Annotated in this window: 39 protein-coding genes and 1 tRNA gene (1 of these 40 cut by a window edge); 14 read left to right on the plus strand and 26 right to left on the minus strand. The window is 68.1% G+C overall.

Annotated features, from left to right (window positions below; genetic code table 11):
* The 3 genes from CFB49_RS01050 to CFB49_RS01060 all read left to right on the plus strand — a co-directional run.
* Positions 1-584, plus strand: the 3' portion of a protein-coding gene (locus CFB49_RS01050; protein ID WP_089490583.1) for a BON domain-containing protein. 217 nt of this gene lie to the left of the window's left edge; only the last 584 of its 801 coding nucleotides appear in the window; its start codon lies beyond the left edge, outside the window; the stop codon is at positions 582-584.
* Complete coding sequence (locus tag CFB49_RS01055) at positions 581-943, plus strand: c-type cytochrome (protein WP_069618678.1); 363 nt, start codon at positions 581-583, stop codon at positions 941-943. The genes CFB49_RS01050 and CFB49_RS01055 overlap by 4 nt, the downstream gene beginning before the upstream one ends.
* Before the next feature lie 65 nt (positions 944-1,008).
* Positions 1,009-1,084: transfer RNA gene (locus CFB49_RS01060), tRNA-Ala, on the plus strand.
* Between the two features lie 67 nt (positions 1,085-1,151).
* On the opposite strand, the gene CFB49_RS01065 is transcribed toward CFB49_RS01060, so the two are convergent.
* From CFB49_RS01065 to CFB49_RS01080, 4 genes are all read right to left on the minus strand, one after another.
* Complete coding sequence (locus tag CFB49_RS01065) at positions 1,152-1,463, minus strand: hypothetical protein (RefSeq protein ID WP_089490559.1); 312 nt, start codon at positions 1,461-1,463, stop codon at positions 1,152-1,154.
* 132 nt (positions 1,464-1,595) lie between these two features.
* A complete protein-coding gene (locus CFB49_RS01070; RefSeq protein WP_089490584.1) occupies positions 1,596-2,993 on the minus strand; it encodes an enolase C-terminal domain-like protein in 1,398 nt (465 codons plus the stop codon).
* A 62-nt stretch (positions 2,994-3,055) separates the two neighbouring features.
* The gene (locus CFB49_RS01075; protein WP_089490560.1) at positions 3,056-4,396 is read right to left on the minus strand and encodes an MFS transporter; all 1,341 of its coding nucleotides are present in this window, start codon (positions 4,394-4,396) and stop codon (positions 3,056-3,058) included.
* Positions 4,397-4,606: 210 nt separating this feature from the next.
* Positions 4,607-5,521 carry a LysR substrate-binding domain-containing protein gene (locus tag CFB49_RS01080; RefSeq protein WP_249190666.1) on the minus strand — a complete coding sequence of 305 codons (915 nt, stop codon included), beginning with the start codon at positions 5,519-5,521 and terminating at the stop codon, positions 4,607-4,609.
* 100 nt (positions 5,522-5,621) lie between these two features.
* Between CFB49_RS01080 and CFB49_RS01085 the strand changes: the two genes are divergently transcribed.
* The 3 genes from CFB49_RS01085 (at position 5,622) to CFB49_RS01095 (ending at position 8,464) form a co-directional block, all read left to right on the plus strand.
* Positions 5,622-6,353 carry a glutathione S-transferase family protein gene (locus CFB49_RS01085; protein ID WP_089490561.1) on the plus strand — a complete coding sequence of 244 codons (732 nt, stop codon included), beginning with the start codon at positions 5,622-5,624 and terminating at the stop codon, positions 6,351-6,353.
* Between the two features lie 131 nt (positions 6,354-6,484).
* A complete protein-coding gene (locus CFB49_RS01090; RefSeq protein ID WP_089490562.1) occupies positions 6,485-7,117 on the plus strand; it encodes a DUF2239 family protein in 633 nt (210 codons plus the stop codon).
* Between the two features lie 15 nt (positions 7,118-7,132).
* Positions 7,133-8,464, plus strand: coding sequence for a carotenoid oxygenase family protein (locus tag CFB49_RS01095; RefSeq protein ID WP_089490563.1), 1,332 nt, complete (start codon positions 7,133-7,135; stop codon positions 8,462-8,464).
* Between the two features lie 22 nt (positions 8,465-8,486).
* On the opposite strand, the gene CFB49_RS01100 is transcribed toward CFB49_RS01095, so the two are convergent.
* Genes CFB49_RS01100 through CFB49_RS01115 form a run of 4 tightly spaced genes read right to left on the minus strand, consistent with a single transcriptional unit; the run spans position 8,487 to position 12,746 of the window.
* Positions 8,487-9,653 (minus strand): ABC transporter permease, encoded by a 1,167-nt coding sequence (locus tag CFB49_RS01100; RefSeq protein WP_089490564.1) that lies wholly within the window; start codon positions 9,651-9,653, stop codon positions 8,487-8,489.
* 7 nt (positions 9,654-9,660) lie between these two features.
* Entirely contained in the window at positions 9,661-10,815 is a 1,155-nt protein-coding gene (locus tag CFB49_RS01105; protein ID WP_069619225.1) for an ABC transporter permease, read from the minus strand.
* Between the two features lie 21 nt (positions 10,816-10,836).
* Positions 10,837-11,535, minus strand: coding sequence for an ABC transporter ATP-binding protein (locus CFB49_RS01110; protein WP_069619226.1), 699 nt, complete (start codon positions 11,533-11,535; stop codon positions 10,837-10,839).
* Positions 11,536-11,540: 5 nt separating this feature from the next.
* A complete protein-coding gene (locus tag CFB49_RS01115) occupies positions 11,541-12,746 on the minus strand; it encodes an efflux RND transporter periplasmic adaptor subunit (protein WP_069619227.1) in 1,206 nt (401 codons plus the stop codon).
* Between the two features lie 335 nt (positions 12,747-13,081).
* Here CFB49_RS01115 and CFB49_RS01120 point away from each other — a divergent pair, with 335 nt between their 5' ends.
* From CFB49_RS01120 to CFB49_RS01130, 3 genes are all read left to right on the plus strand, one after another.
* A complete protein-coding gene (locus CFB49_RS01120) occupies positions 13,082-13,315 on the plus strand; it encodes a hypothetical protein (protein ID WP_012327737.1) in 234 nt (77 codons plus the stop codon).
* Between the two features lie 61 nt (positions 13,316-13,376).
* Positions 13,377-14,363 (plus strand): NAD(P)-dependent oxidoreductase, encoded by a 987-nt coding sequence (locus tag CFB49_RS01125; RefSeq protein ID WP_256979893.1) that lies wholly within the window; start codon positions 13,377-13,379, stop codon positions 14,361-14,363.
* Between the two features lie 74 nt (positions 14,364-14,437).
* A complete protein-coding gene (locus tag CFB49_RS01130) occupies positions 14,438-15,079 on the plus strand; it encodes a LysE family translocator (RefSeq protein WP_069619228.1) in 642 nt (213 codons plus the stop codon).
* Between the two features lie 89 nt (positions 15,080-15,168).
* Here the strand turns inward: CFB49_RS01130 and CFB49_RS01135 are convergent, their stop codons facing one another.
* Positions 15,169-16,452, minus strand: a complete 1,284-nt coding sequence (locus tag CFB49_RS01135; protein ID WP_089490566.1) for an MFS transporter — start codon at positions 16,450-16,452, stop codon at positions 15,169-15,171.
* A 95-nt stretch (positions 16,453-16,547) separates the two neighbouring features.
* Here CFB49_RS01135 and CFB49_RS01140 point away from each other — a divergent pair, with 95 nt between their 5' ends.
* Entirely contained in the window at positions 16,548-17,477 is a 930-nt protein-coding gene (locus CFB49_RS01140; protein ID WP_089490567.1) for a LysR family transcriptional regulator, read from the plus strand.
* Positions 17,478-17,661: 184 nt separating this feature from the next.
* Here the strand turns inward: CFB49_RS01140 and CFB49_RS01145 are convergent, their stop codons facing one another.
* The 7 genes from CFB49_RS01145 to CFB49_RS01175 form a co-directional block, all read right to left on the minus strand.
* The gene (locus tag CFB49_RS01145; protein ID WP_069619231.1) at positions 17,662-18,495 is read right to left on the minus strand and encodes an OmpW/AlkL family protein; all 834 of its coding nucleotides are present in this window, start codon (positions 18,493-18,495) and stop codon (positions 17,662-17,664) included.
* Positions 18,496-18,513: 18 nt separating this feature from the next.
* On the minus strand, positions 18,514-19,755 hold the full coding sequence (locus CFB49_RS01150) for a DUF2957 domain-containing protein (protein ID WP_089434405.1): 1,242 nt from the start codon (positions 19,753-19,755) through the stop codon (positions 18,514-18,516).
* 147 nt (positions 19,756-19,902) lie between these two features.
* Entirely contained in the window at positions 19,903-21,324 is a 1,422-nt protein-coding gene (locus CFB49_RS01155; RefSeq protein WP_089490568.1) for a DUF2957 domain-containing protein, read from the minus strand.
* Positions 21,325-21,760: 436 nt separating this feature from the next.
* Positions 21,761-22,711, minus strand: a complete 951-nt coding sequence (argC, locus tag CFB49_RS01160) for an N-acetyl-gamma-glutamyl-phosphate reductase (RefSeq protein WP_069619234.1) — start codon at positions 22,709-22,711, stop codon at positions 21,761-21,763.
* A 178-nt stretch (positions 22,712-22,889) separates the two neighbouring features.
* On the minus strand, positions 22,890-23,462 hold the full coding sequence (locus CFB49_RS01165) for a flavodoxin family protein (RefSeq protein ID WP_011546661.1): 573 nt from the start codon (positions 23,460-23,462) through the stop codon (positions 22,890-22,892).
* Between the two features lie 216 nt (positions 23,463-23,678).
* A complete protein-coding gene (locus CFB49_RS01170; protein WP_089490569.1) occupies positions 23,679-24,275 on the minus strand; it encodes a YbhB/YbcL family Raf kinase inhibitor-like protein in 597 nt (198 codons plus the stop codon).
* A 253-nt stretch (positions 24,276-24,528) separates the two neighbouring features.
* A complete protein-coding gene (locus CFB49_RS01175) occupies positions 24,529-25,215 on the minus strand; it encodes an orotate phosphoribosyltransferase (RefSeq protein ID WP_011546659.1) in 687 nt (228 codons plus the stop codon).
* Between the two features lie 459 nt (positions 25,216-25,674).
* On the opposite strand from CFB49_RS01175, the gene CFB49_RS01180 reads away from it, so the two are divergent.
* Entirely contained in the window at positions 25,675-27,945 is a 2,271-nt protein-coding gene (locus CFB49_RS01180) for an NADP-dependent malic enzyme (RefSeq protein WP_069619236.1), read from the plus strand.
* Positions 27,946-28,117: 172 nt separating this feature from the next.
* Here the strand turns inward: CFB49_RS01180 and CFB49_RS01190 are convergent, their stop codons facing one another.
* A complete protein-coding gene (locus CFB49_RS01190; RefSeq protein ID WP_089490570.1) occupies positions 28,118-31,708 on the minus strand; it encodes an indolepyruvate ferredoxin oxidoreductase family protein in 3,591 nt (1,196 codons plus the stop codon).
* Between the two features lie 330 nt (positions 31,709-32,038).
* Here CFB49_RS01190 and CFB49_RS01195 point away from each other — a divergent pair, with 330 nt between their 5' ends.
* Positions 32,039-32,233 (plus strand): hypothetical protein, encoded by a 195-nt coding sequence (locus tag CFB49_RS01195; RefSeq protein ID WP_089490571.1) that lies wholly within the window; start codon positions 32,039-32,041, stop codon positions 32,231-32,233.
* 136 nt (positions 32,234-32,369) lie between these two features.
* Here the strand turns inward: CFB49_RS01195 and hppD are convergent, their stop codons facing one another.
* A complete protein-coding gene (hppD, locus tag CFB49_RS01200; protein ID WP_069619239.1) occupies positions 32,370-33,467 on the minus strand; it encodes a 4-hydroxyphenylpyruvate dioxygenase in 1,098 nt (365 codons plus the stop codon).
* Positions 33,468-33,682: 215 nt separating this feature from the next.
* On the opposite strand from hppD, the gene CFB49_RS01205 reads away from it, so the two are divergent.
* Positions 33,683-34,207 carry an Lrp/AsnC family transcriptional regulator gene (locus tag CFB49_RS01205; protein ID WP_040143005.1) on the plus strand — a complete coding sequence of 175 codons (525 nt, stop codon included), beginning with the start codon at positions 33,683-33,685 and terminating at the stop codon, positions 34,205-34,207.
* 51 nt (positions 34,208-34,258) lie between these two features.
* Here CFB49_RS01205 and CFB49_RS01210 read toward each other — a convergent pair whose 3' ends face one another.
* The 8 genes from CFB49_RS01210 to paaA all read right to left on the minus strand — a co-directional run bounded on the left by CFB49_RS01210 (position 34,259) and on the right by paaA (position 40,513).
* On the minus strand, positions 34,259-34,906 hold the full coding sequence (locus CFB49_RS01210; RefSeq protein ID WP_089490572.1) for a GNAT family N-acetyltransferase: 648 nt from the start codon (positions 34,904-34,906) through the stop codon (positions 34,259-34,261).
* A gap of 232 nt (positions 34,907-35,138) precedes the next feature.
* Positions 35,139-35,744 carry a TetR/AcrR family transcriptional regulator gene (locus CFB49_RS01215; RefSeq protein ID WP_069619244.1) on the minus strand — a complete coding sequence of 202 codons (606 nt, stop codon included), beginning with the start codon at positions 35,742-35,744 and terminating at the stop codon, positions 35,139-35,141.
* A 16-nt stretch (positions 35,745-35,760) separates the two neighbouring features.
* Positions 35,761-36,573: a DUF1835 domain-containing protein gene (locus tag CFB49_RS01220; RefSeq protein WP_069619245.1), complete on the minus strand. Its 813-nt coding sequence runs from the start codon at positions 36,571-36,573 to the stop codon at positions 35,761-35,763.
* Between the two features lie 129 nt (positions 36,574-36,702).
* Positions 36,703-37,791: a 1,2-phenylacetyl-CoA epoxidase subunit PaaE gene (gene paaE, locus CFB49_RS01225; protein WP_069232079.1), complete on the minus strand. Its 1,089-nt coding sequence runs from the start codon at positions 37,789-37,791 to the stop codon at positions 36,703-36,705.
* Between the two features lie 2 nt (positions 37,792-37,793).
* Positions 37,794-38,354: a 1,2-phenylacetyl-CoA epoxidase subunit PaaD gene (gene paaD, locus CFB49_RS01230; protein ID WP_069619247.1), complete on the minus strand. Its 561-nt coding sequence runs from the start codon at positions 38,352-38,354 to the stop codon at positions 37,794-37,796.
* Positions 38,355-38,379: 25 nt separating this feature from the next.
* A complete protein-coding gene (gene paaC, locus CFB49_RS01235; RefSeq protein WP_089490573.1) occupies positions 38,380-39,183 on the minus strand; it encodes a 1,2-phenylacetyl-CoA epoxidase subunit PaaC in 804 nt (267 codons plus the stop codon).
* Positions 39,184-39,193: 10 nt separating this feature from the next.
* Complete coding sequence (gene paaB / locus CFB49_RS01240) at positions 39,194-39,478, minus strand: 1,2-phenylacetyl-CoA epoxidase subunit PaaB (protein ID WP_006482881.1); 285 nt, start codon at positions 39,476-39,478, stop codon at positions 39,194-39,196.
* Between the two features lie 36 nt (positions 39,479-39,514).
* Positions 39,515-40,513: a 1,2-phenylacetyl-CoA epoxidase subunit PaaA gene (gene paaA, locus CFB49_RS01245; RefSeq protein WP_089434414.1), complete on the minus strand. Its 999-nt coding sequence runs from the start codon at positions 40,511-40,513 to the stop codon at positions 39,515-39,517.
* 201 nt (positions 40,514-40,714) lie between these two features.
* Between paaA and CFB49_RS01250 the strand changes: the two genes are divergently transcribed.
* Positions 40,715-41,989 (plus strand): SGNH/GDSL hydrolase family protein, encoded by a 1,275-nt coding sequence (locus tag CFB49_RS01250; RefSeq protein ID WP_089490574.1) that lies wholly within the window; start codon positions 40,715-40,717, stop codon positions 41,987-41,989.
* Positions 41,990-42,213 lie beyond the last annotated feature (224 nt).

The raw sequence follows: 42,213 nt of genomic DNA on the forward strand, positions 1-42,213 counted from the left end.
TGCCGGACCAGTCGCACGTGAACGTGACGGTGTTCAACCGCCGCGTGCTGCTGACGGGCGAAGTGCCGAACGATGCGTCGAAGCAGCGCGCCGAGGAAATCGTGCGCGGCATCAACAACGTGAACGGCATCGTCAACGAGCTGTCGGTCGGGCCGGCGTCGTCGCTGTCGTCGCGCGCGAACGACTCGTACCTCGAAGGGCGCGTGAAGTCGGAGCTGATCGCGACGAAGGGCATCTCGGCGAACTACTACAAGGTCGTCAGCGAACGCGGCAATCTTTACCTGATGGGGCTCGTCACGGTGGACGAAGGCAATCGCGGCGCGGAAGCCGCGAGCCAGGTGCCGGGCGTCGAGAAGGTCGTGAAGGTGTTCCAGTACGTGAAGCCGCAGGACGCGCAGGCGCTGCAGGACGCGTCGCCCGCGAGCGGCGCATCCGGCGCACAGGCGGCTGCCGCCCCGGCGGACAGCGCGACGGTGGGCGCGGTGCCCGATGCGTCGGTGCAGTCCGCACCGCTGCAGCCGCCCGCGCCGATCTCGAATTCGTCGAGCGTGCATCTGGGCAATCCGAAGGCGAAGGCGCAATGACGGGCAGGCAGATGAAGCAGATCAAACGATGGATCGCGCAGGGCGCGGCGGCCGCGGCGCTCGTGGCCGGCACGCTGGGTGCCGCGCACGCGGACGTCGGCGACGGCCTGAAGGTTGCCCGCAGCAACGCGTGCATGGGCTGCCACGCGGTCGACCGCAAGCTCGTCGGCCCGTCGTTCAAGGATATCGCGGCGCGCTACAAGTCCGATCCGCAGGCGGTCGCGAAGCTGTCGAAGAAGGTGAAGGACGGCGGCTCGGGCGTCTGGGGCGCGATTCCGATGCCCGCGCATCCGCGCATGAGCGACGCCGACGTCCGGTCGGTGGTCGAATGGGTGCTGGCCGGCGCGCCGTCAAAATAACGCGTCGGGGTGACGTAACCCCTATTGCCAAGCGCGGAAATGCGTGTGTATGATGATCGACTGTTGGGGCGGTAGCTCAGCTGGGAGAGCGTCGCGTTCGCAATGCGAAGGTCGGGAGTTCGATCCTCCTCCGCTCCACCAACGGAATTCGAAAGGCCCGATCGCGAGATCGGGCCTTTTTGTTTTTCGCGTGACCTTGACCGACGCGCTAAGTTGCCAGCGCGTGGATCAATCTGAACGTCGGCACCGACAACACGGCGAACCCCACCGTCATGACCGCGAGCACCGCGGTCCTCTTCCGCAGCAGCACGCAGAGAGCGATCGACAGCCCGCAGAACGCGCAGGTCAGAATGACGATCCACCACAGCGCCGCATAGCCCGCCCCGCCTTCGAAGTTCGATACGTTCTGCGTGATCCGGGTCGCGACATACCCGGCGACGGTCATGCTCGCGGGCAGGCACAGCACCGAATACAGCACGAAGACGATGATCTGCCGCGGTGTCGGATCGGATGACGTCATGAAAAGCGTTCTTGTGCGGAGGGAAGAGGGCACCCGACCGTCCGCCGCGCGGGCCGAGCCAGGCAGCCGGCAGGATGCGACCGTTTTCCGCGTTTGGCAACCGCCACCCGTCAGCCCACCCGCCACCCCGCCCTAAACCCGCCCCAGACTCGGCCGCTTCGGATCATAAGTCCACCCCGGCACCAGATACCGCATCGCGACCGCATCGTCGCGCGCCGTACCACCCACCGCGTTGTACAGCGCATGCGCGGCCTCGATCTGCGCCATGTCGAGCTCGATCCCGAGCCCCGGCCGTTCCGGCACGGCCACCTTGCCGCCGACGATCGCGAGCGGCTCGCGTGTGAGCCGCGCGTCGCCTTCCTGCCAGATCCAGTGCGTGTCGATCGCGGTGATCGTGCCGGGCGCGGCCGCCGCCGCATGCGTAAACATCGCGAGCGATACGTCGAAGTGGTTGTTCGAGTGCGAGCCCCACGTGAGCCCCCAGTCGCGGCACAGCTGCGCGAGCCGTACCGAGCCCTGCATCGTCCAGAAATGCGGATCGGCGAGCGGAATGTCGACCGCCTGCAGCCGCACGGCATGATCCATCTGCCGCCAGTCGGTCGCGATCATGTTGGTCGCGGTCGGGATCCCCGTCGCGCGGCGGAATTCGGCCATCACCTCGCGGCCCGAATAGCCGCCTTCCGGCCCGCACGGATCTTCCGCGTACGCGAGCAGGTGGCCTTGCCCGCGGCACAGTGCGACGGCCTCGTCGAGCGACCACGCGCCGTTCGGGTCGAGCGTCGTGCGCGCGTCGGGAAAGCGCGCCTTGATCGCCGCGATCGCCTCCATCTCGTCGGCGCCGGCCATCACGCCGCCCTTCAGCTTGAAATCGGCGAAACCGTAGCGTTCGACCGCGGCTTCGGCCTGTCGCGCGATCGCGGCCGGCGTCAGCGCCGCCTCGTTGCGTAGCCGGAACCAGGCATCCGATGCGTGAGCGTCGTCGCGATACGGCAAATCGGTGCGACGTCGGTCGCCAAGATAGAACAGGTACGCGAGCATCGGTACCGCATCGCGCTGCTGGCCTTCGCCGAGCAGCGCCGCGACCGGCACGTCGAGGTGCTGGCCGAGCAGGTCGAGCAGCGCGGCTTCGATCGCCGTGATCACGTTGTCGAGCCGCAGGTTGATTTCGTGCGGCTGGCGCAGCACGGCCGCCTCGCCGGCAGACGTCACTTCATGGCGGATCGTGCGGCCGGCACCGGCGCCCGCGCCGGACAGCGCCGCGCGCACCGCGTTGAGCGTCGCCTGGTAGCGCCCGATCGACTGGCCGACCACGAGATCCGTCATGCGCTCGAGCGCGTGGCGGATGCCTTCGCCGCCCGGCACTTCGCCGACGCCCGTATGCCCGCTACTGTCGTCGAGGATCACGAGGTTGCGCGTGAAGTACGGCGCGTGCGCGCCGCACAGGTTGAGCAGCATGCTGTCGCGGCCGGCGACGGGAATCACCTGCATGCGCATGACGCGCGGGGTGCCGGCACGGCTGGGTTCGGACATCGGTTCGCTCCTGGTTCCGGTGGCGTGCGGGCCGCCGGACGCGCCGGCGCGGCCCGCGCCGTTCATTGAAGCTCGACGCGGCGGATCTCGCCGACGACGAACAGGTAGCAGATCACGGCGACGAGCGCATGCGCGACGACATAGACGAGCGCGCCGTTGAACGAGCCGCTGCGGTCGACGATATAGCCGATCGCGATCGGCGTCGTGATGCTGGAAAGATTGCCGCACGTGTTGAGCAGCGCGCCGCTCAGGCCGGCGATCTGGCGCGGCGCGGTGTCGGCGTTGACGGCCCAGCCGAGCGCGCCGAGCCCCTTGCCGAAGAACGACAGCGCCATGAACAGCACGACGAGCACGTGCGAATCCGTGTAGTTGCAGACGATCATCGACATCGACAGCAGCATGCCGATCACGATCGGCACCTTGCGCGCGACCGACAGCGACCGGCCCTGCTTGAGCAGCGCATCGGACACGACGCCGCCGAGAATTCCGCCGAGGAACCCGCACACGGCCGGGATCGACGCGACGAGCCCCGCGTTGAGGATCGACATCCCGCGCGCCTGCACGAGATAGACGGGAAACCACGTGATGAAGAAGTAGGTGAGCGCGTTGATGCAGTACTGCGCGACGTACACGCCGACCAGCATCCGGTTTCTCAGCAGCGCCTTCACGTGACGCATCGACGGGCCGTCGGCGCGTGCGCCCGTCGCCTGATCGATGTTGACGAGCGCACCGCCTTCGGCGAGGTAGTCGAGTTCAGCGCGGTTGATGGTCGGGTGCGCCTTCGGGTCGTACATCGTGCGGTTCCACACCAGCACGAACGCGAAGCCGAGCACGCCCATCACCGCGAACACCGACTGCCAGCCGAACGCGTGCACGAGCCAGCCCATCAGCGGCGCGAACACGACGGTCGCCGCGTACTGCGCGGCGTTGAAGATCGCCGACGCGGTGCCGCGTTCGGCGGCCGGGAACCACGCGGACACGATCCGGCTGTTGGCCGGGAACGACGGCGCCTCGGCCGCGCCGACCAGGAAGCGCAGCCCGAACAGCAGCGCGAACGCCGCCGCGCCGCCGAAGAAGCCGATCCCGCCCTGCAGCAGCGTGAACAGCGACCAGAAGAAGATGCTGAATGCGTAGACGATCCGCGAACCGAAGCGGTCGAGCAGCCAGCCGCCCGGCAATTGCGCGATCACGTACGACCAGCCGAACGCGGAAAAGATGAAGCCCATCTGCACGTGGCTCAGGTGCAGCGCGCGGGCGAGGCTCGGGCCCGCGATCGCGATCGCCGCACGATCCGCATAGTTGATCGTCGTGACCGCGAACAGCACGGCCAGCACCAGCCAGCGCACGCGGGTGCGCCGGGCCGTTGCCGACGCGGACGTCGGCAATGCGTGAAGCGGATTCATGACCTGTCTCCTCCGAAGGGCGGAAGGCGCCGTCGTGCGGCAGGCGCGTCGGGTGCGCGCGTAATGTGTGGATGCCGCCGGCGGAGGCCGGGCACCGGACGCCGAGGCGGGCAGGGCGTCCGGGCCATTCTGTCATGTCGGTATTTGCGCTTTCATGCCAATTGCTGACTTGATCGATTCAGCATTTGAATCGATCGATGAAGGGCGCGGTCACGCGCGCGCGTCGTCCGCGCCGCTGCCGTGATGGCGCGCCACGTGCTGCGCGAGAAACTCGACGGCGGCGCGTACGCCGGGCAACTGGCCGCGCCGATGCGGCATCAGCAGCGTCGTCGTGACGGTGCCGGCGCGCCAACCGGGCAGCACGCGCACGAGCGCGCCGGACGCGAGCCCGGTATCGGCGATCCAGTCGGGCAGGCACGCGAGGCCAAGGCCGGCGGCCGCCGCCTGCAGCAACAGCGTCGATTCGTCGGCCTGCAGCCGCAGGCGCGGCGTCACGTCGACGGTATCGCCGCCGCGCTGCAGCCGCCATGGCTGCGTGCCCGGGTGGAGCCCGTCATGCTGCGCGAGATCGGCCGGCGTGTCGGGCGTGCCGGCCCGCGCGAGATAGGCCGGCGCTGCCACGACGACGATCGGCGACGCCGCGAGTGGCCGTTGCACGAGCGCGGAATCGGGCAGCGGCGCGAAATGGCTGCGCACCGCGATGTCGAAGCCTTCCTGCGCGATGTCGACGAGGCGGTCGCTCGCATGGATCTGCAGCAGCAGCTTCGGATGCGCGATCGCCAGCGCCGGCAGGCACGGCGCGAGGATGTGCTGCGCGACCGGCACCGAGCTCGTGATCCGCACGACGCCGGCCGGCTCGGCGGTTTGCCGCAGCACCGCGTCGCGCGCGCTGTCGGCCTCGATCACGGCCGCGCGCGCATGCTCGAAGAATTCGGCGCCGACCGGCGTGAGCCGGAAGCTGCGCGACGTGCGATGCACGAGCCGCGCGCCGAGCGTGCGCTCGAGTTCGGCCACGCGCTTGCTGACCGTCGATTTCGGCAGGTCGAGCCGGCGCGCGGCCGCCGACATGCTGCCGGCATCCACCGCCTGCACGAACAGGTAGAGGTCGTTCAGATTCACTTCCAGCGTCCATATGGAGAAACGACGGGTTTCGATTTTAGCGGCTACTGCGCCATCGTTCGCCGTGGGAGCATGACTGCTCGTTCAACTTCCGCGGAATTCCCCGATGTCTCCGATCCTTCTCTACGGTATTCCCGCCGGCTGCTCGTTCGGCTCGATCGTCGCGCTCGAATGGACCGGCCGCCCGTACCGGCTGTCGCGCATCACGATGCCGGGCGCCGTGACGAGCGACGCCTTCGTCGCACTGAACCCCGTCGCCGAGACGCCGGCGTTCGTCACCGCGGCCGGCGACGTGCTGACCGAAAGCATCGCGATCCTCGGCCATATCGGCGCGCAGGCGCTCGACAGCGGCCTCGCGTTTCGACAGGGCAGCGCGGATTTCGACCGGCTGAACCGGATGCTGGCGTGGCTGAACACGACGTTCTTCAGCGCGTTCGGCGCGCTCTGGTACGTGTACGAACACGGCGCCGAAGGCAGCGAGAAGGCGGCGCTGCAGGCGTACGGCCGCGGCAAGGTGCTGAAGGCGCACCGGCAGCTCGAAGCGCTGCTCGAGCGTGGCGAAGGGCCGTGGCTGCTGGGCGCACGGCGCACGCTGGCCGACGCGTACTTCACGGGAATCGCGCGCTGGGCCGACTATCACGCGGTGTTCGAGCGCGATGCGTTCCCGCGCGTCGCCGCGCTGCGCGCGCGGCTCGCCGACGATGCCGGCGTGCAGTTCGCGCACGCGATCGAGGAGAACCTGCCGCCGCCGGCGTCGTCGGCGTTCGAAGGGCATGTGTCGCTCGACGACGCGCTGGCCAGCGCGCGCGGCATCGTGGCGCCGGTGCGGGCGGCCTGATCGGCCGCGCCGGTCGCCCGCACAGGATGGAATTCTGTAGTGACGATATTTTTTACCCGGATAATATTGACATCCAATTAATACCCGGATAAAAATAGCGCCATTCCGATTCCACCCTGCGGGCGATCACGATGACCTCTTCCACGCTCCTTCCTTCTTACACGGCCTTCGACGGCCATCGGCGGCTCGCGTCGGGCCCGCTTGCGACGGTCGCGCTCGCGGTCCGGCAGGCGGCCGGCGACGCGACGCCCGGCACGATCCTGATCTTCGACGACGCGACGGGCCGCTCGATCGACCTCGACTTGCGCGGCACGGCGGACGACATCCGTGCGCGCTATGCGGCGCCGTCGGGCGACGCATCCGGCGGCGCCGGCGAGCCGGCAGGTGCAGGCGCAGGCGAACAGCGCGGCCGAGGCCGGCCGAAGCTCGGCGTGGTGTCGCGCGAGGTCACGCTGCTGCCGCGTCACTGGGAATGGCTCGGCGCGCAGCCGGGCGGCGCGTCGGTCGCGCTGCGCAAGCTCGTCGAGGACGCGCGACGCACGCATGCGGCAGCCGACCGGCACCGCGACGCGCAGGCGCGCGCGTACCACTTCATGTCGGCGATGGCGGGCGACCTGCCCGGTTTCGAGGAAGCCGCGCGGGCGCTGTATGCGAACGATCCGGCGCGGCTGGCCGAGCTGATCGCCGGCTGGCCGGACGACGTGCGCGACCATGCGCTCGCACTGGCGCGCGGCGATTTGCCGCCGGCCGCCGACGACTGCTGACGGAGCGCCGACGCGATGACCGTATTCGACCTGAACCGCGGCGCGATCGCGCCGGTCGCCGACGAAGTCGATATCGTCGAGCTGCGCGTGACGGGCGCCATTCCGCGCGAACTCGACGGCGCGTTGCTGCGCAACGGCCCGAACCCGCCGGGCGGCCGCTTCGAAGGCAACGACGTGCTGTCGTGGTGGCCGGAGGCCGCGATGCTGCATGCGATCGCGTTCGACGGCGGCCGCGCGGCCGGCTACCGGAACCGCTGGGCGCGCACGCGGCGCTGGGCTGCCGTCCACGCACCGGGGCAAGTGCCGCATCTTCCCGACACCAATCCGAACGTGAACGTGCTGCAGCATGCGGGCGAACTGCTCGCGCTGGCCGAGGGCGGCGCGCCGCTCGCGATCACCGCCGCGCTCGATTCGTTCGGCGTGCCGGCGCGGCACGCGGGGTTCGACGGAGCGATGACCGCGCATCCGAAGGTCGACCCGGTAACCGGCGAGCTGATCCTGTTCCGCGCGGACTGGCGCGCGCCGTGGCTGCGCTACGGCGTCGCGGATGCGCACGGCGTGCCGCGCGTCGATCTCGAGATCGAGCTGGGCGCGCCGTCGATGATGCACGACCTCGCGATCACCGAAACCCGCAGCCTGCTGCTCGACCTGAACGTCGGCTACGACTTCTCGCTGCTGAAGCAGGGCCACCGGATGCCGCTGCGCTGGCACGACGACCGGCCCGCGCGCATCGGCGTGCTGCCGCGCCACGGCGGCGACGTGCGCTGGTTCGGCGTCGAGCCGTGCTTCATCCAGCACGTCGTGAACGCGTACGACTGCGACGCGTCGTGCATCGTGCTCGATGCGGTGCGCTATCCGTCGTTCCTGCGGCTCGACGCGCGCACGGGCCGCTTCGCCGACAACCCGGTCGGCGAGCTGTGGCGTTACGTGATCGACACCGCGAACGGCCTGATCGACGAAGGGCCGCTCGCCGAAGGCGGCATCGAGCTGCCGCGCATCAACGAAAGCCGGACCGGGCGCCGCTATCGCTATCTGTATGCGGCCGAGCAGCCGAATAACGCGGAAATGCGCGGCGTGATGCGCTTCGACCATGTGCGCGGCACGACGATGCACTACGCGGTGCCGGCCGGCGACCAGAACGGCGAGCCGGTGTTCGTGCCGCGCCCCGGCGGCGCGGACGAGGACGACGGCTGGCTGCTCGTGATGGTCTACCGCGCGGCGACGGATACGAGCGACGTCGTGATCCTCGATGCGCGCGCGATCGACGCGGGGCCGGTCGCGACCGTGCACCTGCCGCGCCGCGTGCCGGCCGGGTTCCACGGCGCGTGGGTGCCGCGCGAACGTTGAACGTGTGCGTCGGCGGTGCGCGTCACTGCGCGCGCAGCGCGTCGACGATTTTCAGCCGCGCGGCGCGCATCGCCGGCAGGAACCCGCCGACGAGCCCCATCACGAGCGAGAACAGGAGCGTCTTCACGACGATCGCGGGCGTCAGCACGAAGCGGAACGACAGGTCCGAGAAGGTCTGGAAGTTGGTCGTCGAGAACGACGCGAACTGCATCAGCGACGCGCACGCGAGCCCCGCGACGCCGCCGACGAAGCCGAGCAGCAGCGCCTCCAGCAGGAATGCGGCGAGCACGTTGGTGCGCTTGAAGCCGAGCGCGCGCAACGTGCCGATCTCGGCCACGCGGTTCGCGACCGACGCATACATCGTGATCATCGCGCCGATCATCGCGGCGATCGAGAAGATCGTCGACAGCGTGATGCCGAGGATGTTGATGAACGTCGACAGCGCCTTCGACTGGTCGCCGTAGAAGGTCTGCTCGCGCTTCGCCTCGTCGGTCAGCCGCGGGTCGACGTCGATGTCGGCCTTGAAGCGCGCGAATCCGTCGGTGCTCGGGATGCGCAGCACCATCGACGAATAGCTGGTGCGGCGGAACGACTGCATCAGCTGGTCGACGTCGCCCCAGATCTCCGAATCGAAGCCGCTGCCGCCCGCGTCGAAGATGCCGACGATGGTCCAGTCGCGCTGCGCGAAGTGCAGGCTGTCGCCGAGCTGCGTGCCGCTGAAGCCTTTCGCGATCGCGCTGCCGACGACGATCTCCGACGAGCCGGGCGCGAACGGGCGGCCGGCCACGAGCTTCACGTGCGGCCGCAGCGCGAGGCCGGCCGGCGACACGCCGCGGATCACGACGTTCGACGGCTTGCCGGTCGACGTTTTGACGAGCGAGATCAGCACCACGGCCTCCTTCGACACGAGCGGCCGTCCGTCCGGGCCGAGCGCGACGGCCGGGTGCATCTCGAGCGCGTTGGCCTGCTGATGGTCGATCGAACTCTGGATCTCGGTCTCGGCGCCCTTGCGGATCACCACCGCGTTGTCGGGTTCGCCGGTCGACACGAGCGTTTTCGTGAGGCCGGCATCGAGCATCTGCACCGTCGCGAACACGAAGATCACGAGCGCCATCCCGCCGGCGGTGAGCGCGGTGGTGAGGCGCCGGGTCCACAGATTGCGTGCGATGTAGGTGAGCGGGATCGCCATGCGCGCCTTACCCGATCGCCCGCAGGCCTTCGACCACGCGCACGCGCGCGGCCTGCCACGCCGGCACGAGCGCGGCCGCGAGGCCGACCGCGACCGAACACGCGGCCTGCAGCACGACGGTTTCGGTCGACACCTTGAATACCGGGAAAATGCCGCCCGCCGCCTGCTTGAACAGGCTCGCGGCGGGCGGCGTCGCGAGAATCCCGAGCCCGCCGCCGATCACCGCGATCACGACCGATTCGCCGAACACGATCAGCGCGAGGAACCCGGGGCCGAAGCCGAGCGCCTTCAGCGTCGCGTATTCGGCCGTGCGTTCGCGCGCGCTCATCGCCATCGCGTTGGCCATTACGGCCATGATGATCAGGATCACCACGTACGACACGAGGCGGATCGCCGCGATGATCTGGTTCGACATCGCGACGAAGCCGAGCTGGAACGCCTGCTCGGTTTCGGTCAGCGTTTCGGCGAGCGAGTTCTTGAATACCGCGTCGACGTTGCGCGCGATCGACGCGCCATCGTCGGGGTTCGCGACGCCGAGCACGAACACGCCGACCTGGTCGGCCTGCTTCGGCGTGCGCTTGCGCACCGTCTCGTTCAGGTAATCCCAGTGGAACACCAGTTGACGCGTGATCGTCGAATCGTCGCGGCCGTCGAGGATCCCGCGCACGACGAAGTCCCACGTGCCCGGGTAGATCGTGCCCTTCAGCGGAATCACGTCGCCGACCTTGAAGCCGAACTGCGTCGCGAGCTGGCGGCCGACGAGGCAGCCGCGGCGGTCGCGGTCGTAGTCGGCGCGCTGCTGTGCCGGCAGGATGAATTCCGGATACAGGTCGAGATAGTTCTCCGACACCGCGAAGCTCGCGAAGAAGTTCTTCGGGTCGCGGTAGATGCCGCCGAACCAGTTCGAGCGGACCACGGCCGTCACGCCGTCGACGCCGCGAATGCGGTTCTCGTAGCTGACCGGCAGCGGAAACACCAGCGAGATCGCGTTGCGCGTGACGAGCCGCCCGCTGGACGCGGCCGCCGCGCCCGCGTACCACGCGTCGACGACGGTGTGCAGCAGCCCGAACGCGAGCACGGCGATCGTGAGCCCGAGCACGGTCAGCAGCGTGCGCAGCCGGTGCCGCAGCGCGTTGCGGGCGATCAGCTTCAGCACGTACATGGCGCGCGCCCCCGCTGCCGGTCAGCCGGCGTGCCCATCGATCAGTTCCCCTTTTTCCAGATGGACGAGCGAGCGCGCGGCGCCGGCCGCGTGCGCGTCGTGCGTCACCATGATGATCGTCTTGCCGAGCTCGGCGTTCATCCGCTGCAGCATCGCGAGCACGTCGGTGGCCGATGCGCGGTCGAGGTCGCCGGTCGGCTCGTCGGCGACGATCAGCACCGGATCGGTGATCAGCGCGCGCGCGATCGCGACGCGCTGCTGCTGGCCGCCCGACAGCTCGGACGGGTAATGGCTCGTGCGATCGCCGAGATTCACCATGTCGAGCACGAGCTCGACGCGTTCGCGTCGCTCGCGGCGCGACAGGTGCGTGAGCATCAGCGGCAGCTCGACGTTCTCGAACGCGGTGAGCACGGGCATCAGGTTGTAGAACTGGAAGATGAAGCCGACGTTCGCCGCGCGCCATTCGGCCAGTTGCGCCTCGGCGAGTTGCGAGATGTCGAGGCCGCCGACGCGCAGCTCGCCGCTGTCGGGCCGGTCGATGCCGGCCACGAGGTTCAGCAGCGTGCTCTTGCCGGAGCCCGACGGCCCCATCAGCGCGACGAAGTCGCCTTCGCCGATGTCGAGCGTGATGTCGGTCAGCACGGGCACGACCTGGTTGCCGCGCCGGTACGACTTCGCGACGTGGCTGAGCTCGACGAGGGGCGGCCGGGCGTCGTTCACGCGCGCTACTTCTTCGCGACGGCCACTTTCGCGCCGTCCTTCAGCTTCGCGCCCGGCGCGAGCACGACCGTGTCGCCGGCCTTCACGCCGCGCACCGCGACGAGCTCGCCGATCCGCGCGCCCTTCGTCACGGCCACCGCATGCACGGCGTCGTCCTTCACGACGAACACGACCGGCCGGCCGTCGCGCTCGACCACCGCGCTCGCCTGCACGGCCGTCACCGGCTGCCGGTCCTGCGGCGACGCGGGCTTCGACAGGAACGCGATCTTCGCGCTCATGTCGGGCAGCACGCGCTCGTCGCGGTCGACGAAGCGCACCTTCACGAGCACGGTGGCCTTCGAGCGGTCGACGGTCGGCACGATGCGCGACACGCGGCCGGCGAAGCGCATGTCGGGCAGCGCGTCGAGCTGGATCTCGCACGGCTGCTCGGCGCGGATCTTCGCGATGTTCGATTCGGCGACGTCGGCCTCGACCTCGAGCGTCTCCATGTCGGCGATCGTCACGACCGCGCCCTTGCTGTCCGACGCGGACGAGAACGGCGTGATGTTGTCGCCGACGTTCGCGTGCTTCGCGAGCACGATGCCGTCGAACGGCGCGCGGATCACCGTCTGGTCGACCGCCACCTGCGCGGCCTGCGCGTTCGCTTCCGCCGACGCGATCGCGGCCTGGTCGCTGTTGAGCGTCGCGCGCGCCTTGTTCACGCGCGCCGTGTCGGTGTCGAGCTGCGCGGCCGGTACCGCGCCCTTCGGCGCGAGCGCGGCGGTGCGGCGCAGCGCGATTTCGGCGTCCTTCAGTTCGGCCTGCGCGACGCCGAGGTTTGCGCGGGACACCTGCACCTGCGCGCGCGCCTGGGCGAGCGACGCCTGCACGTCGCTGCTTTCGAGCCGCGCGATGATCTCGTCCTGCTTCACGCGCGTGCCTTCGAGCACGCCGAGCCACTCGACGCGCCCTTGGCCCTTCGACGCGACCGCGGCCTTGCGCTGCGGCACGACATAGCCGGTCGCATTGAGCTGCGTGTCGTTCTGGTACGGGTAGGCGGACGTGACGGACGTGGTGTCGACGGTCGGCCGGCCGGTGAGCGCGAGGCCGGCGACGATCGCGATGACGACGAGCGCGGCGGCGACTGCATAGCGCGCCCAGCGACGCCGGCGTGGCGCCGGGGCGATCGGACGCCGGTCGATTTTCAGTTTGTCCAGATTGTGATCGGGCAATTTGAGCGCCTCGAGACGGCGGCGGTCGTGCGACCGGCCGCGCCCGGTTTCCGGGGAAAGGGACGGATGGACGCCAGTATAAGCGTCGCTCCGGCGCCGCGCGAGCCGGTTTGCGGTGCCGCGCGGCGGCGGCCGACGCGGCCGCCCCCGGGGAAACCCGAGGATGCACGCAACGTGTCAACTTGCGGCGAACGCGGTGCGTTATGGAACGAGTGCGCCAGGTTTTGTCGCGACGGAACGGCGAAAGCCGGCCTCGCGGCCTGGGGCTCCGGTGCGAATGCCTCGCATCTCTCATTACCGGTACGTTTGATTTTTTCTCCGCTAAAGGAAGAACAATGAAGAAGACGCTCGCTTCGATCATCGCCGCAGCATTCGCTCTCGCATCGGTTTCGGCATTCGCACAGGCGTCCGCGCCGGCAGCCGACACGTCGGCCGCCGCTTCGGCACCGGCCAAGAAGGATCACAGCAAGCCGAAGCACCAGCTGAAGCACCACGGTTCGAAGAAGGGCCAGGCGAAGGCGGCAGCCGCATCGGCAGCCGGCACGAACGACGCAGGCACGCAGAACTAAGCGGCTCGCGGCCACGGCCGGCGTTGCCGGTCATTGGTCGGCCAACCCCGCATGCTCCGGCATGCGGGGTTTTGTTTTTTTCAGGCGCCGGTGCGCACCGCGCCCGGCCGGCGGCAGGCGCTGCAGCGCGCCGGCATCTGTGTTTAACTCGCGGCTTCACGGAGCGAAGGAGCGGGACATGGATCTCGGGTTTATCGGGCTGGGCGAAATGGGGCAGGCGATCGCGACGAACCTGCTGAAGGCGGGCCACACGGTGCGGGTCTGGAACCGGTCGCGCGAGCGGGCCGAGCCGCTCGCGGCATTCGGCGCGCTGATCGTCGACACGCCGGCCGACGCGTTTCGCGGCGATGCGGTGTTCTCGATGCTTGGCGACGATGCGGCCGCGCGCGCGGTGTTCGACGACGCGCTGCTGGCCCAGGCGCCGCGCGGGCTGATCCACGTGAACATGGCGACGGTGTCGGTCGCGCTCGCCGAATCGCTCGCGCACGCGCATGCGTCGCGCGGCATCGACTATGTCGCCGCGCCGGTGATGGGGCGGCCCGACGTTGCGGCCGCCGCGCGCCTGACGATCATGGCCGGCGGCCCGGCCGAGGCGATCGACCGCGTGCAGCCGCTGTTCGATGCGATCGGCCAGAAGACCTGGCGGTTCGGCTCGCTGCCGCAGCATGCGAACGTCGCCAAGATCGCCGCGAACTTCACGCTCGCGTCGGCGATCGAGACGCTCGGCGAGGCGTCCGCGCTGCTCGGCGCGCACGGCGTCGCGATGCGCGATTTCCTCGACGTGATCACCAGCAGCGTGTTTCCGGGGCCCGTCTACGAAGGCTACGGCGCGATGATCGCCGAGCGGCGCTACGAGCCCGCGCGCTTCAAGGCGCGGCTCGGGCTGAAGGACGTCCGGCTCGCGCTGGAGGCGGGCGACGCGACGTCGGTGCCGCTGCCGGTGGCGAGCGTCGTGCGCGACAGCCTGCTCGATGCGCTCGCGCACGGCGGCGGCGACCAGGATTTCGCGGTGCTCGGCGAGGCCGCGCTGCGCCGCGCCGGCCGCTGACACGCCAGAAGCGCGCTGCGCACGGCATAATCGACAGTCCGTTTTCCCTACATTTATTTCAGGCAGAGGCAGTCATGAACTTGCATACGTGGTGGCTTTTCGTGGCGACGGTGTTCGTCGTGTCGGCGATTCCGGGCCCGAACATGCTGCTCGTGATGACGCACGGCGCGCGCCACGGGCTGCGGCGCTCGTCCGCGACGATGGCCGGCTGCCTGAGCGCGCTGGTGCTGATGCTCGCGGTTTCCGCGGCCGGGCTCGGCGCGGTGCTCGAGGCATGGCCGGCGACGTTCGATGCGTTGCGCTTCGCGGGCGCGGCCTACCTGATCTATCTCGGCGTGAAGGCGTGGCGCGCACGGGTGGACGACGCGCCGGCGGCCGACGTCGATGCGGTGTCGCAAGCGGCATCGGCATCGGCATCGCGCGTCGCACTGTTCCGCAACGGCTTCCTGGTCGCGGGCAGCAACCCGAAGGCGATCCTGTTCGCGGCCGCGCTGCTGCCGCAGTTCATCAATGCGGCCGAGCCGACGCTGCCGCAGTTCGGCATCCTCGTCGTCACGTTCGCGGTGATCGAGGTGAGCTGGTATCTCGTCTACGCGTCGTTCGGCACGCGCATCGGCGCCACGCTGAAGAGCCAGAGCGTCGCGAAGGTGTTCAACCGGCTGACGGGCGGGCTGTTCGTCGGCTTCGGCGCGATGATGGCGCTGGTCCGGCACTGATTCCCGGCCGACCCCGGCGTACCGAACGCCCCGTCCCTCGCGAGAGGGCGGGGCGTTCGGCTTTTGGGCGCCGCTTCACCGGTGCGTGCTCACGCACGCGGCCGATCCAGCGCCGCCGCGCCGGCCCCGCGTCCGGTCGCCAGCCCGAACACGGCTGCCGCGCCGGCGAACGCGAACCCGACACCACACACCGCGCTCCAGCCGCCCGATGCCCACGCGCTGCCCGCGAGCGCCGCGCCGAGCGCGCCGCCGACGAAGAACAGCCCGACGAACAGCCCGTTCAGGCGGCCGCGCGCGGCCGGGTTCAGCAGGTTGATCGCGCGGCGACCGATCGTCTGGTCGACGATCACGCCCGCATCGAGCAGCGCCGCGCCGCCGGCCAGCAGCGCGAGCGCGACGCCGCGATGCGCGTGCGTATCGAAACCGAACCAGCCTGCGCCGGCGACGCCGAGCACGACGAGCGCCGCGAGCATCGTGCCGTGCGCGAGCCGCTGCGCGGCCGGGCCGTGGCCGCGGTCGCCCGCGCGGCCGGCGAGCGGCGTGACGATCGCGCCGCTCGCGCCGGCGAACGCGAACAGCGCGATGCCGTGCAGATCGAGCGCGAACGGCGGCTGTGCGAGCCGCAGCCCGACAGCGGTCCAGAACGCGCTGAACGCGGCCATCGCGAGCGCGGCCGACAGCGCATGCCGGCGCAGCACCGGCTCGTCGGCAAGCAGGCGTCCCATCGACGTGAGCAACGCGCGGTAGCTGGCCGTGATCGACGGCGTGCGCGCCGGCAGGCGCAGCGCGAGCACGACGGCGATCGCCGCGTTCGCGAGCGCGGCCAGCAGATAGAACGCGCGCCAGCCGGCCGACCCCGCGATCAGGCTCGCGAGCGGCCGCGACAGCAGGATCCCGAGCATCAGCCCGCTCATCACGTTGCCCACCGCGCGGCCGCGCTGCGCGTCGGGCGCCATCGACGCGGCCATCGGCACGAGCATCTGGATCACGCTCGACGCCGCGCCGGCCACCAGCGTCGCAAGCAGGAACACGGTACCCGACCGCGTGAAGGCGGGCAGCGCGAGCGCGGCCGCGCAGACGGCGAGCGTCGCGACGATCAGGCGGCGGTTCTCGAGCAGGTCGACCAGCGGCACGAGCAACGCGAGCCCGGCCGCGTAGCCGAACTGCGGCAGCATCGCGACGAGGCCGGCGAGGCCGGGCGGCAGGTGCAGGTCCACGCTGATCGGGCCGGTCAACGGCTGCGCGGCGAACAGGTCCATCACGATCACGCCGACCGTCGCGGCGAAGAACAGCGTCATGCCGGTGCTCAGTGCGGGCTGCGCGGCGACGGACGGAGAAGCAGGTGCGGAGCAACGATGGGCAGGGCAGTTCATTGCAAACCAAGTGGAGGTCGAAGGAACTCCCATCGTAGGTGCGCGATGTTTATGCGACAATTGAAATATGTCTAACATGATTATGCGAGTTTGTTTTGAATACGCGTGATCTCCAGGCGTTCGTCGCGGTCGTCGACAGCGGGTCGATGGTCGCCGCGGCCGCGAAGCTCCACCTGACGCAGCCGGGCCTGACGCGGCGCGTGCAGAACCTCGAAACGCTGCTCGGCGTGCCGTTGCTCGAACGGCAGAGCAAGCCGCTGAAGCCGACCGCCGCCGGGCGCGACGTCTACGCGCTCGCGCGCAACGTGCTTGGCGCGGTCGACGAGCTGTTGGCGGCGGGCACACCGGACAGCGAGCCGTCGGGCGAGCTGCGCATCGGCGTGCCGCCGTTTCTGTCCGAACTGGCGCTGGAGCGGCCGGTCGACCGGCTGCGCGACGCGTTTCCGCGCCTCACGCTGCGCGTGACGGCTGGCTGGTCGCCCGCGCTGGTGCAGGGCATCGAGCGCGGCGCGCTCGACGTCGCCACCGTGATGGTGCCCGCGAGCGCGGCGCTGCCCGACGCGCTGACGGCGACGCTGCTCGCCACGCAGCCGACGGTGCTCGTCGCCGCGCGCGATTTTCCGCTGCCCGACGGCCCGCTGTCGCTCGACACGCTATCGGGCTTTCCGTGGGTGCTGAGCCAGGACGGCTGCGGGATGCGTTCGGCGCTGAGCCGTGCGCTCGGCGCGGCCGGGTTGCCGTTCGACGTCGCGGTCGAGGCATTCGGCTCGGAACTGCAGTTGTCGCTCGTCGCGCGCGGTGCCGGCATCGGCATCGCGCCGCCGAACGCGCTGGCGCGCAGCGCGCATCGCGATGCGCTGAGGGTGGTGGAAACGGCGGGGCTGGAAACGCGGATCAACGTATGGATCGTGCACGGCACGTTGCCGGGCCGCCTCATGCGGCCGGTCGCGCTGCTGCGCGACGCGCTGGGCGAAGTGCTCGACCGGGAGAATGAAAAGGGGTCAGGCGCCGTCACGGCGGGCTAGAGGCCGCATTCGAGGGAAAATCCTTATTTTCTCTACGGAAATGTTGCATTGCGGAAACCGATTCGCTATGATTGCACCTGTCTCCTCCATGTCTCCTCTGATATGGATTCAGCCCGCCGATCAGGCGGGCTTTTTTTTGCCTGCGATCGTGTCGCGGCATGCCATTCGCCGGCGGTCGCCGCGCTCAGAACTTGTACGTCATCCCGACGTAGCTGATGATCGGGTCTGCCTTCAGGTCCGATTTCGACTCGGCGAGCACCGAGCCGTCCGCCGCCTTGATCGTCACCGTCGACGTCGTCTTCAGCGGGATGTAGGTCACCGACGCGACCAGCCCGAAGTGTTCCGTCATGTTGTATTGCAGGCCCGCGTTGAACACCGGCTGCCACGACGACGACGCCTTCGCCTCCACCGAGGTCGTGCCCGGCTTGCCCGCGCCCGCCGCGAGGATCGCGCCGAGGTTGTCCTGCGTCTGCTTGATGAAGTTCGTGTTGAGCTGCAGGTCGCTGAACCAGTTGTACGACACGCCGAGGCCGAGGAACGGCCGGAACTTCGCGGTCGCCTGCCCGAAGTAGTACTGCAGGATCACCGCCGGGCTCCACTGCCGCACGCTCTTCACGATCGGATTGACCGAGGCCAGCCCGATGTTCTGCGTGCCGAGCGCGCCGGCCGGGCCCGGCGGCTTGATCGTGCCCTGGCCCGACACCTTGAACACCGGCGGCACGCCGGCCACCGACGTGACCGCGATGTGGTCGGTCAGGAAGTGGCTGACCGTCAGGCCCACCGTGTCGGCGCCGCTCGTGTGCAGCCCGGTGCCGGCCGACGTGAACGACGGCGGCAGCCGCAGCGGCGTGTTGATCGGCGTCGGCGCGACGTGGGTCGTCATCGGCGTGCTGCTCTGCTGCGGCATGATGTGGAACCAGCCCAGCGTGACGACGTTGCTGCCGGCGCTCTGCGCGTGCGCGGCGAGCGGCGCCACGGCGGCGGCGCCGGCCGCCGCGCAGAGAAGGGTTTTCTTCATCACGGCTTTCCCCTCCGCTTACTGGACGAATGCGCCGATCGTGAAATACGGCGTCGATCCCGCGTTGTCGAGGAAACCGAACACGCCACCCGAGAAGATGAACTTGCCGGTCGGCGACGTGCTGCCCGAACCCGTATGGATCGTCGTGACCGTGCCCGGCACCTTCTGCGTGTAGTCGAGGTCGAGCACTCTCGTGAGCGACGCCTGCGACGGCTGGAACGGATCGAGCAGTGTGGCCTGCTTGTCGATCAGCGCGGTGGTCCGGTAATCGAACTGGCTGTCGACGCCGATGTATTCGCCGTTCTGCGAACCGGCCGCGACGGCCGTCTGCGGCGCGAGGATCGAGATGCTCGATTCGTCGTCGGCGGTCAGGCCCGGCACGCCGTTGCTGTCCGGCGTCGGGTTCGGGTTCGCGACCCCCGTGCGCACGAGGATCGGCACGAGCTGGTTGCGCAGCTTGCCGACGACCATGAAGCCCTTGCCCTGCGGCGTGGCCGACAGCGTCGGCTTCAGCTGGCTCGCATAGTTGTTCGACTGGAACGCGCCGCTGCCATCGGCCGACTGCACGAAGTTCGTCCCCTGCTGCGTGCACGCGCCGCCGGCGAACTGGCCGGTCGTGTCGCACTTGGTCCACGTGCCGTCCGCGTTGATCGTCACCTTCGCGTCGATCGACGCCGGCCCGAATTTCTGCGACGGCACTTCGCCGAAGCCGATGTGGCTGTACGTGCCCGCGACCTTCGTGATGTCGGTTTCGATCGACGAGAAGCCGATGAACGGGTAGTACGGGAATTTCGTGTCGGGCACCGCGGCCTGGCCGAGCACGCCGTCGAACTGGATCTCCTTGCCGGGAATCGTGCCGCCCGCGACGCCGAAGCCGACGAAGATGCGCGCCGGACGCGACGCATCGAGGCTCGCGCCGTTCAGGCGAAATGCGCACTGGTTCAGCTTGTTGGTCGGCAGCAGCGTTTCCTGCGTGAGCGTGCCGCTGTCGACGGTACCCGCGCGGGTCGGCGTGACGGTGCCGGTCTTTTGCGGCACCGCCGATTCGACATAGGTGACCTGCCAGGTCATCTTGGTCGTGTCGAGCTGGACCTTCGCGAGTTCGCCGCTGCCCGCGCCGCCCGTAAACACGGTGTTGTAGTCGAGCGTGGCAGGGCAAAGCCGCTCTTCGACGAGCGGCGGCGGGTTGTCGCTGCCGCCGCCGCAGGCGGAAAGAAGGGGGGCGGCAAAGGCCGCCGCCAGAACGAGGTTGCGCTTCATGTTGCTCCTCCAGATTTGTCTTGTGCGGCGGCCAGCTCCCTGTCGGCCGCTTCTGTTGGTCGTGCTCGTCTTGTTTGCGCCGTGCCGGGCGCCTTCGTGCCTTCCCTGCGTCACGCGGCGGCAGGCCGGCCGCCGCGTCCTCGATCGCTACTTGCTGATTTGCGCGCCCACGCCGAAGTACGGGGTCGACGACGTCGTCGCATTCGCCGACGTCGACGTGACGCCGCCATTCACCGTGCCCTGGATCAGCGCCGCGTACAGCCCGCCCGTCGCGATCACCACGCCCGAGGCGGACGGATAGCTCGCGCCGCTCGGCGGGGCGGTCTTCGCGTTCAGGAGGCCCGGCGTCGTCTGACCGTAGTCGAGCGTGAAGCCGTCTTCCTCGGCCTGCGTGGACGGATTGATGAACGACGCGTTGCCGCTGCGGATCAGCGCGGCCGTGTATTTGAAGTTCGAGTCCGCGCCTGCGTAGCCGCCGTCGATCGCGCCCGACGTGATCGCCGTCGCCGCACCGAGCACCGCGATGCCCGATTCGTCGTCGACCTGCGCATCGACGTGCAGCGGCGGCGTGCCGAGGTTCACGTTGCCCGTGCGCACGATCACCGGAACCGTCGCGCCGTTGAGCTGGCCGATCACCATGTGTGCGCTGGCCGACTTGCCGGTCGCGCCGACGATCGGCAGTTGCGTCTGCGGCAGCGTCTGCGGCGCCTTCGTGCTGTCGAAGTAGCCGCCCTTCGCGCTCGTTTTCCACGGATCGCCGGTCGTCTGGCAGCCGCCCGAGCCGCTCGACGTGCACGCGCCGTTCGCGTCGAACGTCTCGCTCGAGTTCGAGCCCTTCGTCGCGTAGTTGCCCGACGGCACGAGGTGGTAGAGCAGTGCGTTGTACGTGCCCGGCAGCTTGGTGAGGTCGGTCGTCGTGTTCGCGAAGCCGAGGAACGGATAGAAGTCGAAGTGACGGTTCGGCACCTGGCCCACGTTCTGGACGACGCCCGGGATGATCGTCAGCCCGTCGTACTGGATCGTCGCGCCGGGAATGCCGCCGCCCGCGACGCCCATCCCGACCAGCAGCATCGGCGGGTTCGCCTGGTTGAAGTCGGCGGCCGTCGAATAGGTCGAGCCGTCCGGCGCGGGGCCCGTGCCCGGCGTGAGGACGAACGCGCAGCGCGTCTGCTCGGCGGTCGGCAGCGTGCCGGTCGGCGGATGGATGACCTTGCCGGTGATGGTCGTGCCGACGCGGCTCGGCGTGACGGTGCCCGTCTTCAGCGGAATCGGCGATTCGAGCCACTTGAGCGTGTAGGTCATCGCGACCGCGTCGATGTTGACGCTGACGATCTCGCCGCTACCCGCGCCGCCGAGATACGTGCTCTTCACGATATCCGCGTTGGCCGGGCACAGTGCGCCGTTGATCGGCTGCGAAGGCGGCTGCCCTTGCGTGCCGCAGCTCGAGCCGGAACATTGGGGCGCGTTGATCGGCGCGAGCGCGCCGCCTGAGTCCCCCCCACCACATGCAACCAGGAAAGGGGCAATGGCAAAGGCCGTTGCCACCCCCTTCGATAAGGTGTGCGACATGCCGCTGTCTCCAATCGTTTAATTGTGCGAGCTAATGTCGCTGCCTGGGTTTTTGCTGTCAATTGATGAACCCGTCTAAAAAAGGCGATTGAAACGGGATCTGCGAATTGAATGCTTGCCCAATAAGGAAAACGGTAAGAATTTAAACGCGGGACGGGCTGCCGAAAGCTGTCGCAGTGGGGGATGCGCGACGCCCGGCACGCTCTCTCGTAGCGCCTTCCGGCGTATGACGGCGACGTTTAAATCGACGGTATCCGGTTTATCCCTATTCGGGATTGACTGGATCGGGAAGGGGCTGAATTAATCCACTTGTAATCGCGCAATCGAAAGCTTGTAAATATTTGTAAATACGCGGGGTGGCGTTTTTATATATTGCCTGATACGGGCAAATAAAAAGCCGGCCAATGGCCGGCTTTGCATGGCATGCGATGTTGAATCAGCGTTTGAGGCCCGCGTCCTCGGCCGCGCCGATGTTGAGGTTCATGCACTGGATCGCGGCGCCCGACGCGCCCTTGCCGAGGTTGTCGAGGCGCGCGACCGTGACGAAGCGTTCCGCGTTGCCGAACACGAACAGGTCGACACGGTTCGTATCGTTGTTCGCCTGCACGTCGAAGAAGCCGCCGTCGAGGTTCGCGTCCGCATCGAACGGTGCGACGCGCACGAACGCTTCGTCCGCGTAGTACTCGGCGAACACGCGCTGCACGTCCTGCGGCGTCGCGCGCTTCGCGAGCTGCTCGGGCGTGAAGTAGGTCGTCACCGCGAGGCCCTTCAGGAACGGGCCGACGATCGGCGTGAAGATCGGCGCGTGCGCGAGGCCCGTGTGCGCGGCCATTTCCGGCAGGTGCTTGTGCGCGAGGCCGAGCGCGTACGGGCGCGGGCTCGCGAGCTTGCCGCCCGGCGCGGCGCTTTCGTATTCGGCGATCATCGACTTGCCGCCGCCGCTGTAGCCGGTGATCGAGTAGCTGTGCGCGGCGAACGTCGGCGCGACGATGCCCGCATCGACGAGCGGACGCATCGCGAGCACGAACGCCGACGCGTGGCAGCCGGGCACCGCGATGCGCTTCGACGTGCGAATCTTCTCGCGCTGCGCGCGGGTCAGCTCGGGCAGGCCGTAGGCCCAGTCGGCGCTGGTGCGGAACGCGGTGCTCGCGTCGATCAGCGTGGTGTCCGGGTTCTCGACGAGCGACGCGGATTCGCGCGACGCGACGTCCGGCAGGCACAGAAACGTGACGTCCGACGCGTTGATCAGGCGGCGGCGCTCGTCGACGTCCTTGCGCTTCGCTTCCTCGATGCGCAGGATCTCGATGTCGCTGCGTGCCGACAGGTATTCGAAGATCTTGAGGCCGGTCGTGCCTTCCTGGCCGTCGACAAAAACTTTGGTGCTCATTTCGCTCTCACTGAATGAAACGGGAGCCGCGGCGCCCTGAAACCGCCATTTTAAGACGTCATCCGGCGGCACTGCAGCGCGCGCGGCGAAAAAAGACGGCCGGCGGGCCGTCTTCATGTCCGTCTTTGTGTCCCTTTGACGCTCGCCGGTACGCGCGCGGGCCGGTGACGAGGCATGCTCAGCGGGCGCCGGCGTCCCAGCGGGCGGTCGCTTCGGCGACGCGCCGGCCGAATGCCTTGCCGGTCTCGAGGTCGCCCGGCAGCGGCCCCTCGTCGGGCGTCGCATCGGCCGGCGATTGCGCGAGCAGGCCCGTGGAGCCGCCGAGGTAGTTGATGTCGTTGCGCGTGGCCGCCTTCGAGTTCGCCGGCATCAGGCTCGTGCCGACCCACACCATCCCATGCTGCATTGCCAGCGTGACGAAATATTGAATCGTCGAGAACTTGTCGCCGTTCATCGTCGCCGAGTTCGTGAAACCCGCGGCGATCTTGTCCTTCCATTTCTGCGTGAACCACGCCTTCGACGTGGCATCGGCGAATTGCTTGAACTGCGCCGACGGGCCGCCCATGTAGGTCGGCGCGCCGAAGACGATCGCGTCCGCCGCGTCGAGCGCGGCCCAGCCTGCGTCGTCGAGATCGCCGACGGCGATCAGGCGCACGTTCGCGCCGGCGTCCTGCGCGCCGGCGTGCACGGCTTCGGCCAGTTTCTGCGTGTGACCGTAGCCGCTGTGATAGACGATGACGATGTTCGACATGAAGCGTTCTCCGGAAAGGGACGGGAACGGCGGGCCGCCGGCTCGCCGCGTCACGCGTCGCCGGCAGGCGGCGCGACGGTCGCGCGGCACGGGATGCCGCGACCGGTGAGAACGAGTCTAGCAAGCCGAAATGACGAGACGACGTGTGCGTGCGGCGCACCGAAATTCGCGGCGGCCGGCAATCGCGGCGCCGCCGCCCGGCGGGAGGCGGCGCGGCTACTGGCCGTAAGTGACCGTGAGTTGCGCGGTGCCGATCGCGAGCGTGCCGATCTCGTGCTCGAACATCGGCGCGGGGCGACCCTGCGAAATGCGCAGGTCGGTGCCTTTCAGCGCGTAGACGGTGATCACGTAGCGATGCGGCTTGCCGGGCGGCGGGCACGGGCCGCCGTAGCCGTCGATCCCGTAGTCGTTGCGCGCCTCGCTCGCGCCGATACGGCGCAGGAAGCCGGATGCGCTCGCGTCGGCCGGCAGGCTTGTGACGGTCGCCGGAATGCCCGCGACGGCCCAGTGCCACCAGCCATGCCCGGGCGCATCGGGATCGAAGATCGTGACCGCGTAGCCGCGCGTGCCGGGCGGCGGGTTGCGCCATGCGAGTTGCGGCGAGCGGTTCGCGCCCTTGCAGTCGCCGCGGTCGAACACGTTCGCGGCCCGCACGCGGGCGCCGGGCGTCAGGTCGTCGCTCGTCACGGTGAACGGGCCTTCCGCATGCGCGGGCAGCGCCGCGAAAACGGCAGCGCACAGGAGGGCGGGGAGGCGGAACGCAGACGGGCGGCCCGATGGCGCAGGCGGAGTGATCCGGCGATCCACACGCATATGGCGCTTCTCCCGTCACGTGGGCCGGGCCGCGGCGCCCGGCATTGTTGGCGTTGTGTGTTGCCCGCGCCGCTGGGGGCGGCGATGGGTCAAGTCTAGCATTAGGGTTCGATGAGGGGTTCGATGAGCGACGCACACCGGCGCCCGCGATTGCGATCGGTCAGCGCGCCCGGCCGGCGGACGAAAAAAAGCCGCCTGCGATGAAGCAGGCGGCTTGTTCAGCCAGCGCGCCGGCACGCGTGCCGGCGTGGCGTCATTCCTTCGGGGCCGTCGCGCCGCCGTGCGCGGCCGACCATTCGGCCGGTGCGTGCAGGAATTTCTCGACTTCGTCGAGCGTCTTCGTCTCGAAGTAGCCCGACGCCTTCGCGACGCGCAGCACGTCCCACCACGTGGCGAGCGCGTGCAGGTCGACGTCGATGTCCTTCAGGACCGACACGCTTTCCTTGAAGATGTCGTAGTGGAACAGCACGAAGCAGTGGTTCACCGTCGCGCCCGCGGTGCGCAGCGCGTTGACGAAGTTGATCTTGCTGCGGCTGTCGGTCGTCAGGTCTTCCACCAGCAGCACGCGCGAGCCTTCCTCGAGATGGCCTTCGATCTGGGCGTTGCGGCCGAAACCCTTCGGCTTTTTGCGCACGTACTGCATCGGCACCATCATCCGGTCCGCGATCCATGCCGCGAACGGGATGCCGGCCGTCTCGCCGCCCGCCACCGCGTCGATCTGCTCGAAGCCGATGTCGCGCGTGATCGTCGTTTCCGCCATTTCCATCAGCGCACGGCGCACGCGCGGATACGAGATCAGCTTGCGGCAGTCGATATAGACGGGGCTTGCCCAGCCGGACGTGAAGATGAACGGTTTTTCGGCATTGAAGTGCACCGCCTGCACTTCGAGCAGGATTTTGGCGGTCGTATCCGAGATCGACTGACGATCGTAGCCTGTCATGGGCATTCCTTGGGTGATGAGCGAGGAGCGGGCGCGGGCCCGATGGCGCAGCAAGGGGAACCTGCCCGGAGGGCCGGGGCGCGATCGGCGGGCCAATCGCATCGCTGCGCGCGTAGCCCGCTATTTTACCCGATCCAGGCCGGTTTTCGGCGGAATTCGTGCGGTTCGGTGCGCGGCTCGCCACCGGCGAAACAAACGGGGCGCGACCAGTCCGACGCAGAGGCCGGGGATGCGGCGGTGCACCAACGGAGGTCATTTAGGGGGTGTACACTAGGCGGCCCTAAGAAATCGTTCAGTACTTTGTACTTTCCTCTTGCCATCCGCCAAGGTTCGATGGCGTGCCGATCCGGCGCGTCGCGGGCCGTCTCTCAGTCGACCATCCCCTCGATTCAAGCAGACGCGGCCGAAGGTGCTGTGTACTGAGTCGTCAATATTTCGCATGTCTCTCGCAGGTCAATCATGGACGAACAACTGAAGCAGGCCGCTCTCGCTTATCACCTGAACCCGAAACCCGGCAAGATTTCGGTCACCCCGACCAAGCCGCTGTCGAACCAGCTCGATCTGTCGCTCGCGTATTCGCCGGGCGTCGCCGCCGCGTGCGAGGCGATCCACGCCGATCCGCTCGACGCGCAGAAATACACGTCGCGCGGCAACCTCGTCGGCGTGATCACGAACGGCACGGCCGTGCTCGGCCTCGGCAACATCGGCCCGCTCGCCGCGAAGCCGGTGATGGAAGGCAAGGGCTGCCTCTTCAAGAAATTCGCGGGTATCGACGTGTTCGACATCGAACTGTCGGAGTCCGACCCCGACAAGCTCGTCGAGGCGATCGCGATGCTCGAGCCGACGCTCGGCGGCATCAACCTCGAGGACATCAAGGCGCCGGAATGCTTCTACATCGAGCAGAAGCTGCGCGAGCGCATGAAGATCCCCGTCTTCCACGACGATCAGCACGGCACCGCGATCATCGCGTCGGCCGCGATCCTGAACGGCCTGAAGGTCGTCGGCAAGAAGCTCGCCGACGTGAAGCTCGTGTGCTCGGGCGCCGGCGCGGCCGCGATCGCGTGTCTGGACCTGCTGGTGAACCTCGGCCTCACGAAGTCGAACATCCTCGTCGCCGATTCGAAGGGCGTGATCTACGAAGGGCGCGGCAACCTCGATCCGTCGAAGCAGCGCTATGCGGCGAACACCGACGCGCGCTCGCTCGCCGACGCAATCGTCGGCGCGGACGTGTTCCTCGGCTGTTCGAGCGCGGGCGTGCTGAAGCAGGACATGGTCAAGACGATGGGCGAGCGCCCGCTGATCCTGGCGCTCGCGAACCCGGAACCGGAAATCCGCCCGGAAGACGCGAAGGCCGTGCGCCCGGACGCGATCGTCGCGACCGGCCGTTCGGACTACCCGAACCAGGTCAACAACGTGCTGTGCTTCCCGTTCATCTTCCGCGGCGCGCTCGACGTCGGCGCGACGACGATCACGGAAGAAATGAAGCTCGCGTGCGTGCGCGCGATCGCCGAGCTGGCCCAGGAAACCGACCAGAGCGAGGAAGTCGCGAAGGCGTATGAAGGCCATTCGCTCGAGTTCGGGCCGGACTACCTGATTCCGAAGCCGTTCGATCCGCGCCTGATCATCAAGATCGCGCCGGCCGTCGCTCAGGCCGCGATGGATTCGGGCGTCGCCACGCGCCCGATCCAGGACATGGACGCGTACCGCGAGCAGCTCGGCGCGACCGTCTACCGCACCGGCATGGTGATGCGCCCGGTGTTCGCGACCGCGAAGCAGAAGGAGGCCCGCATCGTGTTCGCCGAAGGCGAGGACGAGCGCGTGCTGCGTGCCGCGCAGTTCGTGCTGCTGGAAAAGATCGCGAAGCCGATCATCATCGGCCGTCCGTCGGTCGTCGACATGCGCCTCGCGAAGATCGGCTCGAAGCTGAAGGCCGGCACCGATTTCGAAATCGTCGATCCGGAAGACGACGCGCGCTACCACCGCTACTGGCAGGCGTATCAGGAGATCGGCGCGCGCGACGGCGTGACGCCGGAAGTCGCGAAGGCCGCGATGCGCAAGTTCAACACGCTGATCGGCGCGATGCTCGTGCATCTGGGCGATGCGGACGGGATGATCTGCGGGATGATCGACACGTTCCACAGCCACCTGAAGTTCATCGAGCAGGTGCTGGGCCGCGCGAAGGGCGCCGAGCACTTCGCCGCGATGAACCTGCTGATGCTGCCGGGCCGCAACCTGTTCGTGTGCGACACGTACGTGAACGAGCTGCCGAGCGCCGACCAGCTCGCCGACATGACGATCCAGGCCGCGGCCGAGATCGAGCGCTTCGGCATCACGCCGAAGGCCGCGCTGCTGTCGAACTCGAACTTCGGCAGCGCGCCGTCGGCGTCGTCGCGCCGGATGGCCGAGGCCCGCAAGCTGATCGTCGAACGTGCGCCGAACCTCGAAGTCGACGGCGAAATGCACGGCGACGCGGCGCTGTCGGAACTGATCCGCAAGCAGGCGTTCCCGGGCACGACGCTGTCGGGCGAGGCGAACCTGCTGATCATGCCGAACGTCGAAGCGGCGAACATCGCGTACAACCTGCTGAAGATGGTCGGCGGCGAAGGCGTGACGGTCGGCCCGTTCCTGCTCGGCGCGGCCAAGCCGGTCCACATCCTGACGCCGGCCGCGACCGTGCGCCGGATCATCAACATGACGGCCGTTGCCGCCGCGAACGTGAACACGAAGTAAGTCCACGCTCGCGTGTGCCGCGCGTCACGCGCGGCGCAATGAAAAACGCCACGGAACCTGCGTTTCGTGGCGTTTTTTTTGCCTGAACCCGAAGGGGCGACGGCGGCGCGGGCAGCGCGTCCGGGGGAGGGCCGTCCGGACCGCGACCGCCCGCCGCGCCGCGCGCCGTGACTTACGCGACCTGTTGATGCGACTGGCCGCCTGCCGGCGAACGCCACTTCGCGAGCAGCGTGTCCCACTTCTGCCGCACCGCGCGCAGGTTGTTCTCCTTCACGTGGCCGTAGCCGCGAATGCCGTCCGGCAGCGCCGCGAGCTCGAGCGCGAGCGGCCGGTTGGCCGCGTTCAGCTTCGCCAGCACCTCGCCGATCAGCGCTTCGTATTCGCCGATCAGCGCGCGCTCGGTGCGGCGCTCCGCGGTGCGGCCGAACGGATCGAGCCCCGTGCCGCGCAGGAACTTCGCCTTCGCGAGCAGCCGGAACGCCGACATCATCCACGGGCCGTACGCCTTCTTCACGAGATGGCCGTGGGCGTCCGTCTTCGCGAACAGCGGCGGCGCGAGGTGGAATTTCAGCTTCCAGTCGCCTTCGAATTGCGCGGTCAGGCGCGCGAGGAACGCGGGATCGGACTGCAGCCGCGCGACCTCGTATTCGTCCTTGTACGCCATCAACTTGAACAGGTTGCGCGCGACCGCCTCGGTCAGCGGCTCCTGCACCGTGTCGCCGTCCGCCAGCGCGCGCTCGGCGGCGCGCACCTTGTCGACGAATGCCGCATAACGCGACGCGTACGCGGCGTTCTGGTACGCGGTGAGGAATTCCACGCGCTTCGCGATCAGCGCGTCGACCGCCTTCTTCGTATGCAGCGAGATCACCGTGGCGCCTTGCGCGGGGCGGGCGTCGCCGGCCGCGGCCTGCTTCACGCTGGCCAGGTCGTACGCGGCGCGGCGGCCCCAGTCGAACGCCGCGCGGTTCTTGTCGACCGACACCGCGTTCAGCTCGATCGCGCGTTCGAGCGACGCGAGCGTCAGCGGCAGCCAGCCCTTCTGCCATGCGTAGCCGAGCACGAACGGGTTCGTGTAGATCGCGTCGCCGAGCAGCGCGACCGCGAAGCGGTTCGCGTCGATGAAGTCGACCGATTCACCTGCCGCCGCGCGGATGTCGTTCTCGGCGGACAGGCCGGGGAACGCCCAGTTCGGGTTCTTGATGAACTCGGCGGTCGGCGTCTGCGCGCTATTGACGACCACGCGCGTCGTGTCGTGCCGCATCCGCGACGTGCATTCGTCGCCGGCCGTGACGATCGCGTCGCAGCCGATCACGAGATCGGCTTCGCCCATCGCGATCCGCGTCGCATGGATGTCGGTCGGCGCGTGCGAGATCTGCACGTGGCTCATCACCGCGCCGCCTTTCTGCGCGAGGCCGGTGACGTCCAGCACGGTCACGCCCTTGTTTTCCAGGTGCGCGGCCATCCCGAGCAGCGCGCCGATCGTGACGACGCCCGTGCCGCCGACGCCGGTGACGAGCACGCCGTATGCACGGTCGATCGCCGGCAGCGCCGGTTCCGGAATCGGCGGCAGCGCACCGCCGTCGACCGCCACCGCCTTCGGCTTCTTCAACTGGCCCCCCTCGACCGTGACGAAGCTCGGGCAGAAGCCCTTCACGCACGAGAAGTCCTTGTTGCAGCTCGACTGGTTGATCTGGCGCTTCGTGCCGAATTCGGTTTCCAGCGGCTCGACCGACAGGCAGTTCGACTGCACCGAGCAATCGCCGCAGCCTTCGCACACCGCGTCGTTGATCACGACGCGTTTTGCCGGGTCCGGATACGTGCCGCGTTTGCGGCGACGGCGCTTCTCGGTCGCGCAGGTCTGGTCGTAGATCAGGATCGTCGTGCCCTCGATCTCGCGCAGCTCGCGCTGCACGTCGTCGAGCTGGTCGCGGTGATGGATCGTCACGCCCGGCGCGAGCAGCGCCTTCTGGCTGTCGTACTTTTCCGGCTCGTCGGTGACGATCACGATCTTCTTCGCGCCTTCGGACGCGAGCTGATGCGTGATCTGCGGCACCGTCAGCACGCCGTCGACCGGCTGGCCGCCCGTCATCGCGACCGCGTCGTTGTAGAGGATCTTGTAGGTGATGTTCGCCTTCGACGAGATCGCCGCGCGCACCGCGAGGAGGCCCGAATGGAAATAGGTGCCGTCGCCGAGGTTCGCGAACACGTGCTTCTCGTCCGTGAACGGCGCCTGGCCGATCCACGGCACGCCTTCGCCGCCCATCTGGCTGAAGGTGCTCGTGCTGCGGTCCATCCACACCGTCATGTAGTGGCAGCCGATCCCGGCGATCGCACGCGAGCCTTCGGGCACGTTGGTCGACGTGTTGTGCGGGCAGCCCGAGCAGAACCACGGCTTGCGCTCGGTCTGCACGTGCGGCTTCGCGAGCGCCATTTCCTTCGCGTTGATCACCGCGAGCCGCGCGGCGATGCGCGCGCGCACGTCGGACGGCAGCTCGAACTTATCGAGGCGCGTCGCGATCGCCTTCGCGATGATCGCGGGCGACAGCTCGTAGTGCGCGGGCAGCAGCCAGTTGCCCATCGGCACCGACCATTCGCCGCCGGCGCCGTCCTTCTCGTCGAACTTGCCGAACACGCGCGGGCGCTGCGCGTCGGGCCAGTTGTACAGCTCTTCCTTGATCGCGTATTCGAGGATCTGGCGCTTTTCCTCGACGACCAGGATTTCGTCGAGGCCGCGCGCGAATGCCTGCGCGCCCTGGGCTTCGAGCGGCCACACGCAGCCGACCTTGTACAGGCGGATGCCGATTCGCGCGCAGGTTTCGTCGTCGAGGCCGAGGTCGATCAGCGCCTGGCGCACGTCGAGGTACGCCTTGCCGCCGGTCATGATCCCGAAGCGCGCATGCGGCGAGTCGATCTCGATGCGGTCGAGCTTGTTCGCACGCACGTAGGCGAGCGCCGCGTACCACTTGTAGTCGAGCAACCGCGCTTCCTGCACGAGCGGCGGATCGGGCCAGCGGATGTTCAGCCCGCCTTCCGGCAGGATGAAGTCGGTCGGCAGCACGATCTCGGTGCGATGCGGGTCGATGTCGACCGACGCCGACGATTCGACGACGTCCGTCACGCACTTGAGCGCGACCCACAGGCCCGAGTAGCGGCTCATCGCCCAGCCGTGCAGGCCGAAGTCGAGATATTCCTGCACGTTGGACGGGAACAGCACCGGCAGCCCGCAGGCCTTGAAGATGTGTTCGGACTGGTGCGCGAGCGTCGACGATTTCGCCGCGTGGTCGTCGCCGGCCAGCACCAGCACGCCGCCGTGCTGCGACGAGCCGGCCGAGTTCGCGTGCTTGAAGACGTCGCCGGTGCGATCGACGCCCGGGCCCTTGCCGTACCACATGCCGAACACGCCGTCGTACTTCGCGCCGGGGTACAGGTTCACTTGCTGGGAGCCCCACACCGCGGTGGCGGCGAGATCTTCGTTGAGGCCGGGCTGGAAGACGATCTGGTGGGCGGCCAGATGCTGCTTGGCTTTCCACAGCGACAGATCGAGGCCGCCGAGCGGCGAGCCGCGGTAGCCGGAGATGAAACCGGCCGTATTGAGACCGGCGGCGCGGTCGCGTTCCTGCTGGAGCATCGGCAAGCGCACGAGGGCCTGGATGCCGCTCATGTACGCGCGGCCGCGTTCCAGCGTGTATTTGTCGTCAAGCGTGACGGACTTCAGCGCGGCTTCTAGCGACGCGCGTTGGTCTGCGTCTAGCGGGGCATTCATTAACTGTCTCCTCCACCCGGTCTGGGATCACCAAAACTTCGGTTGCGTCGGCATCTTTTGGACGCGTCTGCAGTGGCCGGCATGTTCGCCGGTTTTAAGGGATGGTAGCACTGGGGCAAACCCGCCGCCCATCGGTCGCAACGCGGGGGAAATGGCGGCCACGCACGATGAAACAGGGCGAGATGATGCGTTACATCATGTAAAAGCATGTAAAGCGGCGTTGATCTGCGGGCAAATGCCGTTAATCTTGTCGGCCTGCCGGAGGTGCCCGGCCGCGTGGGTTCGTTCCGACGCAGTCGGGGAGGCGCCGGCAGTTTTACAGGAGGTGCAATGAACACACGTCATATCCAGAGTTTCCTGATCGTGTCCGCCGCGTTTTTCGCGACGACCGGCCCGGTGCACGCGCGCGGCGCGAGTGCACTGGCGGCAGCCGGCGCGCAGATGCGTCAGATCGTGCCGGCCCAGGACGCCGCGGCACAGCCGTCGCTCGAGCGTGCCGCCGAGTCGAAGGCGAACGTGCGTTGATGCGGTCGCGCGGCCTGCGGGCTGCGCCGGCATGCAAAAAGGGCGGGAATCCTCGGATTCCCGCCCTTTTTCTTTGGGCGGCCGGATCGCGCGGCAGCTGCTGGTTGCCCGGAGCCGCTGCCGCGCGGCAGGTGCGTCAGGCCTTGTCCTGCACGACGCCGCGGCGGATCTGGTCGAGCTCGATCGATTCGAACAGCGCCTTGAAGTTGCCTTCGCCGAAGCCCTGGTTGCCCTTGCGCTGGATGATCTCGAAGAAGATCGGCCCGATCTGGTTTTCGGTGAAGATCTGCAGCAGCAGGTCGTCGCGTGCGCCGTCGATCAGGATCTTGCGCTTCTTCAGCTCGTCCAGCGATTCGCCGTGGTTCGGCACGCGGCGGTCGACCAGTTCGTAATACGTGTCGATCGTGTCGAGCAGCTTCACTTCCTTGCTGCGCAGCCCGTCGACCGCCTGATAGATGTCGCTCGCGCCGAGCGCGATGTGCTGGATGCCTTCGCCGTGATACGCGTCGAGGTATTCCTGGATCTGGCCGGCCGTGTCCGAGCCTTCCTCGTTGATCGGGATGCGGATCTTGCCGCACGGCGACGTCATCGCCTTCGACTTCACGCCCGTCACCTTGCCTTCGATGTCGAAATAGCGCACTTCGCGGAAGTTGAACAGGCGCTCGTAGAACTCCGCCCATTCCTGCATGCGGCCGCGATGCACGTTGTGCGTCAGGTGGTCGATGTAGGTGAGGCCGTGGCCGACCGGGTTCGGATTCGCACCGGGAATCGGCTCGAAGTCGACGTCGTAGATGCTGATGTCGCCGATCGCGCCCGGCTGCGCGCCGTTCTTGCCGCGCCAGCGGTCGACGAAGTAGATCAGCGAATCGCCGATGCCCTTGATCGCCGGGATGTTCAGCTCCATCGGGCCCGTCTTGTTGTCGAAGCCCCATGCGCCGAGCTCCAGCGCGTGCTTGTAGGCTTTTGCGGCGTCCTGCACGCGGAACGCGATCGCGCAGATCGACGGGCCGTGCAGCCGCGCGAAGCGTTGCGCGAACGAATCGGGTTCGGCGTTGATGATGAAGTTGATGTCGCCCTGGCGGTACACCGTCACGTCCTTATGGCGGTGGCGCGCGATCGCGGTGAAACCCATCCGTTCGAACAGTTGTCCGAGTGCTTTCGGGTCCGGCGCCGTGTATTCGATGAATTCGAAGCCGTCGGTGCCGACGGGGTTGTCCCAGGTGGGGATCTGCATGTCGTGTCTCCTGTGCGGGGCGATCGGCCGGGGCGGCGTGTGCGTGCCCGGCGTGGTTCGAGGTTCGACGGCCGCGCCGGCGGTGAGCGGGCGCGGCAAGCCGAGACATGCGACAGAGTGTAGCGGGCGGCCGCGAGCGGAAACTTGCGAACTTAATCGCCCACGCCTACGATGGCGCAATTTCCAGTCTCGAAATAATCAATGGAGGGCAGAAGATGGCGCAAGCCGAATTGGATGCCATCGACCGGCGAATTCTCGCGATTCTTCAGGAGAACGGGCGCCTGTCGAACCAGGAGATCGCCGAGCGCGTGAACCTGTCGCCGAGCCCGTGCCTGCGGCGGATCCGGCGGCTCGAGGAAATCGGCGTGATCACCGGCTACGTCGCGCTGCTGAATCCGCAGAAGCTCGGGCTCGACCTGCTCGCCTACGTGAGCGTGCGGCTCGAAAAGCGGGGCGGCCTCGCGCCGGTCCGGGCCGACGAGACGTCGGCGCGCGCGGGCGCGACCCACGCGGAACTGTTCCGCGCGGCCGTGCAGACCTGGCCGGAAGTGGTCGCGTGCCATGCGATGACGGGCGACATGGATTACCTGCTGCGCGTGCAGGTCGAGGACATGGCGCATTTCTCCCGCTTCGTGCAGGAGCATCTGCTGCACCACCCGTCGGTGATCGACGTGAAAACGAGCTTCTCGCTCGATTGCTTCAAGGAAACGACGGCGTTGCCGATTCGTTCGGTGCGCTAGCGGGGAAGGGGGGCGCCGGGCGCGCCGCAGGCGCGGCCCGGCTGGCCGACGTCAGGCCGTCAGCGTGGCCGGCATCAGCGATTCGATGAACTTCGTCGTGCGGCGCGCCTGACGCTTCATCGCATAGTCGAACACCGCAGCCTGTTCCTGCAGCATCTCGGCGATGATCGTCGAGTGGTCGGCCGGCGGCAGCGACAGGTACGCATCGGCTTCGCCGTACGCGTACTCGATCCGCATTCCGGACTTCTTCGCGATGTGCATCATCGTCGCGTTGCGCGACAGGCAATGCATGTACAGCATCGTCACGTGCGTGTTGCGGCTGCGGATCGCCGCGCGCTCGAACAGCTTCGAGCCGACGCCGCGGCCGCGCGCGCTTTCGAGCACCGACACGCCGAATTCGGCTGTGCGCGTGTCGCCCTCGGCCGGCAGATAGGCCAGATGGCCGACGCCGATCAGTTCGAGGTCGTGGTCGAACACGCCGAACACCGTATCGCGACCGAAGTCGATCGTGCGGACATAGTTCTCGATCACGTGGTCGGGCACCATCTGGCCGAAGCGCAGCAGGCGGTCCTCTTCGTCGAGCGAGAGAAAGTGGGTGAGCATCTGCTCACGATCTTTGGAAGCCAGTTCCCTGACGAGAACCGGCGCAGTACCGACCTTGCCGACAGCATCGGCACGGTCGTTGAATTGCGTGTTCATCGTGGGTTCCTCAGTGTGGGTGCACAAACGGGTTGTGCAATGCAGCAGCATTTTACCCGAGCGAGGTTGGGGAAAACCCGTATTTGACGTTGTTTGTGCTGAGGAGGAATTCTAAATCCGCTTAGTTCATTCCATAACTTATTGATTTTTAACGGATTTAAAATTCATCATATGAAATGTGCGGCATGCGGCCCCCTGTGCCCGTCACGCAACGCATGCTGCTGCGCGGCAATCAGGCCGCCGTCGACAGCCCGTGCTCGATCAGGTCGATCACCTGTTCGGCGAAGTCGCGGTAGCCGAGGCGGCCGCCCGGCTTCAGCCACGTGAAGGTCCAGTTGATCATCCCGAACACCATCATCGTCACCGACGTCTGGTTTTCCTTGGAGATGCGGTCCGGGTACGCGCGCGCGAGTTGCCGCGTGAACGCCGCGACGATGTCGCGCTGGCGGTCGAGCACGATTTCACGCTGCGCGTCCTCGAGATACTTCACGTCGTTGAGCAGCGCGACGTGGCGGCTGTGCGACGTCTCGTATTCGGCGAGGAACGCGCGCACGAGTTCGGCGAACGCGTCGCGCTCGCTGAGACCGCGCCGCTGGCTCGCGCCCTCGACCTCGGCGATGATCAGCATCAGCCGTTTCGTGTAGCGGTCGAGCAGGTCGAACAGGATCGCTTCCTTGCTCTCGTAATAGTGATAGAGCCGCGCCTTCGACGTGCCGCTCGCGGTCGCGAGATCGGACATCGACGTGCTCGGGTAGCTCGTCTGCGCGAATTTCTCGGCGGCCAGGTCGAGGATCTGCTCGCGCTGGGATTCGTGGTCGGGCGCTCGGGTTCGGGCCATGGTCGAATGCGGAAGATTAGCGGTGCGCGGCGGCGCGCACCTGCGTGGAAGAGAGGGCGTCGGGCGCGTCGTCCTGCAGCTCGAGCCGGCCGGCGGTCGCGAGTTCGCGGCAGCGCCACCACGCGATCGAGTCGCTGACGAACAGCCCGCCGCGGTCGGCAGCGGCCATGATGCTGCCGACGAGGCGCCGCGCCGGCTGCCAGTCGGCTTCCGCGCGCGCGACGATCAGTGCGTCGAGATCGGCGTAATGGCCGCTCTTGATCGTGTTGCTGACCCAATAACGCAATTCGGCGTTCAGGTGCTTCGCCTCCTGCCATTCCAGCGCGAGGCGGCCGATACGCAGGACCGAGACCGGCGCGGCCGCCGGCCGCTTGCGCGCCAGTTCCGCGGGCGAGAACATCCCGGTCGCGCAGGCCTGGTCGGTGCGCGACAGCGCTGCGCGCTGCGCGGCATCGAGATCGGCGGCCGACAGCCGCACCTCGTTCAGGCGCTGCGGCACGTTGCGCAGGTGATAGGCGACGCGGCGCAGCAGCAGTTTGTCGCCGACGCTCGGCGCGTGCCACACGACGACCTGGCCGGTCTCCGTCGCGAGCTGGTCGAGGCGTGCGAATTCGCTTTCGATTTCCGCGTTCCAGTCGGGAATCTGGTCGCCGAGCACGTGCTGCCAGAAGGTGGCGCGCGTGTCGGGCGTCTCGTCGGCGCCCTTCAGCGGCCCGACGCCGAGATCGTCGAGCAAACCGACGACGCGCTCGTCGCGTCCGGCTTGCGCGAGGGCCTCGCGCAGCGACGCGGCGGCGGTGCCGCCCTGAATCACATGAATGGTACTCATCGGCCTGTCGTCAACAAAAGAAAACCGCCGGCCGGGCGGACGTTGCGATGTCCAGCCGGCCGGCGGCCCCTAGTGTAAGCGAGATGTGTGACGGCGAGAAACCTGTGCGCAGCGACGGTCCGACGCCGCTCAACGCTCGTCGAAGCTCACGACGACCTTGTCGCTGATCGGGTGGCACTGGCACGTGAGCACGAAACCGTCCTTTACCTCGTGCTCCTCGAGCGTGTAGTTCTTCTCCATCCGCACTTCGCCTTCGACCACCTTCGCGCGGCACGTGCAGCACACGCCGCCCTTGCACGCGTACGGTAGCGCAAGGCCCGCGCGCAGGCCTACGTCGAGCAGGCTTACGCCTTCGTACGGCAAGCGCAGCTTGCGCTTCTTGCCGTCGAGCACGATCTCGAGGTCGGCGGCCGGCGTCTGGTCGGTGATCTCGACGACCGGTGCGCCGGCCTGCGGCAGCGGCGTGCCGAAGCGCTCGACGTGCACCTTCGCCTGCGGCACGCCGGCCGCCTTCAGCGCGGCTTCGGCCGCGTCCATCATCGGCGCCGGGCCGCAGATGAACGCCTCGTCGATCGCGTCGGCCGGCGTCAGCGTCGCGAGGAATTCCGCGCATTTCGCCTGGTCGAGCACGCCGTTGAACAGCTCGACGTCCTGCAGGTCGTCCGACAGCACGTGATAGAGGACGAAGCGGTTCATGTAGCGGTTCTTCAGGTCCTCGAGCTCCTCCGCGAACATGATCGCGTCGACGCTGCGGTTGCCGTAGATCAGCGTGAACGTGCTGCGCGGCTCGAGCTCGAGCGTCGTCTTCACGATCGCGAGCACCGGCGTGATCCCCGAGCCGCCGGAAAACGCGACGTACTGCTTGCCGTGGTCGGCGTTCAGGTGCGTGAAGAAGCGGCCGTCCGGCGTCATCACGTCGATCGTGTGGCCGGGCTTCAGCGTGTCAAACGCGAAGTTCGAGAAGCGGCCGCCGCGCACGCGCTTGATGCCGATGCGCAGTTCGCCGTCGCGATCGTAGTCCGTCGTGCCAACGCAGATCGAATACGAGCGGCGCGTCTCCTCGCCGTCGATGTGGGTCTTCAGCGTGACGAACTGGCCCTGCGTGAAGCGGTATGCGTCGCGCAGCTCGGGCGGCACGTCGAACGAGACGGTCACGGCGTCGGCGGTCTCGGGCCGCACGTCGCGGATACGCAGCGGGTGAAATTGCGGGGTCGCCATATTCAGTAGGGTTTGAAGTAGTCGAAGGGTTCGCGGCAGTCGACGCAGCGATACAGCGCCTTGCACGCCGTGGACGCGAATTGCGCGAGACGTTCGGTGCGCGCGGACCCGCAGCGCGGGCAGGCAGGCGCCGCGGCCGGCCGCGGCACGAAGCGCACGACGTTCTCCCGCGGCGCGGCGCTGCCGCACTGGCCGGCCGGCGGCGCGATGCCGTACGCGCGCAGCTTGTCGCGCGCTTCCTGCGTGATCCAGTCGGTCGTCCACGCGGGGGCGAGCACCGTCTCGATCCGATGCGGCGGCAGGTCGGCGGCCTGCAGCGCGGCGGCGATGTCCTCGGCGATCTGCGACATCGCCGGGCAGCCCGAGTAAGTCGGCGTGATCACGACTTCGAGCCGGCCGTCAGCCGCGCGGCGGACGTCGCGCAGGATGCCGAGCTCGCGGATCGACACGACCGGGATCTCCGGATCGGGCACGGCCTCCAGCACGTCCCACGCGCGAGCGAGCAGCGGATCGTCGCGGTGCGCGGCGGCGTTGTGGGCGGGGGCGGCGGTCTGGGCGGACATCGTCGGGCTCCGTGGCGTGGGCCGGTTACCAGCTCGCGCCGGGGTGCTGACGCGCGAGGCTCTGCATTTCGGCGAGCAGGTAGCCCATGTGTTCCGAATGCTCGCCCTGCTTGCCGGTCGTCACATGCTTCACCGGCGCCGGCAGCGCGAGCGTGGCCTCCGCGAGCGCGTCGTCCACGTCCGCGCGCCACGCGGCCTCGATCGCGGCCGGCGCCGGGCCGATGCCAGCGGCGACGATCGCGTCGTCGATCGCATCGGCGGCGAAGCATTCGCGCGTGTACGGCATCAGGTAGTCGAGCGCGGCCTGCGCGCGGCGGTGCGATTCGTCGGTGCCGTCGCCGAGGCGCACGAGCCATTCGCGCGCATGCTGGACGTGATAGCGGGTTTCCTTCACCGATTTCGCGGCGATGGCGGCGAGCTGCGTGTCGGTCGACGTTTCCAGCGCGCTCCACACCTGCAGCATCAGCGCCGCGTACAGGAAGTTGCGCACGATCGTCACCGCGTAGTCCTTGTCGGCGTGCGCGGTGCCGGAGACCGGGCCGTAGTGCGGCAGTTCGGCGAGCGTGAAGTTCGCGAACTCGCGCTCGGTGCGGAAGTACGCGTAATCGTCTTCCGTCTTCGCCGCGCCGGTCAGCTGGCGCTCGAGCTCGGCCGCGTGCGTATAGAGCATGCGCGCCTGGCCGATGAGGTCGAGGCTCATGTTGGTGAGCGCGATGTCTTCCTCGAGGATCGGGCCATGGCCGCACCATTCGGCGTTGCGCTGACCGAGGATCAGCGCGTTGTCCGCGAGGCGCAGCACGTAGGAGAGGTGTTCGGGCGTGGTCGTCATGGCGCGGGCGTTACATGTGGTTGACTTCGTCGGGCAGCGTGTAGAACGTCGGGTGACGGTAGATCTTGTCGCCTGCCGGCTCGAACAGTTCGGCCTTCTCGCTCGGATCCGACGCGGTGATCGCCGACGACGGCACCACCCAGATGCTCACGCCTTCCTGGCGGCGCGTGTAGACGTCGCGCGCCATGCGCAGCGCCATCGTCGCGTCGGCGGCGTGCAGGCTGCCGCAGTGCTTGTGGTCGAGGCCCTGCTTGCTTCGCACGAACACTTCCCAGATCGGCCATTCCTTGTTCATCGCTTTCTCCTGATTCCTGAATTCGGGGGATGCCGCTCAGGCGGCGTGCTGTTCGGCGCGGGCGCGGCGTTTCGCTTCGTGCGCGAGCGCGGCTTCGCGCACCCAGGCGCCGTCCTCATGTGCTTTCACGCGAGTCGCGAGGCGTTCCTTGTTGCACGGGCCGTCGCCATTGACCACGCGCCAGAATTCGTCCCAGTCGATCGCGCCGTAGTCGTAGTGGCCGCGCGCCTCGTTCCATTTCAGGTCGGGGTCGGGCAGCGTCACGCCGAGCACCTTTGCCTGATCGACCGTCGCGTCGACGAATTTCTGGCGCAGGTCGTCGTTCGAGATCCGCTTGATGCCCCATTTCGCGGACTGACTGCTGTGGACCGAATCGGCGTCGCTCGGGCCGAACATCATCAGCACCGGCCACCACCAGCGGTCGACGGCCTGCTGGACCATCGCGCGCTGCGCGTCGCTGCCCTTCATCATCGACAGCAGCGCATCGAAGCCCTGGCGCTGATGGAACGACTCTTCCTTGCACACGCGGATCATCGCGCGCGCATACGGGCCGTACGTGCAGCGGCACAGCGGGATCTGGTTCATGATCGCGGCGCCGTCGACGAGCCAGCCGATCACGCCGACGTCGGCCCAGGTCGGCGTCGGGTAGTTGAAGATGCTCGAGTATTTCGCCTTGCCGGCGTGCAGCGCGTCGATCAGCGAGTCGCGCGATACGCCGAGCGTTTCGACCGCGCTATACAGATAGAGGCCGTGGCCGGCTTCGTCCTGCACCTTCGCGAGCAGGATCGCCTTGCGCTTCAGGCTCGGCGCGCGCGAGATCCAGTTGCCTTCCGGCAGCATGCCGACGACTTCCGAATGCGCGTGCTGCGAGATCTGGCGTACCAGCGTCTTGCGATATGCGTCGGGCATCCAGTCCTGCGGTTCGATCTTGCCGTCCGCGGCCATCACCGCATCGAACCGCGCCTGCTCGGGCGACTCGGCTGCGGCGTCGAGCGGCGCGACGTTGCCGGGGATGTCGAGGGATTGCGTGTACATGGCGAAAGCTCTCGTCCGGTTGAATGTGTGCGAATTATAAACCAACCGACCGGTCGGTTAATAAATTTGTTGCGGATTTGCGATGGGGTTCGGGTAAACGAGGCAGGCCGGGGCGCGATCAGGTCGCGCAAGTGCGCCCTCGCGCGTGGATTTCGCGTCTTCTGCGGCACAATGCCTGCTTTCCGACGAGGATTTTTGCCGATGTCATTTCGAAGCAGTTTCGCCGCGGCCGTGCTGGGCGCGGCCGTTTTCGCGTCGCCGCTCGCGGCGTCGGCGGCGTCGGCCGCGCCGGGCGGTTGGGTCGCCGCGTGGGCGACCGCGCTGCAGCCGATTCCCGACCTTGCCGCACCGCCGCCGCTCTACCGCGCCCCCGACGTGGCCGGGCGAACCGTTCGGCAGATCGTCTACCCGACCGTGTCCGGGCGAGCCGCGCGGATTCGCGTAAGCAATGCATACGGACGCACGCCGCTGGTCGTCGAGGCCGCGAGCCTCGCGCGGGCCGGCGAAGGGGCGGCGCTCGCCGGCGGCGCGGTCGTGCCGGTCCGGTTCGGCGGCAGCGCGTCGGTGACGCTCGCGCCGGGCCAGGCGCTCGAAAGCGATCCGGTGTCGATCGACGTGACGGCCGCGCAGCCGTATGCGATCAGTCTCCAGATGGGACCGAACCAGCGGATGACGGTCTGGCATCGGGTGTCGAACCAGTTCAACTATGTGTCCGCGCCGGGTGATCATGTGGGCGATCCGGGCGCCGGCGCGTTCCGCACTCGCTTTACTCAATATGCATGGGTGACGGAGCTCGCCGTCGAAGCCGGCTCCGCGCGCGGCAGCGTCGCCGCAATTGGCGATTCGATCACCGACGGGTTGCGCTCCAGCGTGAACCGGAACCGTCGCTGGCCCGACGCGCTCGCACGCCGGTTGGTGGCGTCGAGCGCCGGTTCGATCGGTGTCGTGAATCTCGGTATCAGCGGTAACCGGCTGCTCAGCGATTCCGCGTGCTACGGCACGTCGCTGGCGTCGCGATTCGAGCGTGACGCGCTGTCGCGCTCGGGCGTGAAGGCGGCGATCGTGCTGATCGGGATCAACGACATCAACTTCGCGGCGATGCCGCCGCGCGCGGGGCTCGATTGTGATCACCCGCATACGCAGGTGACGGCAGCGTCGCTGATCGACGGCTATCGTCGGCTGATCGAGGCGGCGCATCGCCAGGGCGTGAAGGTCTTCGGCGCGACGCTGACGCCAGCGGCATTGCCGGCCGGACGCGAAGCGATCCGGCTCGAGGTGAACCGGTGGATTCGGAGCGGCGGCGGGTTCGACGGCGTGGTGGACTTCGACGCTGTGTTGCGCGACCCGGCGCGCCCGAGCGTGCTGCAGCGCCGATACGATAGCGGCGACGGCATCCATCCGAGCGATGCGGGCTACACGGCGATGGCCGACGCGGTGCCGGTCGAGCAACTGCAGGCTGCGGTGGGCGGCAAGTGACGCGCCTCTATATATAGAGGGAAAGGTTGCCGACGGCCTGCGGGCCGGCGGCGCGAGATCGGTCATCGAGCCCAAAGCCTCCGTGCGCGTCAGCGCCCGGAGGCTTTTTCAAACTTTCTTCACAAAGAGCTTGCGCGGATGGGGGCAGGTGCTTAGAATCACGCCTCTTTCGCGCTAACGGAAACGCGGCGCGGGAGGAAGGGAAGCGGTGCTGTCGGGGTTCG

The sequence above is a fragment of the Burkholderia sp. AU17457 genome (assembly GCF_002223255.1).
GTDB lineage: Bacteria > Pseudomonadota > Gammaproteobacteria > Burkholderiales > Burkholderiaceae > Burkholderia > Burkholderia sola.

What these genes read in the sequence shown, in the direction of transcription:
- CFB49_RS01055 (WP_069618678.1), top strand. Translation starts at nt 581, where the DNA reads ATGACGGGCAGGCAGATGAAGCAGATCAAACGATGGATCGCGCAGGGC.
- CFB49_RS01135 (WP_089490566.1), bottom strand. Translation starts at nt 16,452, where the DNA reads ATGAACTGCCCTGCCCATCGTTGCTCCGCACCTGCTTCTCCGTCCGTC.
- CFB49_RS01100 (WP_089490564.1), bottom strand. Translation starts at nt 9,653, where the DNA reads ATGGCGATCCCGCTCACCTACATCGCACGCAATCTGTGGACCCGGCGC.
- hppD (WP_069619239.1), bottom strand. Translation starts at nt 33,467, where the DNA reads ATGCAGATCCCCACCTGGGACAACCCCGTCGGCACCGACGGCTTCGAA.
- CFB49_RS01070 (WP_089490584.1), bottom strand. Translation starts at nt 2,993, where the DNA reads ATGTCCGAACCCAGCCGTGCCGGCACCCCGCGCGTCATGCGCATGCAG.
- CFB49_RS01190 (WP_089490570.1), bottom strand. Translation starts at nt 31,708, where the DNA reads ATGAATGCCCCGCTAGACGCAGACCAACGCGCGTCGCTAGAAGCCGCG.
- CFB49_RS01095 (WP_089490563.1), top strand. Translation starts at nt 7,133, where the DNA reads ATGACCGTATTCGACCTGAACCGCGGCGCGATCGCGCCGGTCGCCGAC.
- CFB49_RS01215 (WP_069619244.1), bottom strand. Translation starts at nt 35,744, where the DNA reads ATGGCCCGAACCCGAGCGCCCGACCACGAATCCCAGCGCGAGCAGATC.
- CFB49_RS01120 (WP_012327737.1), top strand. Translation starts at nt 13,082, where the DNA reads ATGAAGAAGACGCTCGCTTCGATCATCGCCGCAGCATTCGCTCTCGCA.
- CFB49_RS01150 (WP_089434405.1), bottom strand. Translation starts at nt 19,755, where the DNA reads ATGAAGCGCAACCTCGTTCTGGCGGCGGCCTTTGCCGCCCCCCTTCTT.
- CFB49_RS01165 (WP_011546661.1), bottom strand. Translation starts at nt 23,462, where the DNA reads ATGTCGAACATCGTCATCGTCTATCACAGCGGCTACGGTCACACGCAG.
- CFB49_RS01170 (WP_089490569.1), bottom strand. Translation starts at nt 24,275, where the DNA reads ATGCGTGTGGATCGCCGGATCACTCCGCCTGCGCCATCGGGCCGCCCG.
- CFB49_RS01145 (WP_069619231.1), bottom strand. Translation starts at nt 18,495, where the DNA reads ATGAAGAAAACCCTTCTCTGCGCGGCGGCCGGCGCCGCCGCCGTGGCG.
- CFB49_RS01250 (WP_089490574.1), top strand. Translation starts at nt 40,715, where the DNA reads ATGTCATTTCGAAGCAGTTTCGCCGCGGCCGTGCTGGGCGCGGCCGTT.
- paaA (WP_089434414.1), bottom strand. Translation starts at nt 40,513, where the DNA reads ATGTACACGCAATCCCTCGACATCCCCGGCAACGTCGCGCCGCTCGAC.
- argC (WP_069619234.1), bottom strand. Translation starts at nt 22,711, where the DNA reads ATGAGCACCAAAGTTTTTGTCGACGGCCAGGAAGGCACGACCGGCCTC.
- paaE (WP_069232079.1), bottom strand. Translation starts at nt 37,791, where the DNA reads ATGGCGACCCCGCAATTTCACCCGCTGCGTATCCGCGACGTGCGGCCC.
- paaC (WP_089490573.1), bottom strand. Translation starts at nt 39,183, where the DNA reads ATGACGACCACGCCCGAACACCTCTCCTACGTGCTGCGCCTCGCGGAC.
- CFB49_RS01065 (WP_089490559.1), bottom strand. Translation starts at nt 1,463, where the DNA reads ATGACGTCATCCGATCCGACACCGCGGCAGATCATCGTCTTCGTGCTG.
- CFB49_RS01125 (WP_256979893.1), top strand. Translation starts at nt 13,377, where the DNA reads ATGCGGGGTTTTGTTTTTTTCAGGCGCCGGTGCGCACCGCGCCCGGCC.
- CFB49_RS01180 (WP_069619236.1), top strand. Translation starts at nt 25,675, where the DNA reads ATGGACGAACAACTGAAGCAGGCCGCTCTCGCTTATCACCTGAACCCG.
- CFB49_RS01085 (WP_089490561.1), top strand. Translation starts at nt 5,622, where the DNA reads ATGTCTCCGATCCTTCTCTACGGTATTCCCGCCGGCTGCTCGTTCGGC.
- CFB49_RS01175 (WP_011546659.1), bottom strand. Translation starts at nt 25,215, where the DNA reads ATGACAGGCTACGATCGTCAGTCGATCTCGGATACGACCGCCAAAATC.
- CFB49_RS01130 (WP_069619228.1), top strand. Translation starts at nt 14,438, where the DNA reads ATGAACTTGCATACGTGGTGGCTTTTCGTGGCGACGGTGTTCGTCGTG.
- CFB49_RS01155 (WP_089490568.1), bottom strand. Translation starts at nt 21,324, where the DNA reads ATGTCGCACACCTTATCGAAGGGGGTGGCAACGGCCTTTGCCATTGCC.
- CFB49_RS01090 (WP_089490562.1), top strand. Translation starts at nt 6,485, where the DNA reads ATGACCTCTTCCACGCTCCTTCCTTCTTACACGGCCTTCGACGGCCAT.
- paaB (WP_006482881.1), bottom strand. Translation starts at nt 39,478, where the DNA reads ATGAACAAGGAATGGCCGATCTGGGAAGTGTTCGTGCGAAGCAAGCAG.
- CFB49_RS01205 (WP_040143005.1), top strand. Translation starts at nt 33,683, where the DNA reads ATGGCGCAAGCCGAATTGGATGCCATCGACCGGCGAATTCTCGCGATT.
- CFB49_RS01075 (WP_089490560.1), bottom strand. Translation starts at nt 4,396, where the DNA reads ATGAATCCGCTTCACGCATTGCCGACGTCCGCGTCGGCAACGGCCCGG.
- CFB49_RS01210 (WP_089490572.1), bottom strand. Translation starts at nt 34,906, where the DNA reads ATGAACACGCAATTCAACGACCGTGCCGATGCTGTCGGCAAGGTCGGT.
- CFB49_RS01195 (WP_089490571.1), top strand. Translation starts at nt 32,039, where the DNA reads ATGAACACACGTCATATCCAGAGTTTCCTGATCGTGTCCGCCGCGTTT.
- CFB49_RS01105 (WP_069619225.1), bottom strand. Translation starts at nt 10,815, where the DNA reads ATGTACGTGCTGAAGCTGATCGCCCGCAACGCGCTGCGGCACCGGCTG.
- paaD (WP_069619247.1), bottom strand. Translation starts at nt 38,354, where the DNA reads ATGTCCGCCCAGACCGCCGCCCCCGCCCACAACGCCGCCGCGCACCGC.
- CFB49_RS01220 (WP_069619245.1), bottom strand. Translation starts at nt 36,573, where the DNA reads ATGAGTACCATTCATGTGATTCAGGGCGGCACCGCCGCCGCGTCGCTG.